This window comes from Labrys sp. (in: a-proteobacteria) (assembly GCF_047605565.1).
In the GTDB taxonomy this organism is placed as follows: domain Bacteria; phylum Pseudomonadota; class Alphaproteobacteria; order Rhizobiales; family Labraceae; genus Labrys; species Labrys neptuniae.
On the sequence record NZ_JASGFM010000017.1, the window covers coordinates 1 to 56511 of the forward strand.

Consider the following 56511-nt stretch of genomic DNA (forward strand, 5'->3'; position numbering starts at 1 on the left):
CGGCTCGGCCCTCAACCTTGCCGTTTCGGCCGGCGTCGCGGTTGCGGCCCTCGCCCACCGCGTCGCCCCGCCCGGCGTGGTCGAGGTCAGCGCCAAGCTCGGCCTGCCTCCCTTGCCGCCCTCGCAAATCATCCTGCATTGCAACGCCCTGTCGCCGCGGGCGCGGGATGCCTTGCGCATCCTCACCACGGCCTTCCGGGAACACCGGACGACTTGAGGCACGGAGCAAGCATCATTCTTCTTCCTGCAGGCTCGAGAGCGGCAGCCCTTCGAAGCGCTTCAGCGTGTCCAGGACGATCGAGGTCTTCACGTGCTGCACGGAATCATGCGGCAGTAAGACTTCGTTGACGAAGCGCGACAGGCCGGCAAGCCCGCGTGTCGCTACCTTGAGGTGGTAGTCCATCTCGCCGGTCAGGGCATAGGCCTCGAGCACTTCAGGCAGGTCGTTGACAAGCTGGGCGAATTTACGGGCATTGTCGCGGTTATGGGTGGCGAGCGTCACGGAGATCACCACCAGGAGGTCGAGCCCGACCTTGTGCGGATCGAGGCTGGCCTGGTAGCCGCAGATCACTCCCATCGCCTCCAGGCGGGAGCGCCGGCGCGAGCATTGCGAAGCCGATAGCGCGATCTTCTCCGACAGCTCGATATTGGTCAGGCGGCCGTCACGCTGCAGCTCCCGCAGGATTCGCAGATCGTAGGCGTCGAGATCGATCATTGCATCAATCCGGGATTTCATGCACGCTTCGTGCATAGTTTTTGCCGAACACGCGAAAGATGCAAGCACATTGCATGCGCAGGGTGGCACAATTCCTCTCAAAGTGAAGGCGCGTCATCGCCCCTTCACAACCAGGAGGAAATTATGGGGCCTTTCCCGCATGATGCGCCGCCGGCGGCCATCACTCCCGACAATCCCGCCGGAACGGACGGGTTCGAATTCGTCGAATTCGCCCATCCCGAGCCCGCCAAGCTGCAGGCGCTGTTCACCAGCATGGGCTACGTGCCTGTCGCCACCCACAGGACCAAGGACATCACGGTCTGGCGCCAGGGCGACATCAACTACATCGTCAATGCCGAGCCCGGCAGCCACGCCATGCGCTTCGTCGAAACCCATGGCCCCTGCGCCCCTTCCATGGCCTGGCGCGTGGTCGACGCCAAGCATGCCTTCGAGTATGCGGTGGCCAGAGGCGCCACGCCCTATGAAGGCGATGACAAAACACTGGACGTGCCGGCCATCGTCGGCATCGGCGGTTCCCTGCTCTATTTCATCGACGCCTATGGCGAAAAGGGCTCTGCCTACACCCGGGAATTCGACTGGCTGGGCGAGCCTGATCCAAAGCCGGCCGGTGTCGGCTTCTACTATCTCGACCACCTTACCCACAACGTCTATCGCGGCAACATGGACAAATGGTGGGCCTTCTACCGCGAGCTTTTCGGCTTCAAGCAGATCCACTTCTTCAACATCGACGGCCGCATCACCGGCCTGGTCAGCCGGGCCATCACTTCGCCCTGCGGCAAGATCCGCATCCCGCTCAACGAGTCCAAGGACGACACCAGCCAGATCGAGGAATTCCTCAAGAAATATCATGGCGAAGGCATCCAGCACATCGCCGTCGGCACCGAAGGAATCTACGACTCGGTCGACAAATTGGCTGCTAACGGCTTGAAATTCATGCCGGGCCCGCCCGACACCTATTACGAGCGCTCCCATGCCCGGGTGAATGGCCATGACGAGCCGATCGAGCGCATGAAAAAGCACGGCATCCTGATCGACGGCGAAGGCGTGCGCGATGGTGGCATGACCAAGATCCTGCTGCAGATCTTCTCCAAGACGGTGATCGGCCCGATCTTCTTCGAATTCATCCAGCGCAAGGGCGACGAGGGCTTCGGAGAGGGCAATTTCCGCGCTTTGTTCGAGTCGATCGAAGAGGACCAGATCCGGCGCGGCGCCCTGGCTGCCGAGTAGCCACCTTCAGAAACATGAAGAAGAAGCCGACGCCATCGCGGCGTCGGCATTGTTGTCTACACTGTCAGCCCGCAACGGCGGCGAGGCCTGCCTCGGCCTCGGATTCGAAGCGATCGCCAACCGCAAGGCCGTGCGATTTTGCAAAGCTGGCCGCCGATTGCTTCTGCCCGGCATCGTTGCGGACGGTGGCAATCTCGATCACCCCGCCCTGCACCGCGATTACGACGCCCTGCTCGCCGATGGCAGCGATTTCTCCCGGCTTTCCAGCGACATCGCCGAAGCGACGCACCGGCCGCAGGACGCTGCCGAACAGGCGGACCTTCCTGCCCTGCACCATCGTCCAGGCGCCAGGAGCCGGATCGCAGCCTCGGATCAGATTGTGGATGGCCTCGGCATGCGCATTCCAGTTGATCCTGGCCTCGGCCTCGCGGCACCAGCCTTCATAGGAGGCGAGGTCCTCGTCCTGGACATGCTCGGAGTGATGTCCGGCCACCACCAGATCCGCGGCCTCGAGCATGGCCTCGACGCCGAGCGGGAACAGATGATCGAAATAGATGCTGCCGAGTGTGTCGTTCGGGCCGATCGCGACGGTCTTCTGCAGGATCACCGGCCCCTCGTCGAGACCGTCCGTCGGCCGGAAGATGGTGAGGCCCGTCTGCCTGTCCCCCTTGATGATCGGCCAGTTGATCGAACTCGGGCCGCGATAGAGCGGCAGCAGGGACGGATGGTACTGGATCGTGCCGTGCCTGGGGATGTTGACGAAGGACTGCGGTGCAAATTGCAGCACATAGGCCATGACGGCGAGATCGACATCGAGAGCGCGCAAGGCGCCTTCGGCCGCCGGGCTCTTGAGATTGGGCAGTTGGAACAGCTTGAGTCCCCGTTCCTCGGCCGCGAGGCGGAGAGGATCGGGCCGCGCGCCGGGCTTTTCGGGAGCACAGAAGACGGCCGCCACCTCGTCGCCGCGGGCCAGAAAGGCTTCCAGCACGCTCTTGCCGAACGCTTGCTGGCCAATGATTGCGATACGCATGATTTCTCCATGAATTCAGGCAAAGAAGGTCCATCCCCGCTCGCGCGGGGTTGGAAAACGTTCCATGTCGTTGGGAAGGCCGGCGTCTCGTCAGGCGCCGGTGTTAATCCACACCGCCTTGGGCTCGGTGAAATTGTCGATGGCGGCATCGCCATGCTCGCGGCCGAAGCCTGAATCGCGGGCCCCGCCCCAGGGCAGGCGGATGTCGGTCGGGCCGTAGGTGTTGACCCAGACCGTGCCGGCCTTCAGTCGCCGGGTGAAGCGATGGGCCCGGCCGATATCGCCTGTCCACACACCCGCCGCCAGGCCGTAGACCGTGCCATTGGCCAGGCGGATCGCCTCTTCCTCATCCTTGAAGGGAATCACGGCCGCGACGGGCCCGAAGATCTCTTCCTGGGAGATGCGCATCTCGTGCCGGACGCCGGCAAACACCGTCGGTTCGACGAAATAGCCGGTCTTGCCATGCCTGGTACCGCCGGCGACGACCGAGGCCCCTTCCTTGCGGCCGATGTCGATATAGTTCAACACCCGCTTCATCTGTACCTCGGAGACCAGCGGGCCCATGCCCGTCGAAGCCTCCAAGGGATCGCCGACACGGATCGAGCGGGCGCGGGCCGCCAATCGCTCGACCATCTCATCATAGACGCTCTCATGCACCAGGATGCGCGAGCCGGCCGAGCAGACCTGCCCGGTGTTGAAGAAGATGCCGGCCCCCGCCGCCTTGGCGGCGGCATCGAAATCGGCATCCGGGAAGACGATGTTGGCCGACTTGCCGCCCAGTTCGAGCGTCACGCGCTTGAGATTGCCGATCGCCCCCTGCAGGATCTGGCGCCCGACCACCGGCGAGCCGGTGAAGGTGATCTTGTCGACATCCATGTGGTCGACGAGCGCCTGGCCGGCGATCTTGCCGAAACCCGGCACGACATTGAGCACGCCTGCAGGGAACCCTGCCTCTAGCGCCAGCTCGCCGATCTTCAGGGCGGTGAGCGGCGTCAGTTCGGCCGGCTTGAGTACCACGGTGCAACCGCAGGCCAGAGCCGGCGCGATCTTCCACATGCCGATCATCAGCGGGAAGTTCCAGGGGATGATGGCACCGACCACGCCCAGCGGTTCGCGCATCGTATAGGTCAAGGCGTCGGTCCGGGCCGGTATGACCTGGCCGTTAATCTTGTCGGCCATGCCGGCATAATAGGTGAGCGTGTCGAGGACGGCGGGCAGATCCTGGCGGCGGATGGCGGAAACCGTCTTGCCGGAATCGAGGCTCTCCAGCCGTACCAGTTCGTCTTCGTCGCGGCGGATGAGATCGGCCAACTTCAGCAGCAAGGCGCCTCTTTCGCTGGCCTTCATGCGCGACCAGCTGCCTTCGAACGCCGCACGGGCCGAGCGCACGGCGGCGTCGACATCGCCGGCATCCGCCTCCGCCACCCGGGCAACGACCTCACCGGTCGCTGGATTCAAGGTCTCGAAACTGCGACCGGAAGCCGCTGCGATGCGCCGGCCATCGATCAGAAGGTCATGAATGTCGCCATATACCCGTTTAAGCACGTCAGAGCTCCCATATATGTATTATAGTTCATATCTAGCGCTTTAAACGACGACGAGGATCGTCGGGTGCAAGATAGAAATGATGCTAGTTACCCAATAAAATCATGGGAATATGAAATCTTCTGCTTATAAGAGAGAGCGGAGTTATGAACGTATGATCCTATGTTGCAATCAATATAATATGTTTTCTATTTCATATATGAGGACACTAGCCTCGAGACTTGGAGCGGGAGGAGCGGCATGATCCGGATCGAGATCGAGCCTGTTTGGCGTTTTCACAGGCAGGAAGACGCACAATCGCTCCAGATCATGCTCGACTTCCTCGCCGAGATCCGCGCCACCGGAAAGATCACCGCCGCCGCAGACAAAGCGAACGTTTCCTATCGCCATGCCTGGAACCTGATCGAGAAATGGTCGGAGTTCTTCAGCACCCCCATCGTCGTGCGCCGGCAGGGCAGCGGCACCAGCCTCACGCCCTTCGGGGAGAAGCTGGTCTGGGCGGGACAAAGGCTGGAAGCCCGGCTGGGACCGCTGCTGCAGAATCTCTCTCAGGAACTCGAAACCGAGATCAACCAGATGCTGCCGCACGGGCCTTTGGTCCTGCGCATCCACGCCAGCCACGGCTTCGCCGTGCCCAAGCTGCGCAAGCTCCTCAGCCGCGAGCCGGACATCGATATCGATTTTCGTTATGTCAGCAACCAGAGCTCACTGGTTTCGCTGGTCCATGACGGCTGCGACCTTGCCGGCATGCATCTGCCGCAGGGCGAATTGCGCAAGCGCGCCATCGCCGCCAGCAAGGGCTGGCTCAACTCCAATCTGCATCGCGTGATCTCCTTCGTCACGCGCGAAGTCGGCCTGATCGTACAGCGCGGCAATCCGCGTGGCATCGATGGGCTGGAAAGACTGCTCGATCCCGCGATCCGTTTCGTCAACCGGGACCCGGACTCCGGCACGAGGCTCGTCTTCGAACAGCTTCTGGCCCAGCATGGCATCGATGGCAGCCGCATCAATGGCTATGAGCATTCCGAATTCACCCACGCCGCCGTCGCCGCCTATGTCGCCAGCGGCCTCGCCGACGTCGCCTTCGGGGTCGAGGCGGCCGCCCGGCAGTTCGGCCTGGATTTCGTGCGCCTCCTCACCGAAGACTATGTCTTCGTCTGCCACAAGCAGATCCTCGACCTTCCAGCCATGCAGCGCGTACTGGCGGTCATGCGCGGCCAGGAATTCCATACCGCCATCTCGCAATTGCCGGGCTATCGCGTGAAGGAAGCCGGTGCGATCAAGACCATCCGGGAGGTCTTCCGCAAATCGGAATGACGCCCTTTGCCCGAAACGCCTGCGTGTCATCCTGCACAGTGCCTTCGCCGCCATCTCCCTAGAAGGGCAACAGCGAAACCGCAAAGACAGGGGAGCGCCATGACACGCAACGACATCGCCGAAACCATTTTCGCCAGCTTCCTGCTGGGGCTGGCCGTCCTCTTGCTGCTGTCCTCCGGCGTTCTGGCGGCCGAGCCCTTCACCAGCGCCTATACGAGCTTCGATACCGCCAAGTGTCCTCACCAGCCGGGAGGCGACGAGGAGGATTACGGGAGCTGGCGCTGCCCGGGCTATCGTGGCCTCCCCATGCGGCTTTCTGCCGGCGACCAGCGCATGTTTGTCAGCTTCGGCAAGGCCGGCGCCAACGACATTGCCGCCAACGAAACCTTCGCGGCCTTCAACAGCGCCGATCACGGCACGGTGGAATGGCGTCTTGCCGCAGGCCAGCGGCAGCCCTTCGCCACCATCCTGCAATGGCAGGTGATGACGGAAGCAGACCACAAGGCAGAGGCCAAGGGTTCCTCGCCCGCCTCCGGCCGCGTCCTGGTCGTCACCCGGCTGGGCAAGGACGGCACCTGCCATGTCGGCTATGTCGATGCTCGTGCCAATGGCGACGCGAATAGGCTGGCGCGCAAGATCGCCGACGAACAGGCCCGCTCTTTCCGCTGCGGCCAGGACAAGCCGGTCGTGCTCGGAGCCGTCTCTCCTGGCCTGATCCTGCCCGGCAAGGCCCGCTAAAGCGTTTTGTGATTTGAATGAATCACTTCAAGTCACAAAGACGCGTCGAACCAAAGAGTTAGAGCAAATGAGCGTTCACGCCTGAACGCGCTTTGCCCTGAAAACTCCTTTGCAGGTTGTCCCAACTATCCTTGGATATCTGCCCGGCTGGTGCTTCACCCTGCCGGCCATCCATGCAAAGCTAACCCCGTCGATCGAGGCCCACGAAGATCGGGCGCTTAACGGGAACGTCAAGGGGAGACGCTGCGTGGGCTGTTCCGTCCGAGCCGGTGCCGGATTGCCGCAAGAGCGGACGGCATGAGTTACGAATTCGAGTTCGCCGACGTCTTCGCCTATTGGCCGGAGCTTGCGGCCGGCGCCCTGCACACGCTGATACTTTCGGGGCTGGCCATGGCCATCGGCATGGTGGTGGCGATCATTGGGGCACTCGCCAAGACCTCCGGACCACCTCCACTGCGTTATGTCATCGACGCCTACATCGAACTGATCCGCAACACCCCCTTCCTCATCCAGGTCTTCGTGATCTTTTTCGGCCTGCCCTCCCTCGGCCTGCGCCTGTCCTCGAACAGTGCGGCCCTGCTGGCACTGGTGGTCAATGTCGGCGCCTATGGCATCGAGATCATCCGGGCCGGTATCGAGAGCATCTCCAAGGGCCAGATCGAGGCCGGCAAGTCGCTCGGCCTCAAGCCACTGCAGATCTTCCGCCTCGTCATCCTCAAGCCGGCGATCCAGGCGATCTATCCCTCGCTGACCAGCCAGTTCATCCTGCTCATGCTCAATTCCAGCGTCTGCTCGGCCATCGCCGCCAGCGAGCTGACGGCAGCGGCCGGCGACATCCAATCGCGAACCTTCCGCAGCTTCGAAGTCTATTTCGTGGCAACCGCGATCTATCTGGGCCTGTCGATCGTGTTCTGGTGCTTGTTCGCCGGCATCGAGCGCGCCTTCCTGCGCCAGCCGAGCCGGCGATAGGGGGCAGCATGCGTGTATTGAGCGAAGCCGACATCCTCTACATCCTGCTGGCCTTGCGCTGGACACTGCTGCTTTCGGCGGTCGCCTTCATCGGCGGCGGCATAGGCGGCCTCCTGGTTGCGCTGGCGCGCACGGCCGAGATCCGGCCGCTGCGCTGGCTGGCTATGGGCTACATCAAGCTGTTCCAGGGCACGCCGCTGCTGATGCAGCTTTTCCTCGCCTTCTTCGTGCCCGGCATCTTCGGCATCGACGTCAATCCCTGGACGGCGGCGGCGATCGGCCTTTCCCTCAATGCCAGCGCCTTTCTCGGCGAGATCTGGCGCGGCGCCATCGAGGTGGTGCCGCCGGGCCAGAGCGAGGCGGCCCGGGCCCTCGCCCTCACCTATGTGCCGCGCATGTTCAAGGTGGTCATCCCCCAGGCGGTACGCATCGCCATTCCGCCGACCATCGGCTTCCTGGTGCAGCTCATCAAGGGCACCTCGCTCGCCTCGATCATCGGCTTCGTCGAGATCACCCGCGCGGCCCAGATCATCAACAATGCCGCCTTCAGGCCCTTCACCATCTTCGGCGTGGTGGCGCTCGCCTATTTCCTGGTGTGCTGGCCGCTGTCGCTCTGGAGCCGCGCCATGGAGCGGCGGTTGACGGTGGCAAGGCGCTGAAATTTTCAATCAAGGAGAGGAAACGATCATGGCTTTGACAGATCCGATTTCACGCCGTGGGCTTGGGCTGTGCCTCGCCGCCGGCATAGCCGCCTTGGCGCTGCCCCTCGCTGCCGGACCGGCAGCGGCCGCGACCCCCGATGAAATCAAGGCGCGCGGCAAGCTGATCGTCGGCGTCCTCACCGACTACCCGCCCTTCGGCGGCACCGATGCCGAGCAGAAGCCGGCTGGCTATGATGCCGACGTCGCCGCCCTGATGGCCAAGAAGCTCGGCGTTTCACTCGAGCTGGTGCCGGTGACCGGCCCCAACCGCATCCCTTATCTGCTCACCAACAAGGTCGACCTGCTCATCGCCACTTTCGGCATCACGCCCGAACGCATGAAGCAGGTGCTGTTCTCCAATCCCTACAGCACGCTGACCACCTATATCATGGGTCCTAAGGACTTGAAGGTGACCAAGCCGGAGGATCTCGTCGGTGTGACCGTGGGTGTGGCGCGTGCCTCGACACAGGACATCACCGTCTCGCAGATCGCGCCATCAGGCACCCAGATCATGCGCTTCGACGACGATGCCACCACCACCCAGGCCTTGATCTCGGGCCAGGTCCAGTCGATCGGTGCCTCCAATACGGTGCTCGCCCAGCTCACCAAGGACTATGCCAGCCTCGGCATTGAGGCCAAGTTCAAGATGAAGGAACAGGCCAACGGCATGGCCTTCCGCAAGGCCGATACCGCTTTGCAGGAATGGTGCAACGGCTTCATCGGCGAGATTGTTGCCGACGGGCAGCTCAGCCAGATCAACCAGAAATGGTTCGGCTCTCCCCTGGCCCCCTTGCCGCCCATGCCGAAATTCTGATGACCCCGCTTCACCGGCCGGTGTGGCTGTTCCTCTCCGGCCGGCAATGCACCGGCAAGGACCGCATCACAGTTCTTCAGGCCAGGATCGCCTGGCGGACTGCCTGAAGAAGCCGTTGAGGAAACGGGCAGAGTTGGTATAGGCAACGGAAGTCTCGGCGATCCCTCCTCGATCGCCGCATGAGGAGGCCTGACCCGGCCGAGAGAAGATAGCGAAAAACGAAAGCCAGCCGTGGTAATCTCCTCCAAAGCGACAACCCTGACCTATGCGCCTGACGACATCGTCATTCGTTCCGCCCTGCATCGGCGCTTGCTGCAAATCGGGCTGCCTCGCTTCGCCTTGCGCAAAGTCTCCAAATGGTCGCGCTCGCATTATGGTCCGCGCGACGATTTCATGCGGGCGCTGGTCGAGCAGCGCTTCGGTATCCGCGTCGGCAAGTACAGCTACGGATATCGCCCGCTGTGCACCAAGCAATCCAAGATTGGCGAAATCGGTGCTTTTTGCTCGATCGCCACCGAGATCAAGGTCTCCGGCGGCAACCATCCTCTCGATCTCGTCTCGACCAGTCCCGCCACCTATCTCGAAGGCTGGGGGATCGTCGACGAAACGATCGACCGCCATTATCCCAAGAACGACCCGATCGTGATCGGACACGATGTCTGGATCGGTATGGGGGTAACCCTGATGACCGGCATCACCATCGGGCATGGTGCGGTGATCGCCGGCGGCGCTGTTGTCACCAAGGACGTGCCGCCCTACGCCATCATGGGCGGCGTGCCCGCCAAGCTGATCCGCTATCGCTTCGATGACGACACCATCGAAAAATTGCTGACCAGTGCCTGGTGGACTTGGCCGGACGAGACGATTAGAGCCAGGGCGTCGCTGCTGCGGGATCCGGTCGCGTTCGTGGCGCAGCTTTGAGTATGTCGCTGGACGGCCGGAAGAGGAAATGCCAGCCCACTGAAACAGTGGTGTGACCTTGTCGCTTGCTAGGCCATTGCATAATCAAAATGTTACCTTAACGTTTTAGCGAAATAGATCACGTAGCTCACAACTCTGAAATCGAGCATGACAACTGTAGTAATCACTCAACCCATGCTGTTCCCCTGGCCCGGCTTTTTCGAGCAACTCGCCTTGGCGGACATTTATGTTTATTTGGATGATGCTCAGTTCTCGAAAGGAAGTTTTACAAACCGCGTGCAGGTGAAGGTCGGCGATCAAACCAAGTGGATGACCATTCCGCTTGCCGGCGGGGGCACCTACAAGCCCATCATGGATCTGGATGCCACGGCCGGGGATTGGCGGGCAACCCACCAATTGCTCCTCAAGCAATCGCTCGCCACCGCCTCCCATGCACAGGACGCGATCGACATTCTCGACAGGGCGTATGAGCAAGACAAGCTGTGCGACACCCTGATCCGAAGCATAGAACTGTCTGCCGACTATATTGGAATTGGGACGTCGCGAAAAATAACCCACAGCAGTGAGCTGAATATAGTCGGTTCTTCGTGGAAGCGCGTGCTGGACATCGTCCTCGGCGTGGGCGGGACGCGATATCTCACCGGACACGGCGCCGCGCGATATATGGACCACGAAGCGTTCGAAGCGAACGGTGTGAGCGTCGAATATATGGACTACAGCCTGACGCCATGGCCGCAAGATGGCGGCGCCTTTACACCCTATGTTTCCATCCTTGACCTGATCGGCCGCACCGGCCGTGATGCCAATCAATTCCTGAAACCCCGAACCGTTCACTGGCGCGAATTTCTGGCAAAGCAAACGCCATGACGCGTTAACCGGCAGACTTCCTCTATCGACTGCTGCCATCAAGCAAACAGGAATGCGATGTTGAAGCGAGTGAGCTTGAGATCTCCGGAGAATAGCGATTTTGATTTTCTCGCTTCGCTTCGGAGGGATTCCGCCCTGCAGGCCCTGCTGCTCAATGTGGTGACATCAACAGATGATGACGCAGTCGCCGGATGGCTGGAGCGCCGGAAGACCGACCCCAATGGCAGTTTCATGGTCATTGCCGATAGCACGACGGATGAACCAATCGGCTTTGCCCAGATCACCAATATTCACCATCGCAATCGGCATGGCTTTATCGGCATCGTTATAGCGCCGAGCGCGCAAGGCAAGGGTTTGGGACGTGTTGCAATGGAGAACCTCGTGGCAACGGCGAAAGAAAAACATCGCCTGGAAAAAATACTCCTGGAAGTCAGAGCGGACAATTTCGCCGCGCTCTCCCTCTACAAGTCCATGAATTTTAGAATTGTTGGGACGATGCTGAACCACTTTCGTACGAACGACGACATTTACGACGTCGTACTGATGGAAAAGCGAATATAAATTTTAGTATAAATAATAATATTTACTTCAGTTTTTACGCCTAAACAGCGCGAGAACCTGCCTGAAAGCGACGCGGGTGATCTTGCCAATGCGGGCAACCCGTTTACCGACATAGAAAAAAGTAATCCCCTTCAGGGCAAGCTTCTCGACCCCGCTAAACCCGGCTTCATCGATATCGTGGAGGCAGGCTTTCCAATAGGCTCGCCGCAACCGGACAAGATGCATGGCCGGCACGATCCTCATCGAACGGTTGGCTTCTTTCCAGACGATGCGCTGGGAAAACTGAACCTCAGGTGCCATCGCAACGGCCCTGCGTATGAAAACCGGGTACATCACCAGATGATCGGATCCCCAGGGGTCGGGATAGGCCCGATTGACGTAATCCAGTATTCCACGCAAGGCATCGGTTCGCCACAGGCCGTAGAACCAGCTTGCAGGAGAATTGTAGAGAAGATCCGCAATCTGTCGCAGTTGCGACCCCTGCAGTTCACGGGGCCGCGCAATAGTGACAGGCCTGTCGCTTCGATACGTCATCACGGTAGGAACGGCCAGCAAGGCATTCGGCGTTCGATCAAAAGCGGCGACCAATCGCTCGACATAGTCGGCGGAGGACAGGTCGTCATGCGCCCGCCACAGGAAGAGCGGTGTCTGCGCCGCATCCACCAGGCCACGGAAGTTCCTGACCGGTCCGACATTCTCGGGCCGCCGCAGATATGTAATCCGATTGTCGACTGCGGCATAGCGCTCGACGATGGCTTGAGTGCCATCCGTTGAAGCATTGTCCGATATGACGATGCGAATATTTCTGTATGTCTGGTTCAGTAAACACTCCAGACATTCCGCGATCATGTCTTCTGCATTATAGATAGGAATCCCTATAGTTACGCAGGGTCCTGACATGCTCACGGGCTCCTATCGGCCATCAACCGGAGCATGTCCTATTCCTTTGCAGCAACAGCCGCAACCGGCAATTCTGCGCTGCGCCGGCCATTTTGATCGGTCTGGCGCCGCGCAGGTGAGCGCGGTATGTATCGGCTGCCAATCAAGTAGAGCCGAGTCACCGTGATCATTGCCCCCGAACGCATTCCCGTCGCAGGTCCCTCCATCACCGAGAGAGAGGCCGAACTCGCCGCGGAGGCTGCCCGCACGGCGTGGTATGCCAATCACTATGCCTATAATGCCCGCTTCGAGCGGATGATGGCCGATTATGTCGGCGTGAAGCATGCCGTCAGCGTGCCGCATGCCACGGCAGCACTGCATCTCATCCTGGCCGCGCTCGGCATCGGCCCGGGCGACGAGGTGATCGTGCCCGACGTGACCTGGATCGCCTCGGTGGCACCGGTCACCTATGTCGGTGCCGAACCCGTGCTCGTCGACATACTGCCCGACACCTGGTGCATCGATCCGCACGCTGTGGAGGCCGCCATCGGTCCCAAGACCAAGGCGATCCTGGGCGTGGACCTCTATGGTTCGATGTGCGACTGGCAGGCCTTGCAGGACATTGCCGACAGGCACGGCGTCCATCTCATCGAAGATTCGGCCGAGGCCCTCGGCTCTCGCTATCGCGGTCGGCGCGCGGGCAGCTTCGGCCGGGCAGCCGCCTTCAGTTTCCATGGCTCGAAGACCGTCGCCACCGGCGAGGGCGGCATGCTGGTGACCGATGACGACGATCTCCACCAGCGCGTGCTCTGCCTGCGGGATCATGGCCGGGCGCCGGGCGACCATCGCCGGTTCATCAACCAGGAAATCGCCTTCAAATATCGCATGAATGGGGTGACGGCGGCTCTCGGCGTCGCACAGATGGAGCGCATCGACACGCTGATCGCCCATAAGCGCGCCATTTTCGATTGGTACCGGCAACGGCTCGGCGGGCTCAACGGCATCACCCTCAATGCCGAACCCGAGGGAAGCGAGAACTCCTTCTGGATGGTGACGGTGGTCCTCGATCCGGCCCTCGGTCTCGACAAGTTCAGCCTGATGGCCGAATTCGACAAGCGCAACATCGATACCCGTCCTTTCTTCTCGCCGCTGTCGAGCATGCAGGCTTTTGCCGATCGTCCGGCAGCCAAGCGCCTGGTCACGCCGCATGACAAGGGACAGGCGATCGCCAGGCACGGCATCAATCTGCCGTCCGGCTACAATATGACCGAAGACAAAGCAGATATCGTCGCAGGCGCCTTGCGGGAGATTCTCGCAGACAAGACCTGATGTTCCGGAGACCGACGGTATCGCTGTCGGGATAACTGGTTCATGCGGCAAGGTCTCCTCGCCACCACTCTTCCGAATCGCCCTTCCGCGGGGCGAAACGCCAAACAACCTATAGCCGTTGCGGACTACTCAATTCGGTTCTTTTTCTCATCTGAAAAGGTAAATCGATATAAGTTCCGCAACGGACGGATTGATTCAATTTCATACTGGACAGGCCTGAAATTGATTGTAGCATTCCATCTTGTTAACAAAGACGCCATTGAGGTTGTGGGCGCCATTTCTGCCAAGTGTTGCTTCACATAACAACCAAGTGCAGATTTCGCTTGTGAAAGCTTGGCGTTTCGAGAAATCGGTGAACGGGGGAAGAAGCATTGCTTCTTCCCCCGTTTTCGTCGGCGGCCGCCATTGCTGACTTTTCCGGCTCGAGACCTTCCTTACCCAAGTACCACCTTCCTTTCCATCAATGGCCGACAAGCCCAGCGTCACGGCCGGGATGCCTAGCGGGCAGGCAGATCGAGTGCGTATTCCAGGCCCTTGCTTGACGAGTGGGCTCGCGATAACCACGTGCCAGGAAGCAGTTCTCCAGGGCCATGCTGCGCCAGCTGCCATCGGCTGCGGCCGAAAGCCCCTCCAACTCGCCGGTCGTCACAGGATTTTCCATGCCGCACAGCTTTGCTCGCAACGCTCTGGTGCTCGGCCTGCTCGCCGCCATCGGGCCCTTTGCCATCGATATGTATATACCCGCCCTCCCCTCGATGGCGGAGCATCTCCAGACCAGCACCGCCGCCGCCCAGATGACCCTGATGGCCTTCTTCCTGGGGTTTGGCTTGACCCAGATCATCTACGGACCGGTCTCTGACATTGTCGGCCGCAAATTGCCGCTCTATTTCGGTCTGGCGGTGTTCACATTGGCTTCGATCGGCTGCGCGTCGGCCCCAACCATCGATTGGCTGATCGGCCTGCGCCTCATCCAGGGCATCGGAGCGGCGGCTGTGATGGTGATCCCGCGCGCCATCATCCGTGATCTGCATACCGGCGTCGAGGCAACCCGATTGATGTCCCTAGTGATGCTGGTGTTCAGCGTCTCCCCCATCCTCGCCCCTCTCACAGGCAGCGCCCTCATCATTCCCTTCGGATGGCGCGCGGTCTTCGTAGCCGTCACCATCGCCGCCGTGCTGAGCCTGCTGCTGACGGCTTTCGTGCTGCCGGAGACCCGGCCGCCGGCCGAACGCATTGCCGGCGACCTGCCCACCGTTCTGTCGAATTACGGGCTGTTGCTGCGTGACCGCCATTTCCTGGGAGTGACCTTCATCGGCGCGCTGGGCATGTCGAGCTTCTTCACCTTCCTGGCCAGTTCCTCCTTCATCTATGTCGATCATTTCGGCCTGACCCCGATGCTCTACAGCCTGGCCTTTTCCGTGAACGCCATCGGCTTCATCGGCGCCTCCCAGTTCAGCGCCCATCTCGGCCAACGTTTCGGCATGGGCCGGGTGATCCTCGGCGCCGTCTTCGCCTATGCCATCGCGGCCATCGCCCTTTTCGCGCTGGTCGCAAGCGGTGTCGACAGCCTGCCCGTGCTGATCGCGATGCTCTTCGTCACCTTTGCCTTCCTCGGCCTGGTCATCCCGACCAGCATGGTCCTTTCGCTGGAGCATCATGGCCCCATTGCGGGCATGGCCTCGGCTCTTGGTGGCACGCTGCAAATGGTGACGGGTGCCGTCATGATCGTGATCGCCAGCCTCTTCTTCAATGGCACGGCCCTGCCGATGGTCACGATCATCGCCCTCTGCGCCATAGGAGCGCTGATTCTGGCCAAGCTCACTTTGACTGAAAAGGAGATCGCCGCCCCGGCGGAATGAGCCCAACCACAGCGGTCTCGCACCGTTTCCGATCCCGGCCGAATCGGCGCGCATGTCGTTCCAGTCGAACAGCGATTGCTGGGCCCTCTACTAAAGAGGTAGGCGGATCGGCTTCCTGCCGGCCGCCAAACCTGCTAGATCTATTCCAATCTACGCATTTTCATGCGAAAAACCTCGCCTTCGCTCGCAGCGAGGTCTGCGCGTCATTCGCGCCTTTCCCGCCAATCCGTCAAATTCGACACGTCATATTTGACGGAGTGTGCTCCTAGCGCCGCCCGTCTAAATTGATCTTGCGAACGGCGCAGCGATCTCCAAACAGATCCCCTCCATGCTGTGCTGTTCGCACCTTCGCTCGGTTCTCTCGATACCCTCCCAAGCCCGCGCAGCGGGCTTCTTTTTGTGATCGGCAAGACAGACATAAGTTTGGAATTTCGAACGATATCAATTCGATAGGCTCCTTTGGCAGCCCGGCACGGTTTGGAAGATCATTGGCATTTTGAGGCCTGACGATGGCGCTCTCTCCCTCATCGTATCAGCTGAATTACCGGCAAGATCGCGGGCCGGATTGGGACTGTGAAGCCTTGCCGTTCGCCGAGCCGAACCATCCGTCGAAATTCGGTGCCGATGCCTCCCCTTTCCAGGCCCGGGACCCGCCAGACCGGTGCTCCCAGATTGTTCTCCCTGGCTTGATGCCCCGCCGGCCGGCACATTGCTGGCCGGTTTCCTCCTCCGACTAAGAAAGTAGCCTGACGTGGAAGCTCGCCTCGATCCTCTCGCTCTCGACAGAATGTTCCATGCGCTCGCCGATACCAGCCGTCGCACCATGGTCGATCGTCTTGCCCGCGGACCAGCCTCTGTCAGCGAACTCGCACTCCCCCTTTCCATGGGCATGCCCGCGGTGCTCAAGCATCTCGGCGTGCTCGAAGCCGGGGGTATCGTCGTCTCCGAGAAGGCTGGCCGCGTGCGCACCTATCGCATGACGCCGCATGCCCTGGCCCTGGCCGAAAGCTGGGTCGCCGAACGCATGGCCCTGCACGACATTGCCATTGACGATGCGCCGATGCCGGTGAAGCTGCCCGAACGCAGCCCGGTGACGCAGCTTCGCTCGGTCGAAGCCCGATAAGCCCCTCAAATAGGGCGATGGGGACGGGCGCCGTTCAGGTGCCCGCCCTTTTCGGCATGACGGCTGCCACGAATTGCCTGAGTTCGCGGCCGACATGGTCCGCAACCGGACAATTGGGCTCGAAACCCCACCAAACGAGCGAGCCCTGCCATTGCGACGCCATCAATTGGCCAAGCCCTTGGCGCTGGCCTCCCCGCTCCGCCAAACAGGTGTCGAGCACGTCGACGAGGGCATCCCGCCAGCGCGCGCCGCGTGCGCGCAGCAGGGGATCGCGCAGATCCTCCCTCAGGATCAGCAATCCTTCGGCATAGGATTCGATGGCGCCATAGTCGCCGGAGAGAGCCACCAGCAGATCGACTGCCCCCTCGGGCGTGCGCGCAATATCAGCTGCCAGCTGTGACGTTTTTTCGTCCAAGCGGTCCCAGGCATGGAGCAAGGCCGCCTGCTTGAGCTGCGCCTTGCTGCCAAAGCGCTGCACCAAGGTTGCAGCCGCCAGGCCGCTAGCCCGCGCCAATCCCGCAAATGTCAGTGCCTCCGGCCCTCCAGTGTGCAGAAGCTGCAAGGCAACTCCCAGCACGGTCTCGTCGGGCAGGGTCTTATGTCGGGGCATCTTGACATCCATTTATAACCGAACGATCATTTATATATCAATTCTTATGCTCGAAAAGAGCGCTCGGCAATCGAAAACAGGAGCTGTGGTCATGCTCACCGGAAAGGTCGCACTTGTTGCCGGCGGCACGCGAGGGGCGGGCCGAGGTGTTGCAGTCGAGCTGGGAGCAGCAGGCGCAACCGTTTACGTCACCGGGCGCAGCACCCGTGGGCATCGATCGGAGTATGACAGGCCGGAAACCATCGAGGAGACGGCCGAATTGGTCAATGCGGCCGGCGGCCGGGGCATTGCCATCCGCGTCGACCATCTCGTACCCGATGAGGTACGCGGCCTGGTGGAGCGGATACGGAGCGAGCAAGGCCGTCTCGACATCCTGGTCAACGATGTCTGGGGCGGCGAGAAACTGTTCGAGTGGAACAAGGCCGTGTGGGAACACGATCTCGACAAGGGATTGCGCCTGCTGCGCCTGGGGATCGATACCCATCTGATCACCGCGCATCACGCCCTGCCCCTGCTGATCGAGCGCCCCGGCGGTCTTCTCGTGGAGATGACGGACGGAACGGCCGACTACAATGCCGGCCACTACCGCCTCTCGCCCTTCTACGATCTGGTCAAGTCGGCGGTGATCCGTCTCGCCTGGGCGCATGCCAAGGACCTCGCCAAATACGGGGCCACCTCGGTGGCGCTCACCCCGGGCTGGCTGCGCTCGGAAATGATGCTGGAGGCATTCGGTGTCGCAGAGGAGAATTGGCGGGATGCCACGGCAACGGTGCCGCATTTCGTCATTTCGGAAACACCTCGCTTCGTCGGGCGCGCCGTGGCAGCCCTTGCCGCCGATGCCGAAAGGAATCGCTGGAACGGGCAGTCTCTTTCGAGTGGACAGCTGGCGCGAATCTACGGTTTCACCGATCTTGACGGCTCCCAGCCCGACGCTTGGCGCTACATTCCGGAGATCGAAGAAGCCGGAAAGCCGGCCGACGCGACCGGTTATAGATAGGTTCCTTCATGGCCATGCCTGCCTCTGCCGAAACCACAGGATCTGTCCGAGGCATCTTGGCCATGATCATTGCGATGGTGAGTGTGCCGACCGTCGACGGCATTGCCAAATATCTGAGTACGGACTACTCGCCCTTCTTCATCGGTTGGGCGCGCTATGCGGTGGCGGGCCTGGCGGTCCTGCCTCTCTCGGCCCTCCTCCATGGCCGGAGGATGTTCCCGTCGGAGCATCTGGCTTCTCATATCGCGCGCACCGTCTTCCTGGTCGCGGCGATGACCCTGTATTTCCTGGCCATCGCCCGCATCCCGCTGGCAACGGCGCTCTGCGCCTATTTCGTCGGCCCCATCCTGGCGGTCGCCCTGTCTATCGTCGTGCTCAAGGAACGCATGACACCGGCCAAGGGCGTCAGCCTCGCCCTGGGTTTTGTGGGCTCGCTCATCATTCTCCAGCCCGGCGGCGGCATCGAACCCGGCATTCTCCTGGCTCTGGCCTCCGGCATCTGCTTTGCCTTCTACCTGATCGCCACCAGGCGTGCGGCCCAGCAGAGTGACCCCGTCAAGACACTGGCTTTCCAGTGTTTCTTTGGGGCAGCCCTCCTCACGCCGCAGGCCGTGCTTTCCTGGTCTGCCCCCGCCGTCGATCATCTCCTGCTCTTTGCCGGTCTCGGCCTGATCTCGGCGGTCTGCCACCTGCTCTCCATCATCGCCTTCCGGCTCGCCGATGCCTCGACCCTGGCGCCTCTCGTCTATGCGGAACTCGTTGGTGCCGCCATCGTCGGCTATTTCGCCTTCGGCGACGTACCGGATGCGATAACTCTTCTCGGCGCCGCCTTCATCATCTCGGCGGGGCTCATCCTGCTGCTGCGCCGGACGGCAGCCTGATAGTCCTGCGAGACGATCTCTGCCTGTGAAGACAAGCCCTTTCCCCCAGCAAATGTCCAGGGTTGTCGCGGGCCGGACGAGCCAGTTTACTCGGCCCATCACGAATCTCGGCACCAGCCGGGACGCCCATAAGGGGAAGTCCGCATGAAGCCCGCACTGAGACTATTCGCCCTCGTCCTCCCCCTCGCGGCCAGCCTTTTGGCCGGTGCATCCCGCCCCGCTCTGGCCGAGACCGTCCTGCACAAAGGCAATGGCGCCGAGGCCCAGACCCTCGATCCAACCCACAGCTCGATCATCGCCGAGCAATTCATCCTCAAGGACCTGTTCGAGGGGCTCACCGTTTTCGATGCTGCCGGCAAGCTCACGGCGGGAACGGCCGAAAGCTGGACGATTTCCCCCGACGGTCTCGCCTACACCTTCAAGCTGCGTCCCAATGCCAAGTGGTCCAATGGCGATCCGGTCACGGCCGCTGACTTCGTCTTCAGTTTCCGCCGGCTCGAAGATCCCAAGGAAGCGGCCAGCTTCGCCAATCTGTTCTATCCGATCAAGAATGCCGAAGCGGTGAACAGCGGCAAGGCCGGTGTCGACACGCTCGGCGTCAAGGCCCTCGATGACAGGACGTTGGAGATCACGCTGGAACGGCCGACGCCCTATCTCCTGCAACTCCTCGCCAATCAAGCCGCCCTGCCGGTGCATCAGGCCTCGGTCGAGAAGCTCAAGGCCGATTTCGTCAAGCCTGGCAATTTGATCTCCAACGGCGCCTATACCCTGACCGAGAACCTCGCCAATGATCATGTCACGCTGGTGAAGAACCCGCGTTACTGGGATGCCGCCAATGTCCGCATCGACAAGGTGATCTCCTATCCGATCGATGACCAGGCCGCCGCCCAGCGGCGCTTTCTTGCGGGCGAGCTCGACATGACCTTCGAGTTCGCGGCCGATCAGCTGAAACTTCTCAAGGAGAAGGTGGGCGATCAGGTCCATGTCTCGCCGAATCTGACCAATGAATATTATGCCTTCGATACCCGCACCCCGCCCTTCGACGATGCCAGGGTTCGACGTGCCCTGTCGATGGCGGTCGATCGCGACTTCCTGGCCGAGAAAATCTTCTCGGGCACGCGCGTCGGCAGCTACAGCTTCGTCCCCTCCGGCTTGCCGGGCTATACCCCCGCCATGCCGGACTTCGCCGACAAGCCTCAGCTCGATCGTGAGGACGCCGCCAAGGACCTGCTCAAGCAGGCGGGATTCGGCGAGGGCGGCAAGCCGCTGAAGCTCACCATCCGTTTCGGCACCAACGACAATAATCGCCGGATCGCCACCGCTGTGGCGGATATGTGGAAGGCACTCGGCGTCGAGGTCTCCCTGCTCAATTCGGACAGCAAGTCCCACTACGCCTTCCTGCGCGACGGCGGTGCCTTCGAGGTAGCGCGCGCGGCCTGGGTGGCCGACTATGCCGACGCCGAAAACTTCCTCGCTCTACCGACGACGGCCAACAAGGCGTTCAACTATTCCCATTTCGCCAGTCCGGACTATGACGCGCTCGTCGCCAAATCCTATGCCGAAACCGATCCGGCCAAGCGTTTGAAGATTCTGGAGGATGCCGAGGCGCTCCTGGCGCGCGACCAGCCTGTGGCTCCCCTGCTCTCCAATGCCGATCTCTGGCTGGTCTCGAGCAAGGTGAAGGGCTGGCAGGACAACGCCGCCAACGAGCACCTGACGCGGTTTCTCAGCAAGGAGTAATCGGAGGGCCGGTCTTCGGACCCGCCGCTTTCAGAGTGTTAGCTCTGAAGTCCAGATGGGACGGATGAGGGGTCGCAATGCCCCATGCCAACCATTTCCCTGCTTGTTCGAAACTCCCTGAAGAGGGCTGGTCCAATGACCAGCCTCCTTTATACAGCCAGGCCGAATTCGGCGGCGCTGTCGCTCAGCCAATGCCAGAAACTGCCGGCCATGCTGCGAAACAGGGCGATTTCGTAGGTTGGCGTTTCGTCGAGCTGCCACAGCGTCACGCCGATATGCGAGCAGGCGGTCACGGCGGCATCGCCCGGTGCGAAGGCGCGCGGATGCAGGTCGATGTCCAGCCCCTTGGCGAACATATCGCGGACATGCGGGCCAGAAACCCGCAGCACGGCATAGCCGGAGGTCTGGTCGGTCACCGACGCGAGCGTGCCGACCGCCTCGATCAGGTCCGAGACGAGCAAATTGGGCCCACCTGCCTCGCGGGTGACCAGCCAGGCCGACGGCCCGGTGCCCAGCGCCGCAAGCGAGCCGGCCACGACCCGCTTGGGCCCGTTTGGCAGCCTGAGGCCATAGGCGGCCTGCATGCGGGCCGCCAGCGCTCCTTCCTGGCCCTTACGGGCGGCCAGGGTGACGATTTCCAGGCCCGAGCGATCCTGCACGGTGACGCCTGCACCCGTTCCCACCGGTTTGAGCAGGCCGGCAAAGGCGCTACGGGACTCCAAACGCCCCGCGCTCATTGCGTCAAACATGGAGACGGCTCCCTTCAGGATCAAAGAAGATGGGCGAGATGACTTCGACCTCGATATCGCCGTTGCGTACCGGATCATAGGCCCGGATCACTTCGCCATGACGAGACGGACCGTTGGCGAGCAGGCCAAGGCCGATCCAGCTTTCGAGCATCGGCGAATAGACCACCGAGGTTGCGAAACCCTCGTCATTGGCCGCGACGGCCGCAGCCCCCTTCTTGAGGAAATGCGAACCGGCCCGCAAGCGATCGGCCGGATTGACCGGCTTGACGCCGACGAGGCCGGGCCTGTCGGCCGCCACCAGCGCAGGACGCTGGGCCAGGACGCGGCCGATATAGTCCTTCTTGGTCGACATCATCTTGCCGAGGCCAAGATCGCGGGCCGTGGTCTGGCCGTTGAGCTCGTTGCCGGCGACATGGCCTTTCTCGACGCGCATGACGCCGAGAGCCTCGGTGCCATAGGCGCAGCCGCCCATCTCCTCGGCCAGCGCCATCAGTGCCTTGAGGAGGTCAAGGCCGTAATGGGCGGGTACCGCGATCTCATAGGCAAGCTCGCCCGAGAAGGAGAGGCGGTAGAGCCGCGAGCCGACATTGCCGAGCTGCAGCGTGGCACATCCCATATAGGGGAAGGCTTCGTTCGACAGATCGGCGCTCGAGCCGTAGAGCTTCTGCAGCAATTCGCGCGCCTTCGGCCCGGCCACCGCATATTGCGACCACTGCTCGGTGATCGAAGAGAGCGAGACGTCGAGTTCGGGCCAGAGTGTCTGGCGGCAGAATTCGAGATGCTGCATCACCTTCACGGCATTGGCCGTGGTGGTGGAGATCACATAGTGATCGGGTGCAAAGCGGGCCGCCGTGCCGTCATCCATGACGAAGCCGTCTTCGCGCAGCATCAGGCCATAGCGGCATTTGCCGACGGCGACCGTCGAGAAGGTGTTGACGTAGACGCGGTCCAGGAAGGCACCGGCGTCGGCACCCTTGATGTCGATCTTGCCCAGCGTCGAGACATCGCACACGCCGACGATCGAACGGGTGGTCTTGACCTCCCGGCAAACGCTTTCCAGCCAGTCCTTCTCGCCGGGACGCGAGAACCACTGCGGGCGCAGCCACTGGCCGGCCTCCACCATGGTGGCACCGTTGGCCATCGCCCATTCATGGCCGGCGGTGAGGCGCGTCGCCTTGAAATGCTTGTCGCGATGGGGACCGGCCAAGGCGCCGATCGCCACCGGGAAATGCGGCGGCCGCGAAACCGTGGTGCCGACCGCCGTCATCGAACGACCGAGCAGGCCCGCCATCATGGCATGGCCCGGTATGTTCGAGGTCTTGCCCTGGTCTGTGGCCATACCCAGCGTGGTGTAGCGCTTGAGATGCTCGACCGAGCGGAAGCCTTCGCGATGGGCGATCTCGATGTCCTTGGCCGTAACGTCGTTCTGCTGGTCGACGAAGGCCTTGCTCTTCGTCTCGGCGACATGCCAGAGCGGCTTGAGGCCGACAGGCTCGTCGTCGCAGGCCGGGATCGGGGCCTGCCCGGCGGAAAAACCGCAATCGCCGGCTGCGGCCCGGCCCGCTTGCGCGCCAGCCCGCAGGCAGGCGCCCAGGGAGAAATCGCCATTGGCGGCACCGACCACCGTCATGCCCTCGGGCAGGTCGCCCGGCACGAAGGCTGCAAGCTCATCCGACCAGCGCGGCCGGGCGCCCTTGTGCGTGGTGAGTGCGACCTGCGGGTTCCAGCCGCCGGAGACAGCCAGGAAATCGGCGGAAATCGTCTCGCGCTTGCGCCCGGCGATCACCTCGACCGACTTGATACCCTGGGCGCCGCCCTTGGCATCGGTCACGCTTGCCCCGAGCAAGGTGCGCGTTCCGGCCTTGCCGGCCCAACCCGACACCGCGGCATCGACCTGCGAGCGCGGATCGACAATAGCGGCCACGGTCACGCCGGCAGCCACGAGATCGGCCGCCGTGCGCCAGCCATCGTCACTGGTGGTGAACACCACGGCCTGGCGGCCTGGCGCCACGCCGTAGCGGTTGAGATAGCTGCGCGCCGCCGAGGCGAGCATCACGCCCGGCCGGTCATTGCCGCCGAAGACGATGGGGCGTTCGATGGCGCCCATGGCATTGATGCAGCGCTTGGCCATGATGTGCCACAGGCGCTGGCGCGGCTGGTGGGCGGGCGGCACCGGGAGATGATCCGACACCCGCTCCAGTGCGCCATAGGTACCGGTGTCATAGACACCGAAGACCTGGGTCCGGCGCATGATACGCACCTCGGGCATGGCAGCGAGTTCTGCCTCGATATCGGTGGCGAAGGCAGCAGCCGGCTTGCCACCGACCTCATGCCGCTCGGCCAGCAACCGCCCGCCCAGCCGGAAATCGTCGTCGCACAGGATCACGCGGGCACCGGCCCGGCCGGCTTCCAAGGCGGCCATCAGGCCAGCAGGACCCGCGCCGATCACCAGCACGTCGCAAAAGGCGGCGGCCTTCTCGTAATGATCCGGGTCCGGCAATTGGCTGGCGCTGCCGAGGCCCGCCGCGCGGCGGATCATCGGCTCGTAGAGCTTCTCCCACAGGGCAGCCGGCCACATGAAGGTCTTGTAGTAGAAGCCGCCGACGAAGATCGGGCCGGCGAGCTGGTTCACCGACAGCAGGTCGAATTTCAGCGAAGGCCAGCGGTTCTGGCTCGCCGCTTCCAGGCCATCATAGAGCTCGATGGTGGTGGCCTTGGTGTTGGGCTCGCGCCGGGCGCCGCTGCGCAGTTCCACCAGCGCGTTCGGCTCCTCAGGGCCAGCCGTGAAGATGCCGCGCGGGCGATGATATTTGAACGAACGCCCGACCAGGCGGATACCGTTGGCGAGCAGGGCCGAGGCCAGCGTGTCACCGCTCAGGCCCTCATAGCTGTTGCCGTCGAAACGAAACCGCACGGTGCTGTTGCGATCGACCAGGCCGGCGGAAGGCAGACGAAAGGAAACGGCCTCGCTCATGATGCGGCTCCCAAAGCTTGAGGCATCACCAGTTCCGCCTTCTCGATTACGTGGGTCTTGGTGTTGCGCCGGACCTTGAGCCAGGAACGGCAGCCCGAGCCGTGATACCAGAACTCCTCATGCGCGCCCTCGGGGTTGTCGCGCAAATAGGCATATTCATAGAAGTTCTTGCCGGCGTCGGGCGCCGAGGCATCCGGCCGCGTGAGCCCGGCATCGCCGAGATAGGTGAATTCGTGCACGCCGCGCGCACCGCAATAGGGACAGGCAATCCGCATCGAACCGTGCCTCAGTGAAGATTGGGTTGGGCGCCCTGGCCCTTTTCGTCGATCACCGCTCCGGTCTCGAAGCGATTGAGCCGATAGGCGGCAGCCACCTCATGCGGCTGATCCTTGGCGATGAGATGGGCAAAGCACCAGCCCGAGGCCGGCGTGGCCTTGAAGCCGCCATAGCACCAGCCGCAATTGAGATAGAGGCCGTCGATGCCGCTCTTGTCGATGATGGGCGAGCCATCCATCGACATGTCCATGATGCCGCCCCAGCTGCGCAGCAACCGCAGGCGACCGATCATCGGCATCACCGCCATGCCGCCTTCGCAGACATCCTCGACCACCGGCATGTTGCCGCGCTGGGCATAGGAATTATAGCCGTCGATGTCACCGCCGAAGACCAGGCCGCCCTTGTCGGACTGGCTGACATAGAAATGACCGGCGCCGAAGGTGATCACGCCCGGGATCAACGGCTTGAGCCCCTCGGTGACGAAGGCCTGCAGCACATGGCTCTCGATCGGCAGGCGCAATCCCGCCATGGTGCCGACCTTGGAAGTATTGCCGGCCACCGCCATGCCGATCTTCTTGGCCCTTATGGTGCCGCGGGTGGTCTCGACGCCGACGATGGCCCCGCCTTCGCGGACGAAACCCGTCACCTCGCAATTCTGGACGATGTCGACGCCGCGGTCGCTGGCGGCGCGGGCATAGCCCCAGGCCACCGCGTCATGGCGCGCCGTGCCGCCGCGCCGCTGCAGGAGGCCGCCCTGGATCGGGAAGCGGGCATTGTCGAAATTCAGGAAGGGCGCCATCGCCTTGACGCCGTCGCGATCGAGCAATTCGGCATCGACGCCGTTCAGGCGCATGGCGTTGCCGCGACGGGCGAAGGCATCACGCTGGGCATCGGAATGATAGAGGTTCAGCACGCCGCGCTGGCTCATCATGGCATTGTAGTTGAGGTCCTGCTCCAGGCCCTCCCACAGCTTCATGGCGTGCTCATAGAAGGGAATATTGCCCTGCAGCATGTAGTTCGAGCGCACGATCGTGGTGTTGCGGCCGACATTGCCGCCACCGATCCAGCCCTTCTCGATCACCGCGACATTGGTGATGCCATGATTCTTGGCGAGATAGTAGGCCGTGGCCAAGCCATGGCCGCCACCACCGATGATGATCACGTCGTAGTTGAGCCGCGGCTCGGCGTCACGCCAGGTCGGCGTCCAGCCACGGTGGCCATTCAGGGCATTCTTGAGAAGGGAGAACAGGGAGTAATGCATCGATCTTCTTGCCGGGGAAGAGTGCGGAAAACTTCGGTCGTCCGGTCGCTTCGTCGCCTAGCGAGAGGTGGATTCGAGAGCATGCTGCTCAGGCGCCCACTTCCAAGACCAGGCCACGCCGGCACGATCAGCGCTTGTCGTCGAGAATCATGGATCCCTCTGCCCTTTGCGAATACGGGCTGTATTGTTATTACGCATAGCAGCCTGTTACCCACAGTGAAAGATTATTCCTGCGCGTGCAAGATTTTTTGCTACTTTAATGCCAGGAAAAAAGTTTCACCACGAATGCCGGTCGCCGACAAGCAACCGGTTCGTCAGGCCGCCGCTGCTGCGCGCATGGGCGTTTCGGACCGCCTGCCACGGCATGCAGGCTCAAAAGAGGGTGTCCAGCGGCTGCGGGCGGGCAAGAACGAAACCCTGGGCACGATCGACACCGATGGCACGCAACAGGGTCAACGTCTCCTCATCCTCCACCTGCTCGGCCACCGTAATGGTTCCCAACCGGTGGCCGACCATGTTGATCGATTCGACGATGGTGCGGTCGACGTCGCTCCGTGCCATCTGCCGGATGAAGTCGCCATCGATCTTGAGACCATCGACGGAGAACTGCCTGAGATAGGTGAACGAGGACAGCCCCTTGCCGAAATCATCGAGCATCACGCCGCAGCCGGCAGCGCGCGCCTTGGAAAGGAACTGCTGCGCGGCCGTCAGATTGTTGATCACCGCCGTCTCGGCAATCTCGAAATGGATGCGCCGGGGCGACAAGCCCGATTGAGCGAATTCCTCCTGCAGCAGCGGCCAGAGGAAGGGATCGTTCAGTGAATTGGCAGAGAGATTGATGGCGAGGGAGATATCGCCGGCGTCGAGCAAGCGGGGACCATAGCGGCGGAACGTGGCATGAATGACCCAGCGGTCGATACTGCCCATCAGGTCGTAATGTTCGGAGGCCGGGATGAAGGCAGCCGGCTCGACGATGTTGCCGGCATCGTCGAGCATGCGCAGCAGGATCTCGAAATGCCGCTGCCTGCCTTCCCGCCCGGAAAGATCGAAGATCTGCTGGACATAGAGGCGGAAGCGGTTGGCTTCGATCGCGTGGCGAATGCCGGCCGCCACCCGCATCTCACTGTGGTTGCGATGGGTCTTGCTCTCCCCATCGCCATAGACGGCAAGCTGGTTGCGGCCCGAGGTCTTGGCGGTATAGCAGGCTATATCGGCCTGGCTCATCAACTCGTCCTGCCTTGGCGCCTCCGCATCGATCCGGGTCAGCCCCACGCTGGCGCCGATCTGATAGGTCCGGCCATCCCAGGCAAAGCGCAACTGAGCCAAACCGCGCAGAAACCGTTGCGCAATCGCCTCTCCCTCCACGACAGAGCAGTCACGCAGCAGAAGAGCGAACTCATCACCACCCAGGCGGGCGGGTACGTCTTCCGTCCGGCAGACGCGGCGCATCAGATTGGCGACTTCGCGCAACAGCGCATCGCCGGCGGCATGCCCGGCGCTGTCATTGACGATCTTGAAGCGATCGAGGTCGACGAAGCACAGCACGTGCCGATGCTGGCCCTTGCGCGCCTGCTCGAGCGACAGGCGGATCTCGCGCTCGAAGGCGGAACGGTTGGGAAGTCCGGTCAGGCTGTCGTGATTGGCCGAGTGTTCCAGAGCCTGCTGCAGGATGCGGGCCTTGGTTACGTCCTGGAAGACCAACACGGCGCCGATGATTTCACCCGAGGCCGTGCGCACGGGCGCAGCGGAATCGCGCACGCTGCGCCGCTCGCCGTCCCGCCGCAGCAACACGGCACCGTCACTGAGATAATAGGGGTGCATCCGCGCCAGGCAGGTTTCCACCGGGTCGGCAAGGGGTTCACCGGTGGCTTCATCGACGATGCGAAACACTTCGGACAGGCGCCTGCCAACCGCATCCGGACCCGGCCATCCCGTCATTTCTTCCGCACCGGGATTCATGAACGTGATCCGGGCATGAGCATCGGTCGAGATCACGGCATCGCCGATCGAATGCAGGGTGATGCGCAGCCTCTCCTTTTCCTCGAACAGCGCCTCCACCAGTTCCTTGTGCTCGGTCACATCCCAATCCATGCCGACCGTGCGGATCGGGGTGCCGGCCTCGTCACGGATCACCCGGGCCAGCGAATGGATGTGGCGGATCTTGCCGGAATGCCGGTCCCGCAGGCGGAACTCCATGTCGAACAGCGTGCCTTCACGCATTGCCCTGTCATATTCGCGCGTGATTGCGGCCACGTCGTCGGGGTGAATGCGATCGAGCCAGGCCTGCCGGCTGCCGTCATAGCTGTCCGACGGCATGTCATAGAGCCGGTGCAGGCGATCGTCCCAATTATAGCGCTGGGAGGCGAAATCATATTCGAAGACACCAGCGCCAGCTGCCTCGATCGCCAGTTGCAGCCGCTGGTTGAGGGCCAGGATGGCGCTTTCGGCCTCCTTGCGCGCCGTGATGTCGGTATGGGTTCCGATAATGCGCAAGGCACGCCCATCCGCCGCCCTCTCGATCACCTTGCCGCGATCATAGATCCAGCGCCAATTGCCATCCCTGGCCAGCAGGCGGTTCTCTATGGCGAAATCCGGCGTCTCGCCGCGCAGATGGGCTTCAATGATCGCCCGGCATCGTGGCAGGTCCTCCGGATGTACACGGTCGGACCATTCGCTGGCGCTGGTCCCGACTTCGTCCTGGTCGTAGCCCAGCATCGCTTTCCACTGATGCGAATAGAATACCTCCCCCGTCTCGAGATTCTGATCCCAGACCCCATCGCCCGAGCCGTAAAGTGCGAATTGCCACCGCATTTCGCTATGTCGAAGAGCCTCCTCCGCCGCCTTTGCATCGGTGATATCGCGGGAGATGCCGATCAGCCCAGTGATCTCGCCGCGCTCGTCGCGCCGCGGCGCCTTGGTGGAGGAATAGGTGCGCAACACGCCGCCGAGCATGGCTGTCTCCTCCATGGTGGAGGGTTCCCCGCTCTGCATCACATGACGGTCGTTCTCGATCAGGCGGCGCGCCATCCCGGCCGGAAAAATGTCTGTATCGGAACGGCCGAGGATCTCGTCGCTCGATCGCCCCATCAGCCTCTCGACCGCGGGATTGACCAGAGCATAGCGGCCGTCACGATCCTTGGCATAGATCAGATCGGGCGTGCCGTTCATCACGGCCTGCAGCAGGACCAGCGTGTCGTGCAGTCTCTGATTGCGCTCCACATCGTCGGTGACATCCCAACAGACACCGGTTCCATGCGTCAGGGCACCATCATCGCCGCGGATCAGCCTGACCGTGGAACGGATATGGCGCAACCGGTTGGTCGTTGGACACCGAACACGATAGTCGAGCTGATAGTGCAAACCCGACTGCAGCGCGCTCTGGCGAATGCGATCGACCCTCTCGGCATCTTCGGGCGAGAGCAGGCCGAAGAACTCTTCCAGCGTGTTGCCGAACGTCTCGGGCGTCACGCCGTGAAGCGCGTAGGTTCGCGCATCCCAATGCCGGAGGCCCGAGGGATAATCGACGTGGAAGATGCCGATTCCGCCGGCTTGAACGGCGACCTCCAACCGCTCCGAAACAGCGGTAAGACGTTCCTCCATTTCCTTTTGGTAGGTGATGTCGGCAATGGTCCCGATCATACGCTTGACCGTGCCATCCGGTGCGTACTCGACCGCCCTTCCGCGGCTGACCACCCAGATCCAGCGACCGTCATTGTGCCTCAATCGATAGGTCGCGTCGAAGTCCCGATTGCCATCGCGCCCGACACGTCCTGCCGCCTCCGCCATGCGGGCACGATCGTCCGGATGCATCTTGCTCAGCCAGTTGCCGATCGAATGCACGCGCTCTTCGTCCGGCAGGTCGAGCATGGTGCGCCAGTGCGACGACACCCACACCATTTCATTGGGCACGTCGAAGTCCCACACGACTTGCCTTGAGCCTTCCAGGGCCTGGCGCCAGCGCCACTCCGCCTCGGCGAGGCCGGCCTCGTCCGGCTTCTGGTCCCTGACGGCCACGATCTGCACAATCGCGGCAAAGGGAGAGGCTTCGTCCAGCGCGCCAAGCCGGGAGAGACTGGTCAAGCCGGTGAAGACTGTGCCGTCATGCCGGCGATAGCGGCGCTCCACGCCGTCCTCGTTCCGGCCATCCCAAGAGAAACCGGTGCGATCGTCCGTATGAGCGAAGTCGGCAAAAGTCATGCCGACATAGCCGGCGGCCTGGTAACCGGTGAGGCGACAAAAGGCAGGATTGGCATAACAAAACCGGCCGTCATGGCCGATCAACGCCATGGCGACGCCGGCTTGCTCGACGACATGGCGAAGCAGTGCCACGTCACCCGGAAGTACGACCGCATCAAGGCGACCGAAGCCAAGCCCGGCGTCTATCTTCATCTGGCGGATCTCACCTGCGCGAGCGAAATCATCAGCATTCAAAGTGTGGGAATGGTACTGAGAAGCGGCGCCATTGCCAAATGGCGCTGCGAGAATTTGTGCCCTTTTTCAGCAGTGTTTTGTGTATGACGCAGCGCGCCCGGCAGAAACATTCGGGAAGCACCGGGCTGCCGGTCATTCTTCTTCCGAGGTCGTCGAGCAGGGGCGAGGCGCCGTTAGGGCAGGCGCTCTCCGCGCGAAGCCACGAGCACCGCATACCACTCCTGTCGGCTCCAGCGCGGCAGATAGGCCTGCGGGATCTCCCGGATGCGGTCGAGGTTCTGGGTACCGACGATCGGAATGGTTCGTGCCGGATGCACCATCAGCCAGCTCAAGGCCACCGCCGTGCGGGATACACCCGCCTGCTCCGCCTTGGCATCGAACAAGCCAACTACCGCCCGCGCCCGTTCATCCTGCGGCAGGGCAAGCCGCCCGCCCGCCAAGGGCGACCAGGCCAGCACCGCCATGTCGTTCATGATCGCCTGGTCCAGAATTCCATCCTGGAGCGGATCGAGCTTGAGGGCCGAGAATTCGGGCTGGTGGCTGACGATGGGCAGGTTGAGGCAGGCCGCCAGGCCCTGCGTCTGGGCAGCCGTATAGTTCGACACGCCGATGGCGGCGATCTTGCCGGCCCGATGCGCCTCCTCGAGGGCCCTGGCGATTTCACCGGGATGGGTGAGGATATCAGGGCGATGGATCTGCCACAGATCGATGCGATCGACCTGCATTCGCTTCAGCGACGCATCGATGGCCGAGGCGAGATAAGCGGCGGAGGAATTATAGGGCGTGCCGAAGACGATACCGCCCTTGGTCGCCAGCACCATGCGCCGGCGCAATCCAGGGCTGGCCTCGAGCACGCGGCCGAGCTGGCTTTCGGCAACGCCGAAGCCGCCAAGGTCGGACGGGCCGTAGATGTCGGCGGTATCGAACAGCGTGACGCCGGCCTCGAGCGCGGTCTCCACCAGCTTCTGGGCCGAAGCAAGGTCTTCACCGCCGAAGCGCCACATGCCCCAGGCGACCGAACTGACCGACATGCCACTGCGACCGAGGGGACGGATCGGTTCGGGTGCCGGCAGGTCGCTCATCTCGGGATCTCGCAGTGACGACGCGTCACTTCTATCAAGCGGAGGTCGTATTGGACATCCCCTCCTCCCAATAAGGCGGATCGCCGAAACTGCGTTTCAGATGCTCAGCCAGCGTCCGCAGCTTGACGGAAGGCCGCCGTCCTTCGGGATGGGCAAGGAAGATGAATTCCGGCTCGGGCCGGACACCGATGTCGATGACTTTCAGCTTTCCGGCGCGGATCTCGGGTCCGACGATGAAAGTGGGCAGCAGCCCGATGCCGAGGCCGGCAAGCGCAGCGTCACGAATCACATCGCCATTGTTGACACGCAAGGCGACCTTGGCCCGCACGATTTCGACGCCATCAGGCCCGAGGAAACGCCAATCGGCAGCCCCGCGGTTCGAATAGAACAGCCCTTTGTGACTATCGAGATCGCCGATGGAACGCGGCATCCCCTCGCGATCCAGATATTCCGCCGACGCCACCAGCAGACGCTGGCTCGGCGCGAGACGCCAGACCATCAGCCGCGTATCCGCGATGGTACCGTGCCGGATGACACCGTCATAAGCACCGGAGGAGACGTCGACGCGGCGATCGTCAAGATCGAGGATGAGCTCGACCTGGGGATGCGCCGCCAGGAACGGAAACAAGGCGGGGCCGAGATGAAGGCGCCCGAAGGTGATCGGCGCACCAATCCGCATCGGGCCGGCCAGGGTGCCGCGCCGCTCGGCCAGATCCGCAGCCGCCTCTTCCACCTCGCGGAGGATCCGCCTGGCGCGTTCCAGAAAAGCGGCTCCATCTTCCGTCACCGACAATCGCCGTGTGGTACGATGAAGCAATATCGTACCGACACTCCGCTCCAGGTCACCCAGCCGCTCGCTCACAACCGATTTCGACAGGCGCAGGCTGCGTGCTGCCTCGCTGATCGATCCGGCCTCGGCGACCGCAACGAAACTTGCGATCCCGTCCAGTTTCATTGTTCGGAAATCCCGGAAGATAGAACCAATATCTGCAGGATACTCCGAACATGACGATTGCGCCATATTCGCCCCATCCAAAGCGTCTCCCATGAACGAGGAACGGCAATCATGAACAGACTTTCGGGCAAGCGTGCGCTCATCACCGGCGGCACCACCGGCATAGGCCTGGAAACCGCCCGCCAATTCCTGGCGGAAGGCGCCCGCATCGCGGTGACCGGCACCAATCCCCAAACGCTGCAGGCCGCCCGCAAGGAACTGGGCGAAAATGTCCTAGTCATCCAGTCGGATGCAGCCGACGTCGCCGGCCAGAAAAGGCTCGCCGAGACCATCGCCGAGGCCTTTGGCGGTCTCGACATCCTCTTCGTCAATGCCGGCATCGCCCAGCTCAAGCCGTTGGCGGACTGGAGCGAGGCCGCCTTCGACAAGGTCTTCGACATCAATGTGAAGGGCCCTTATTTCCTGATCCAGGCGCTGCTGCCGATCCTGGCCAATCCGGCTTCGATCGTGCTCAACACCTCGGTCAACGCCCATATCGGCATGCCGAATTCCAGCGTCTATGCCGCGTCGAAAGCTGCGCTGCAGTCGCTGATCCGCACCCTGTCGGGCGAGTTGATCGGGCGCGGCATTCGCCTGAACGCCGTCAGCCCCGGCCCGATCGCCACGCCGCTCTATGGCAAGCTCGGCTTTGCCGAGCAGGATCTGAAGAACGTCGCCGACAGCATCAAGGGCCTGGTTCCCGCCGGTCGCTTCGGCGAGGCCAGCGAAATCGCCAAGGCCGTGGTGTTCCTGGCCTCCGACGAAGCGGCTTATACGGTCGGCAGCGAACTCATGATCGATGGCGGCATGGGTACGCTCTGACCAGCGTCGGCGGCCCTATTCTTCCCGGCCGAGGCTCGCCGCCTCTTCTTCCGACAAGGCTTGGGGCTGGACGCCCTCGCCTTCGATGGGGACCGGCCTTCCGGTGCGCGCCGCTTCGAGGATGCCTTCCATGATCTCGAGCACATGCAGCGCAAGGTCGCCGGAAGCCCGAGGCCGCCGCCCTTCCCTGAGGCTGCGGGCCAGATCAGCCACGCCGATCATCCGGTAGTTCGCGCGATCGGGTGCGGCGTAGGGCCAGTTCAGGCTGCCATAGGTCATGCCGGCCGTATCGATGGACTGCCAGGGCTCGCCCCTACGGCTGAGGGCGAGAGAACCGCCGAAGGTATCCGGGTCGGGCAGGCTGAGCGAGCCTTCGCTGCCATGCAGCTCGATCGGCTGGTTGGAATGGCGGAAGACATCCCAGCTCATGCCGACATTGACGATGGCGCCGCCGGCGAACTCGACCAGGGCCATCAGGGTGGTGGGCGTACCGACGGCGAAGCTCGTGCCCTGGTTCGGCCCGGGCGCCGTGATCAGCCGCTCCGCCTGCCCGGTCGTGGCCATCGCCGCAACCTGGCGGGCCGGTCCCAGCAGATTGACCAGCATGGTCAGGTAGTAAGGGCCCATGTCGAGGACCGGGCCACCGCCGGGCTGGTAGTAGAATTGCGGATTGGGGTGCCAATGCTCCATGCCGCGGGTCATCATGAAGGCGGTGCCCGTGGTCGGGTGGCCGATCGCCCCTTCCGCCATCAAACGGCGAGCCGTTCGTCCTGCCGCACCGAGAAAGGTATCGGGCGCAGAACCGATCGCCAGATTGCGCCGGCGAGCCTCTTCGACCAGCCTCCGACCCTCCGCAGCCGTAACGGCAAGCGGCTTTTCGGTGAAGACATGCTTGCCCGCGGCAAGGGCCGCCATCGACACTTCGAAATGGACGGCCGGAATCGTCAGGTTGAGAACGAGGTCGACTTCGTCGTCCGCAAGAAGTTCTTCCACGCCGAGAGAGCGAATGCCGTATTCCTCGGCTCTGATCTTAGCGGATTCCGCTGAGATATCGGCGCAAGCCTTCAATTCGACGCCTGGGAAAAGCGCGGCGTTGTGCAGATAGGTCATCGAGATATTGCCGCATCCGATCACACCGATGCCGAGTTTACCCATGCGTCTCCTCCGCCATCCATTCCAGCTTGATTGCTCATTTTTGCATTAATTTAGAAAGTAAACACGAGAAGCTTTGTGTTTGAATGAAATTTTTTGAACGAAAATGACAATTTGTCCTTGACAGTACGCGGGCCCAGGCCAAGCATGCCCTCAAAATCAGGGTGGTCATTCACCTAACAAAGGGAGGACTTGTGATGTCGGACGTTCAGTCACGCTCGACCCCGGCTGCCGGGGCTTCGCAATCCGGATCGGTGGCGCCGAGCCGGCGCACCTTCCTGCAGGGAGCGGGCCTCGCCGCGGGTGCCCTGGCACTCGGCCTGCCCAAGCGGGCCCGTGCCGCCGACCGCACGGAAATCACCTTCGCCAGCGCCAAATTCTTCGGCAAGCAGACCATGGCGCAGGTGGTGGATGCCTATAACCAGTCGCAGGGCAAGATCCACGTCACCTATGTCGAGCTGCCGCCGCCCAGTTCCTCCACCGAAGTGCACACGGCGCTGGTGCAGCAGCTCGCGCGCCGCACCGGCACGCCCGACGTCTTTACCCAGGACGTGGTCTGGATCGCCGAGTTTGCAGGCGCCGGCTGGGCCTTGCCGCTCGACGAATATTTCAACGCCTCGGTGCAGAGCCAGTTCTTCCCTGGCCTGGTAGCGGCCTGTACCTACAACAACAAGCTCACCGCTTTGCCCTGGTATGTCGATTCAGGCATGCTGTTCTATCGCAAGGATCTCCTCGAGGGCATCGGTGCTAAGCCACCCGAAACCTGGGACGACCTCACGGCCGCCGCCCAGGAGATCCAGAAATCCGGCAAGGCCGATTTCGGCTATCTCTGGCAGGGCAAGCAGGCCGAAGTGCTGGTCTGCGATCTCGTGGAAGCCATTGCCTCCAATGGAGGCTCGATCCTCGCCCCCGACGGCAAGTCGTCGGCACTCAGCGACGACAAGGCGGTGGCAGCCGTCCAATTCCTCTACGACACCATCAACAAGACGAAGATCAGCCCCTCCGACGTGCTGAGCTGGGACGAGGAACCCTCGCGCCAGCCCTTCACGGCCGGCCGCGCACCTTTCCTGCGCAACTGGTCCTATGTCTATGCCATCGCGCAGGACAAGGCCGCGTCCTCGGTGGTCGACAAGGTCGGCGTGGTGCCCCTGCCCCATTTCGCCGGCGGCAAGAGCGCAGCCTGCCTCGGCGGCTACCAATATGGCGTCAATGCCAACACCAAGAACCGGGAAGCGGCCATCGAATTCCTGACCTGGATGTCCTCGCCCGCCACCCAGCTCCAGTTCGCCCTGCAGCTCGGCATCGCGCCCACCCGCCCCGAGGTGTTCGAGGATGCCCAGCTCGGCAAGGAACAGCCCTTCATGAAGCAGCTCAAATCGGTGTTCACCGGCGCGACGCCACGCCCGGTCACCCCGAAATATGCGCAGGTCACCCTCGCCATCCAGTCCGGCGTGTCGAAGGCGCTGGTCAGCGGCAATATCAAGGCCGAGTTGGAGGCCGCCAGCACCAAGATCAATTCGATCGTCGCGGGATGACGCAATGAGCGTTGAAGCCTCCGCGGCCAGTCCTCCCCTCGGGGCTGGCCTGCGGTCCCTGGACCTGGCGCCCTGGCTGCTGATCCTGCCGCTGCTGATCTCGCTCGGCTCGGTCTCGGTCTATCCCATCGTCAACGGGGTCTGGCTGTCGCTGACCAATACCTCCCTGGTCACCCAGGAGGACGCCTTCGTCGGCCTGGCCAATTATCGTACGCTGCTGGGCGACGACGCCTTCTGGAACGCCTGGGGACATACGGTGCTGTTCGCGGCGGTGTCGACGGCGCTCGAAACCGTGCTCGGCCTCGCCATGGCCCTCCTGCTCTACGAACCCTTCGTCGGCCGCTCGCTGGTGCGCGCCGCCATGCTGGTGCCCTGGGCCATGCCCACCGTGGTCACCTCCAAGATGTTCGGCTGGCTGTTCGATGGGCAGCACGGGCTGATCAACTACCTCCTCAAATCCGTCGGGCTGATCGACGGCAACATCAACTGGTACGGCTCGGTCGACCATGCCCTCGACACCATCATCATCGCCGACGTCTGGAAGACCACGCCCTTCATGGCCTTGCTGCTGCTGGCGGGACTACAGACGGTGCCGCGCTCGTTGACCGAGGCCGCCAAGATGGACGGCGCCTCGGCCTGGCGTATCTTCTGGCATGTGCGTCTGCCCCTGCTGCTGCCGACCTTGCTGATCGCCGGCATGTTCCGGGCCCTCGATGCCTTCCGCATCTTCGACCTCGTCTATGTCCTCACCGGCGGCGGCCCGGCCGACTCCACCGAGACCCTGTCGACCCTGAGCTACAAGGTGCTCTTCTCCACCCTGCAGTTCGGCTATGGCTCGGCGCTCTCCACTGCGATGTTCATCACCGAGACGCTGATCGCCATCGGCTTCGGCATCTTCATCGTGGCGCAGCTCAGGAGGCAGGGATGACGGTCCGCGAGATCCTGCGCCTCGTCATCGTCTACACCGGCGCAGCCCTGCTTCTCGTCTGGTCGGCCGGCCCGTTCCTGTGGCAGTTCTCCACCTCGCTGCAGCTCGACAAGGCGCTGACCGATCCGGTGCCGAGCTTCTGGCCCTCGCCAGCGACGCTGGAACATTATGCCAATGTCTTCTTCGTCAAGAAATTCCAGCTCTATGTGCTGAATTCGGTGATCGTTGCCGGGCTCACCACCTTGTTCTGCCTGGCCATCGGGGCACTGGCCGCCTTCTCGCTGTCTCGCCTGGAGATCAAGGGGCGCTTCGGCATCCTCGGGGTGGTGCTGTCGGTCTCGATGTTCCCGCAGATCGCCATCGTCGGCCCGCTCTACCTCACCGCCTCCAATTACGGCTTCCTCGACACCTATAGCGGCCTCGTCATCGTCTATCTAGCGCTCGGGCTGCCGCTGGTGACCTGGGTGCTGTTCGGTTATTTCGACACGCTGCCGCGCGAGATCGACGAAGCCGCACGCATGGACGGCGTCGGGGTCATCGGCCTGTTCGTCCGCATCATCCTGCCGATGTCCCTGCCGGGCCTCGTCACCACCGGCCTGCTCGCCTTCATCGCGGCCTGGAACGAATTCATGTTCGCCCTCGCCTTCACCTCGACCATCGAGCACCAGACGATCCCGGTCGGTATCGCGAATTTCACCAACCTCTATTACGTGCCCTGGGGCGACGTGGCCGCCGCCTCGGTGGTGGTGACGGTGCCGCTGATCGCCCTGGTGCTGTTCTTCCAGCGCCACATCATCGAGGGCCTGACTCAAGGCGCCGTCAAGGAATGACATCATGAATGAAACCGCCAAGCTGAGGGCCGGCTGCCAGACCTTCACCTGGGAAATGCTCGGCAAGGCCTGGACCGGTAATGCCGACGACCTCATCGCCGCCATCGCAGCGGCAGGCTATGCCGGCATCGAGATCACCGACACCATGATCCCGCCCTATGCCGACCGCCCGCAGGACTTTGCCAGGGCATTGGCAGACCATGGCCTGACGCTGGTCGCCTTTGCCTGCGGCAGCAGTTCCGGCTTCACCGAAGCCGGCGCCGTCGAGGCCGACCTCGCCATGGTCGACCGCGCCTTGCGCTTCACCGCACATTTCCCGGGCGCCATCCTGTCGCTGGGCAGCGCCACGATCATGAGCCCCGGCCCCCTCGACGACAAATTCGCTGTCGCCGGGCGTTTCTATAATGGTGCCGGCGAACTCGGCCGTATCGTCGGCGTCGATGTCGCCGTGCATCCGAGCTCGCATCACGACACGCTCCTGAGCTCACGGGCCGACTATGACCGCATCATGGCCCTTCTGGACCCGGCCCTGGTCGGCTGGGTGCCCGACACCGGCCATATCCTGCGCGGGGGCCAAGATATCCTCGACACGTTGCGCACCTACCAGGATCGCATCCGCTATCTGCATCTGAAGGATGTCGATGCCGAGGGCCATTGGCGCATGCTGGGACAGGGCGTCTGCGACCTCAGGAGCGTGGTCGACATCGTGGCCGCCGGGCCGAACTTCAACGGTTGGCTGGTGCTCGAGGAAGAATCCGACGTCGCCGCCGCAGACCCCGCCGCCGCCGTCAGGGCCAATCGCGAAACACTGCGCCTCGCCGGCATCTGAACTGCGCGCCGGCAGCACGAACCCGTAAAGGAGAACGCCGAGATGGCCACCGTCAATCTCAAGGGATTGCGCAAATCCTATGGCGCCGTCGAGGTCATCAAGGGCGTCGACCTCGAGGTCGAGGACCGCGAATTCGTGGTCTTCGTCGGCCCCTCCGGCTGCGGCAAGTCGACCCTGCTGCGCATGATCGCGGGGCTGGAAAAGATCACCGGCGGCGACCTGCTCATCGACGGCCGCCTGTCCAACGACATCGCGCCGGCCAAGCGCGGTCTCGCCATGGTGTTCCAGAGCTATGCGCTCTATCCGCACATGACCATTGCCGACAATATGGGCTTTGCGCTGCGCATCGAGGGTGTGCCGAAAGCCGAACGCGCGGCCAAGGTGCAGGCGGCCGCCGAAACCCTCCAACTCGGGCCTCTACTCCAGCGTCGTCCCAAGGAACTTTCCGGCGGCCAGCGCCAGCGTGTCGCCATCGGCCGCGCGATCGTGCGCAATCCCAAGGTCTTCCTGTTCGATGAGCCGCTCTCCAATCTCGACGCCGCCCTACGCGTGCAGATGCGCATCGAGCTGATGCGCCTGCACGAACAGCTCCAGGCGACGATGATCTACGTCACCCACGACCAGGTCGAGGCCATGACGATGGCGGACAAGATCGTGGTGCTCAATGGCGGCCGGATCGAGCAGATCGGAGCACCGCTCGAGCTCTACAACCATCCTCGCAACCTGTTCGTGGCCGGCTTCATCGGCTCGCCGCGCATGAACACGCTGCCGGCCCGGATCGTCGAAATCGACGCGAGGGGCTTGAGCCTATCCCTGCCGGGAGGCAAACGCGTCACTCTGCCCGTCTCGGCCGGTGGCCTGAAAGTCGGTTCCGATGTCACTTTCGGCATTCGGCCCGAACACATCACGCTCCTGAACGGAGCCGACGACGCAGGCGATGCCATCGCCGGCACGACCAGCATCGTCGAGCATCTGGGCGGGCTGACCGTGTTTCATACGGCCATCGCGGATGGGCAGACATTGGTGGTGCAGACCGACGGCAAGAACCCGGTACGAGCCCATAGCGAGGTCAATTTGCGGATCGACCGCGGCTCAGCCCACGTCTTCGGGCCGGACGGCACGGCCCTGCCGCACCTGGCCGCAAATGCCGCCTGAAAGACCCGGACCGCAAAGGCGCAAAAAGCCACGGCGGACAGTACAAAACGTCCGCTTCCTCTCCCTGCGTCCTGTCCTATCGCTCAGCCATGCAAAGCGTGGCTGCCACGCAATTCGGTAAGCGGCGCCCCTGTCATGGCGGGGCGTGGGTGCTGCACCATATGGAAGGCCATGCGCCCGGCGCCGATCAATTCGTAGTAGCGCAGCATCGCATCCGCCGCCCGAGGCGCATGTCCCTCGAGATTGGCCCGGTGCTGTCCATCCTTGGGCACCACCTTGAAATCACCATTGGCCGCCATCAGCCGGCGGGCACAAAGGCCTTCGATGATCGGACGGGTCTCTTCCGTCCATACATACCAGCCATAGTCATCGGCCTGCGTGCGCAGGAATTCCAGTTCCTCGACCGAGAAGACGGCGGCACGGCTTTCTTTCATGGCTCCACCCTATCGTTTCTGGCCCCGCTCGATTGAACGCGACGAGGCACATATGGTTCCGTCAAGGCAGTGCAAAAACTATAGCGCGCATTCGCGTCATAACCTAGGTATAGAAATCGATTCATCTTTTAAATTTTATTCATTTACCTGGATTTCATCGCGTAAAAATTGAGCAAACAAGTCATAATTCGGGCAGAGTTGCATAAATCCGTCATATGGGCATTTTCCGGGCCGGCAGGCGCGCATGAAATTCTGCCGTCTTGAGTCGTCGCCTTGCAACGGAAAAACCCGTACATCACCGCCGGGTCCGCACTCAAAAAGGCCAACAATGACCGGACCTTGCCGTTCCCGGACGCCGATCTTGACCGGCATGATCACGAGAGTGCCAACACATCCGGAAAAGCTCTCATGCGCCGCCTTTCAATCGCCTTCGTCACGACCGTCTTGCTCGCCGGTTCGGCCACGGCCGAGACCTTCAAGGACTGGCAGGTAAGCTGCGACGCAAACCACCAGTGCCAGGCCACCGGCCTGGCCGCAGGCGACCCGGATGCGAAAGGCTATGTCAGCATCCGCCGCCACATCTCGGCACCAACGGAGGTTCGCTTCGCGGTGGCCGATCCGACCGGTGCCCTTGCCGGCCGGCCTCATGTCCTTCTGGCGGATGGCAAGCCCGTCGGGGCCCTCGCAGACCCGATCACCTTCTCGGCTCCCGAAGAAGAAGGCGGGCTGGCCGAGGCTACTCTCGTCCTCGATGCAAGGTCATCTCTGCCCCAGACCCTGCGGCAACACCATTCCCTGCAATTGCAGGCAGCGGACGGCAGCCTCGCGGTGAATGTCTCGCTGGCCGGCGCCGTTGCCGCCTGGCTCTACATGGACGATCGGCTGGGGCAAACCTCCCCACCCGCCAAGCCTGCAATATGAACGGTGGATCGCAGGAGGGGGAGCCTTGCGCCTGCCTCTACGCACGTATACTCCTGCGGCCCCGAAATCATTGCAGGCGCGGGCATGGCCAGGAAGAAAGCACTCCATCCCTCCCAATCGAGCCCCGCGCCCAAGGCCAAGCGCCCACGCAATGCCGCGGCGACGCGCGAGGCCATTCTGCAATCGGCCCTGATCGCCTTTTCGCGCGCGGGCTATGACGGCGTCGGCCTGCGCGAAATCGCGGGAGAAGCCGGCGTCACCGCCATCCTGGTCAATCGCTATTTCGGTTCGAAGGAAGAAATGTTCGCCGAGGCGGCCAAGATCGCCTGCGCCGATGCCAGCTTGTTCGAAGGCGACGCCGCCTCCCTTGCCGACCGGGTGGCGCAGGCGATGGTGGCCAGCTCTCCCGGCGAGAGCACCGGCGTCGATCCCTTCCGGCTGATGCTGCACTCGGCCTCCCATCCCAGGGCCGCCGAAATCCTGCGCGAAACCGTCGCGGCGCAACTCGAACGCCCGCTTGCCGCCGGCCTGCCCGGCAAGGATCAGCCGGAACGCGCCGCCCTGTTCCTCGCCCTGATCGCCGGCGTCGCCCTGATGCGCGACGTGATCGCCAGCTCCTCCCTCGCCGAGGCCGACCCGTCGGCGCTGGCCAAGCGGCTGGCTCAGATGCTCAAGCCCCTGGTCGACGACAAGCCGGGCAAGAAGACCGACAAGCCCCAGCAGCTCAGCCTGGGATTTTGAGGCGAGCTCGAACACGACAGTTGCGTTTGTATTAGGAAGTGCAGGATGTGCGGAGTGTCGGCCTCACAGCTACATCATTTGATGGAGCTGTGAGGCCGACACTCCAAATTCCTTTCGAATGAAAAACGCAACCATAGTCCTAAGCCGTTGAGGCACCGGACGGAAGCACGACCACGGCTGTCCCGACCGGCACGCGCCGATGAAGGTCGATGATGTCCTGATTGAGCAGGCGCACGCAGCCCGACGACACCATGGTGCCGATCGTCCAGGGCTCGATGGTGCCGTGAAGCCGGTACAGGGTGTCGCGCCCGTCCTTGTACAGATAGAGCGCACGCGGGCCGAGAGGATTGCCGGATCCGCCCGGCAAGCCGGCGGCATATTTGGCATAGCGCTCGGGCTGGCGCCGGATCATGTTGGCCGTCGGCGTCCAACGTGGCCATGTGGCCTTGCGGGCGATGGTTGCACGGCCTTGGAAATTGAATGCCTCCTCCTTGCCGACACCGACGCCGTAGCGCAGGGCTCTACCACCCTCCAGCACGAGATAGGCATGACGCTCGGCCGGATCGACCACGATCGTGCCGGGTTGCTCCTGAGTCGGATAGGCAACCTCCCGGCGCAGATATTGCGGCTTCACGCGTCGCAGATCCACGGCAGGTACGGCGAAGGGTTCGGACTTGATGGCTCCGTAGAGCAGGGCTTGTTCCGGGTCGACCGCCACCTCCGGCATGCTGAGCTCGGGTTTGCGGTCCTGCGCACATCCAGCTGCCAAGAAAGGCAAACCAATCACAAAACTACGCCTGCTTATCATCATCACGCCTTCCGCAACGCCGCTGACACGGCACTGAGGCGATTGAGCCCGATGACGACTTCGACGTCCATATGTTATGATGCTATGACAATCATAACCATGAGGCATGAATGGACATCGCAATCGCCCTGCGCGCTTTCGTCCGTACCGTCGAGCGTGCTTCGGTAACGGCGGCAGCGCGTGATCTTGCCGTCTCCCAGCCCGCCGTCACCAAACATCTGCGCAATCTCGAACGGCATGTCGGCGCCAGGCTGTTGGAACGGTCCTCACGCATCGTACGCCCGACACCACAGGGACGGGCCCTTTATGAAGCGAGCCGAGGCGCTCTCGCCACCATCGACGCGGCTCTGGAAGGCGTCCGGCATGACATGGGGACCATCGAAGGCCCGCTCCGGCTGCATGCGCCCTCCTGCATCGGCGTCAGGCACCTGCATCCAATCGTCATGGCATTCCAGCAGCGCCATCCCGCCGTTACGGTCGATCTCATCCTGGAGAACCGTGATATCGACCTTGTCTATGAGAACTTCGACCTGGCGGTGAGGTATGGACGCCCTGCCGGCCAGGAACTCATCATTCGCCGTCTCGGCTTGATCCGGCGTATCCTGGTGGCGGCACCGAGCTTCCTCGCCCGGTTCGGGCCGATCGACACGCCGAAGCGACTATCGGAAATCGACATCGTCAGCAGTGCCAGGCTGCTTTCTCCACGCGACACTCTGGCATTGCAGCATCGCAGCGGCGAAACACTCGACCTGCCCGCCCAACCCATCCTCAGAACCAATGACGCCGAAGTCATCAGCGCCACGCTCCTGCAAGGGCACGCGGCGGGGCCGGTCCAGCAATTGCTGGTGAATCGCGAGCTTGCCGAAGGACGCTTGGTCCGAATCCTGCCCGACTACGTCGTCCGTCCGACGGAAGCCTTCCTGGCCTTCCCCTCGGTTCGCTATATGCGCCCGGTGGTGCGTGCCTTCACCGACTTCACCATTGCAGCGCTGCGCAAGATCGACGGCATCGACTCGACAGAAAACGATGCATTCCGGCTCTCTCCCGATCCCGGCGATACGATCCCGGCTCCCTGCGGCATAGAGACGACAATCTAGATACGACTTGCTAGATACGACTTGATTGTCATCGGTGTGTTTGCGCAGCAGCCGTCGGACCTCTCCGACCGCAGGCGCCAAAAGAACATGAATTGTTCCGCCCCCTCATGTCGGGTACCTCTTGGTTCGTTCGTCCTTGGCTCAAGAGGAAGCAGACAATGCGATACACGATCCTTTGCTACAATTACGAAGACGTCGTCGGTGCCTGGACCAAGGAAGAGGACGACGCCGTGATGGCTCGCCTGCAGAAGGTCCATGAAAAGGTCGCAGCGGCGGGCAAGCTTGGCCCGGTGGTGCGGCTGCTGCCGACCACCGCCGCCACCACCCTGCGCAAGACCGGCGGCGATCCCCTGGTGATCGACGGTCCCTTCGCCGAGACCAAGGAACAATTGCTCGGCTTCTATGTGGTCGACTGCGAAAATCTCGAGGAAGCGCTCGATATCGCCCGCGATCTCGCCAAGGCCAATCCCAGCATCGGCTCCTACGAGATCCGTCCGCTTTCGATCTTCCAGCCCGGGGTGCTCGGACAGAAGGCGCACGCAACATGACGGATGCGGCCTGGATCAACAGCGCGCTCGCCTCCGCCCGCCCGCAGGCCATGGGAGCGCTTCTGCGCTATTTCCGTGACCTCGATACCGCTGAGGAAGCCTATCAGGAAGCCTGCCTGCGCGCGCTGAAGAGCTGGCCGAAGAACGGTCCGCCGCGCGATCCCACCGCCTGGCTGATCTTTGCCGGCCGCAATTCCGGCATCGACGCCAAGCGCCGCGAGAAGAAGCAGGAAGCCCTGCCGGACGAGGACCAGATTTCCGATCTCGGCGATGCGGAAACCGAGCTCGCCGAACGCCTAGACGGCCAGCACTATCGCGACGACATCCTGCGCCTGCTCTTCATCTGCTGCCATCCGGATCTTCCCGGCACCCAGCAGATCGCCCTTGCCCTGCGCATCGTCTGCGGGCTCAGCGTCAGGCAGATCGCCCGCGCCTTCCTTGTCGGGGAAGCGGCGATGGAACAGCGCATCACCCGGGCCAAGGCGCGTATCGCCAGCGCCGACGTGCCCTTCGAGGCACCGGGCGCGGTGGAGCGTTCGGAACGGCTCGGTGCCGTGGCCGCCATGATCTATCTGATCTTCAACGAAGGCTATTCGGCGGGCGCCGAGGACGACGGCAGCCGAGCCCAGCTCTGCGACGAGGCCATTCGCCTCGCCCGCCTGCTGCTGCGCCTGTTCCAGACCGAACCCGAGATCATGGGGCTGGCCGCTCTGATGCTGCTCCAGCATGCCCGTTCACCGGCCCGTTTCGACGCGGAGCGCCAGATCGTGCTCCTGGAGGACCAGGACCGGCGCTTGTGGAACAGCCAGATGATAGCCGAAGGCCTCGCCCTGATCGACAAGGCCACCCGCCATGGCAGCCCCGGCAGCTATCAGCTCCAGGCCGCCCTCGCCGCGGTGCACGCCAGGGCAGCGACGCCCGAGGATACCAATTGGCGCCAGATCGATTTCCTCTATGCGCTACTGGAAGAGATCCAGCCCTCGCCCGTGGTCACGCTCAATCGGGCCGTGGCCGTTTCGAAGACGCAGGGCCCCGAAGCCGCGCTCGCCATGATCGAGCCCCTGGAAGCCCGTCTGTCCGGCTATTTCTATTTCCACGGCCTCAAGGGCGGCCTGCTGCTGAAGCTTGGCCGGAGCAAGGAGGCGCATCAAGCCTTCGACCAGGCCATTGCTCTCGCTTCCACGGCGGCCGAGGCCAACCATATCCGCCAGCATCTGGACAGGCTGATGAAGGACAATGCTGTGCGGGGGTGACGCCATAGGAGCGACTGGAACGCGAAAACAGTCACCCTCAAAGGCGCCTCGCCTCCACAGTTGCCGCCTCAGATCAGTCCGCCATTGGCCCTCAGGGTCTGCCCGTTAATCCAGCCGCCGTCCGGGCTGGCCAGGAAGGCGACCGCAGCGGCGATGTCCTCCGGCGTGCCGAGCCGCTCGAGTGGCGCCATGCGGGTATAGTGCTCGATCAATTCCGCCGATTTGCCGGTGAGGAAGAGATCGGTTGCCGTCGGGCCCGGTGCGATGGCGTTGACCGTGATCGCGCGACCACGCAGTTCCTTGGCCAGCACGCTAGTCAAGGCCTCGATGCCGGCCTTGGTCGCGGCATAGATGCCGTAGCTCGGCTGGCGCAGGCCAACGACGCTCGACGAGAAGTTGATGACGCGTCCGCCCGTACGCAACCGCCGCGCCGCCTCGCGCATGGTGTTGAAGCTGCCCTTGAGATTGACGGCCACCAGCCGATCGAAACCGTCATCGTCCGTCTCGGCGAGCGGGGACAGGGCGATGATGCCGGCATTGTTGACCAGGATGTCCACGCCGCCAAATTCCGCCTGCGCCGCCTCGAACATCGCGGCCACGGCCGCGGGATCGCTCACGTCGGCCTGCAAGGCCAGCGCGCGCCCTCCTGCGCTCTCGATCTCCCGCACCAGGGCCTCGGCGCGCTCGGTATTGCCGGCATAGTTGACGACGACCGAGAAGCCGTCATGCGCCAGGCGCCGGGCGATGGCGGCGCCGATGCCGCGCGAGGCGCCGGTGACGAGGGCGACTTTGCTGCCATTCACAGTCATTTTTCTCTCCTTGAGGTGAGGTTGATCACTGGAGAGCACTATCCTCCTTCTGTCACTTCGGATAATCATGCAAGAATTGATATGACTATTCGGGTTCTACGAACAATGGACCGTTTCGACGCCATCCGGCTCTTCACCCGCATCGTCGAGCGCCGCAGCTTCACCCAGGCGGCACAAGATCTGGGTCTGCCCCGCTCCACCGTGACCGAAGCAATCCGCCACTTGGAGGCGCGCCTTGGCGTCCGCCTGCTCCAGCGTACCACCCGCGTCGTCAGCCCGACGCTGGATGGCGAGGCTTACTATCATCGCTGCCTTGCCATCCTGGCCGACATCGAGGACGCCGAAGCGGCCTTTGGTGACACCAAGCCCCGCGGATTGCTGCGCATCGACGTGCATGGCACGCTCGCCCGGCATTTCCTGCTGCCTGGCCTCACCGATTTCCTGGAACGCTATCCGGGCCTGCAGCTTCATATCGGCGAGGGGGACCGCCTGGTCGATCTCGTGCGCGAAGGCATCGATTGCGTGATCCGGGCCGGCGATCTCCAGGACAGTTCGATGGTAGCCCGCCGGGTCGCCTTGCTCGCCGAGGCGACCTGCGCAAGCCCGGCCTATCTCGCGCGCCATGGCATGCCGACAACACCGGGCGACCTCGAAGGCCACCGCATGGTCGGCTTCGTTTCTTCGGCGACGGGCAGCGTCATGCCGCTCGAATTTCAGGTGGACGGCGCCCTGCGCCATGTCAGCCTGCCCACCGCGCTGACGGTCACGGGATCGGAGGCCCTGTTCGGAGGCGCATTGGCCGGGCTGGGGCTCATTCAGGTGCCGCGCTACCATCTCCTGCCCTATTTCGCCGACGGCCGACTGATCGAAATATTGCCGGCGCATCCGCCGACGCCAACGCCCGTCTCCCTGCTCTATCCGCAGAGCCGCCAGCTCTCGCCGCGGGTTCGCGTCTTCATCGACTGGGTGGCCAAGAGCTTCGCCGGCTGGGCCGATGACGGAGTGATTTCCCGATCACCAGGCCCGGCGTGACACGGACAAGCCAATCGTCGTCCGTCAGGTCTTGCGGAAGGTCAGATTGATGCGATTGCGACCGAGGCGAGGATGCTGCCCCTCCTTCAACGGCAAGATGCCGTGATAGGCCAGGCGCGAAGGGCCACCCCATACCATCACGTCGCCATGCTGGAGCGGCACCTTGCTCGGTCTGTCGCTGCGCGACAGACCGCCGAACTGAAAAATGGCGGGCAGGCCGAGCGAGACCGAGACGATGGGCTTGCTGAAATCACGCTCGTCCTTGTCCTGATGCAACGACATCTTGGCGCCGGGCTCATAGCGGTTGATCAGGCAGGCATCCGGCTCGAAGCCGGGAAATCCCGCCTCGGTCGCCGCTTCGCGCGCGAGGGCTGCAAAGGCTCCTGGCATCTCCGGCCAGGGCTGGCCCGTCTCGGGGTCTTCCGCCGTGTAGCGATAGCCACGCCTGTCGGTTACCCAGCCGGCCCGACCGCAATTGGTCATGGCCACCGACATGGTGAAACCGCCAGGCGTAACCATATGGCGGAAAGGAGCGCCGGCCACCACGGTATCGAGAGCGGCAAGCAGGGCTTCCTCGCCGACGAGGGCACGACCGACGAGCAGCACGGCGCCCTCGGCAATGTCGAGGCGACTGGGCTGGTCGAAGCTGAACAGATCCATCATCTGCCTGTTCTGGCCCATAATCTGGGCGCCTGTGTGACCCAACGGCAGCGCTGTCGATCCCTGCCCCGTTCTGCGATGACGGCGCTTACAAGCGCTCGATCAGCGCCCTCGCCGCGGTGGGTGCCTTGGGCTTGAAGCCGTTGATCATGAAGACGAAGACGTCCCGACTGGCCGCCTGGGAGGGTTTCTTGTCCGATGTCTTGTCGAGGTCGGCAGGCTCGCCACCTTTGGCCCAGGCCTTGGAGCGCTCCGCCCATTTGTCCAGCGCAGCAGCGGAATAACCGAGATCCTCCTCCTCCTTCGCCGCTTGTAGGCGCGCGTAGACAAAGGGAGCCGTGACGTCGTGGATATGCGGGAAATCCGCCTTGTCGGTCAGGACGATGCCGACATCGTAGGCACGCACCAGCTCGATGAACTCAGGCACCTTGAAGCTGTCGTGGCGGACCTCGACGACATGGCGCAACGCATGACCTTCATGGCTCTTGGGCAGGAGCTTGAGGAAGCCTTCGAAATCGGCCGGATCGAACTTCTTGGTGGGCATGAACTGCCAGTTGATCGGCCCGAGCTTCTTCTTCAATTCGACGATGCCGCTGCCGATGAACATGTCGATCGACTTTCCGGCGTCGGACAGCACTTTCTTGTTGGTGGCAAAACGGTTCGCCTTCATCGCGAAGATGAAGTCATCCGGCGTCTCCGCATGCCATTTGGCGAAACTCTCTGGCTTCTGGGAGCCGTAATAGGTGCCATTGATCTCGATCGCCGTCACCTGGCGGCTGGCATATTCGAGTTCCCGCTTCTGGGCCAGGCTGGCGGGATAGAAGCTGCCGCGCCACGGTTCGAAGGTCCAACCACCGATGCCGACGCGGATTTGGCCAGTCATGCGAATTCTCCCGTTTTGTTCTCGGTCGCCAACCGACCATAGTACGCCGAGTCCGGCAACCCGAAACCTCTGGCCCGGGAGCGCTTCTTATCCTGACTGTCCCTGGTTGATCTGCCAGCCCGAAATCCACAATTCGCGCAAGCGGTCGCCCTCATGGCGGAAGTATTGCCCCGTCGGCATGCAGGACAAAGCGCGGTCGGCGCGGAAGTTACGGATCGCCTGCCGCAGCTCGCACCAGGCCACCAGCACGAAAGCCTGCGAATAATAGATCAGGGCGAGCGGGCGCACCGTCCGCCGCGTCTGCTGCCCCTGTTCGTCGCGATAATCGAGCGCGAGCTTTTCCTCGTCGCGAATGGCCCGGCGCACCAGGCCGAGATCGATGCGCTCGGGCGTCGGTGCGATCTCGCCCCAGGCATGCAGCGTGCGCGAGGAGAACAGCTGGCGCAGAGGCTCGGGCACCGCGCCCGCCAGTTTCGCGCCGGCCCGCCGCGAGGCCTGTGTCAGTTCGGGATCGCCGGCACGTTCGATCAGGGCCAGCCCGAGCATCACCGCCTCCGTCTCCTCGATCGAGAACATCAGGGGCGGCAGGTCGAAGCCCGAGCGCAGGACATAGCCGATGCCGCGCTCTCCCTCGATCGGCACCCGCATGGCCTGCAGCGCGGCGATGTCGCGATAGATCGAACGTATCGTGACCTCCAGGGCCTCGGCGATGGCGGCAGCCGTGACCGGCTTCCGCGCTAGCCTGAGAATCTGAATGATCTCGAACAACCGTGCCGCCTTGCGCATGAGCCCCCTTCACAACTGACACATCCCTGTCAGTTGCCTCTCTCTATAGAGGCAGCCAACCCTTTGAAAAAGCGGCGAGGACGTCACCGAACGGGCCTCGCCCCTGGCTGGCAACTGACATGACCTATACCGACAATCTCTGGCTCTTTCTCATCCTGCTCGCCGGCATCATCATCGTGCCGGGCATGGATATGCTCTTCGTGCTCGCCAATGCCTTGACGGGCGGCCGGCGCGCGGGCCTTGCCGCGACCTCGGGCATCATGGCGGGCGGGATCTGCCATACCTTGTTCGGCACGGTCGCCGTCGCCGCCCTCAGCCGGCTGGTCCCCGCCCTCGCCACCACCATGATCCTGGTCGGCTCGGCCTACATGATCTGGATCGGCATCCGGCTGCTGCGCAGCTCGATAACCGTCGGCGAGATCGAAACCGGCCGCGCTGTGGCGCCGGCGCGCATCTTTAGCCAGGGACTGATGACATGCCTGCTCAATCCGAAGGCCTGGCTATTCGTACTGGCGGTCTACCCGCAATTCCTCAACCCGAGCTTCGGGCCGCTCTGGCCCCAGGCTTTGGTGATGGGCCTGATGACGGTGCTGGTACAGTTTGCCGTCTACGGCGGACTGGCCCTGATGGCTGCGCGCGGCCGCGACGCCCTGACCTCGAGCCCTGCCCTCAGCATCTGGGCCGGGCGTAGCGCAGGCCTCCTGCTGGTCGGGGTTGCCGCCTTCGGCCTCGTCCATCGGCTCGCCGGCTTGTGAACGCCGCCTCAGCCTCGGCGCGCGTCCTTGGTCAGCGCCGCAAGAGCGAACTCCACGCTCTGGCGCAGGCTCTGTGTATCGGCACCGGCCTTACCGCTGACCTTGAGGCCGCGCAATGTCGCCTGGATGAAACGTGCAGCGCCCCTGATGTCCATGCCCGCACCGATCTCGGCCGCCGCCCTGGCCTTGCGCAGGCTGCCCTCCAGCGCCGCATCGAGCGCGGCCTCGTTCTCGGCGAGCATGCCGGCAATTTCCTCGTCGTTCCGGCCGAACTCGACGATCGCGCCGACATTCATGCAGCCGAGAGCTCGGAAGGAGGGATCGGCTTCCGCCACCGCCAGCAGCATCCGGCGGATCCCGGCGAGGGGCGATGCTTCCGCGTCGAGTTGCGCAAGCTGATTGGCAAGATTGACCGCCTGATAGCGCCCTAAAGCCTCCAGATAGAGGCGGCGCTTGTCGCCGAACGTGTCGTAGAGGCTCTGGCGACCAATCTTCATCGCCGCAAGCAGATTGTCGGTGGATGCCGCCTCGAAGCCCTTGGCCCAGAACACGGCGGTGGCGCGCTTGAGCGCCTCGTCACGATCGAATTCTCTCGGTCTTGCCATGGCATCAGAAACACTATTTCGGACAGATTTGTCAATAATATTGTTGCGATGCACAAGAATGGGAGTCGTTGCAACAGGATCGGCCCGGCCAAGACCGGCTGCCACCAGGTATCACGCAACCTCCCCAACGGCTTTCGATCGCAGCAGATGTTGGGAAGAGCGCCAGGCAGTTGAAGGCGGTATGTTTGTGATGTCGGCATGCCGCGCCGGTACCGTGAACAGGTGCCGCCTTTGTTTATCTCCAATCACCGGCCGATGGCTGAGGCCTCCCAGGATCTGAAGGGTTTCGACGGTCGGCACGGCCGGTTTTCCGGTCTTGCCGACGGCGAAGACCTGCTCAGCGATGAAAACCGCCAGCAGCAGGGCCATCAGCACCCAGACGAAGATTAACCTTCCCAACTTGACAGCCCGTTCCGGCCTGGACAATTCAGCGGCCGACAACCGCGGCGCGCGAAGCAGCTTCTCCATCTGCCCGGCCGGACTGAACCTACGCCCGAACAAAGGCAAGGGCCAGGCGCGGCGCTTCGAAACGTCGACGGCGATCGCCTTGGTGGCATACTTCCTGCCACGGCTCCCATGCCCCGACAGACGGAACTTGTCGGCTCGTCCGATGGCGCGGGAGCCGATCTCGTAGATCGTGATTGCGAATTTTTCGGCTGCCGGCAGCGAACCAGCGACCTGCTGCGCGAGCCCTGCGAGACCTTGCGCCGGCATGGTGAAGGTCTTGCCTTCGGTACTGTCGCAATTGACGATGCCGACAATCGAGATGCGTTTGCCGGCCGATCTGGTCAGCACATAGTCGCAGTGCTGCAACAACGCCTCCGATTGTGGCAGGGCTCCCAGCCTGTAGCCGTGTTTGGCGACCAGATAGCGAGCGTAATAGCGGGAAAAATGTTCACGCTCCGTCGCAGACCCATCCATCGGCTCGCCTTGCCTTTCCCGCCACCCCTCCCCGATGTTTGCATGAGGGCTTGTCCGCTTGGCAACGTGGATTTGAGCGCCAAAGAGCGGTCGAGCCGGATTGTTGTGGGCGACGATCCAATCCCGACGGCGCTGCCGCCATGTTGCAAACGCGCAGCAGCATCGCGTGATCGGCCTCGCAATTGACCGCGCTTTCCTGTATGGGCTGCTGCATCAGTGAAATCCTGCAGAAGTGGACGCTGGCGCGCGGACTTGTCTTTTGGGCGCGCCGCCCCCGGACCCGGCATTTCACATGACCGGTTTTCTCATCTGACAGGTTCATTCCGTGACACTTCCTTCCCTGAACCCGGCGCTGCGCCAGGCTCTGACCGATCGCAATTTCGAAGAACTCACCCCGGTTCAGTCCGCCGTGCTGGCCGATGATGCCGCCGACCGCGACCTGCTGGTTTCAGCCCAGACCGGCTCGGGCAAGACGGTGGCCTATGGCCTTGCTATCGCCCGCGACCTGCTCGGCGACGACGAGCGCTTCGAACAGGCCGATGCCCCCCTGGCCCTGATCATCGCGCCGACCCGCGAGCTCGCCATACAGGTCGAGCGTGAATTGCTCTGGCTCTACCAGAAGGCTGGTGGGCGTGTGGTTTCCTGCGTTGGCGGCATGGACCCGCGCCGCGAGCGCCGCCTGCTCGCCGACGGTGCCCATATCGTGGTCGGCACGCCCGGCCGCCTGCGCGACCACATCGAACGCAAGGGCATCGATCTCTCAGCCCTGCGTGCCGTAGTGCTCGACGAGGCCGACGAGATGCTCGACCTGGGCTTCCGCGAGGATCTCGAGTTCATCCTCAAAGCCACCCCGGACGACCGTCGTACCCTCCTCTTCTCGGCAACCATGCCCAAGGGCATCGTCGCCATCGCGCGCACCTATCAGAAGGATGCGTTGCGCATCGAGGTGAAGACCGCCGAGCGCGGCCATGCCGACATCGAATACCGCGCCATCCGCGTTTCTCCCAAGGAAACCGAGCATGCTGTCGTCAACCTGCTCCGCCTCGTCGCCTCCCCCACCACGATCGTGTTCTGCAATACGCGCGAATCCGTGCGCCATCTACATGCCACCCTGCGCGAACGCGGCTTTTCGGCCGTGCTGCTCTCGGGTGAGCTCGGCCAGCATGAGCGCAACCAGGCGCTGCAGGCCCTGCGCGACGGCCACGCCCAGATCTGCGTCGCCACAGACGTGGCGGCGCGTGGCATAGACCTGCCCAATCTCGGCCTGGTCATCCATGCCGACCTGCCCACCGACGCCGAGAAGCTGCAGCACCGCTCTGGCCGCACCGGCCGCGCCGGCCGCAAGGGCATCAGCGCCCTGCTGGTGCCGATGTCGCGCCGCCGCAAGGCGGAGATCCTGCTCAGTCAGGCAGGCGTGAAAGCTCAGTGGATGGGGCCGCCGACCGCCGATGAAATCCGCGTGCTCGACCAGCAGCGCATGCTGGAAGATCCGCTGCTGACGGAAGCCCCCGGCGAGGAAGACCTGGCCATCGCCAAGCTGCTGCTCGAAAACCGCAGTGCCGAGGACATCGCCGCGGCGCTCGCCCGCGTCTATCGCGCTCGCCTGCCCGAGCCCGAGGAGATCAGCGACCCGGGCGAGCGCTTCGAGCGGCGCGATCGCAAGCCCTCGCGCTTCGAGCGCGACGACCGCTATGGCCGCGACGAGCGCCCCTCCCGCTTCGAGCGCGACGACCGTCCCGAGCGCTCCGAGCGTCCGCGCCGCTTCGAGCGCGAGGAGGTGCCGGCCGATCCCGATGCCGTGCTGTTCCGCCTCTCGATCGGACGCCGCAACAATGCCGATCCCAAATGGCTGCTGCCGATGCTCTGCCGCCGCGGCGGCGTGAAGCGCCGCGACATCGGCAACATCAAGATCCTCGACAATGAGACCGTGGTGGAGATCGCCAAGGAAGCCGCTGAGCACTTTGCCGCCAATGCCCGCCGGCCCGACGAGGAAAACATCCGCATCCAGCCCTATCGCGACCGCGGTGGCGAGGATGCGCCGCGCGAGCCTAAGCCGCACCGCAAGGGTCCGAAGAAGCCGTGGTCCGATGAAAAGAAGCCTTGGTCGGACGAAAAGCCCGGGAAAAGGCGCGGTCGTGGGGCCTAGAGCAAAGTGCGATTTCGTTGAATCGCACTTTCTCTCTAACTCTTTGTTTTAACGCGTTTTATTAATCGAAAAGTCTATCAACTTTTCTGGAAAACGCTCTAAGGCGAGACAGATAGGGCGCGACCGCTCAAAACTCCCATGGTGATATCAGATCGAGGCCGGTCGTTTCGAAATCGGCCCGATTTCGAGTGGCCAGTCGCCCGCCATTGACGCGCGAAATCGCGGCAATCATGCCGTCCGGGGCGGACATCGGCCGCCCCCCCCCCGGCGCAAGGCCTCGGCCATGATGTCGCCATAGGTGAGTACCGCCTCCTCCGTCAGGCCGAAAATTCGGTCGGCAAAGCAAGGTCGCTGTCGAAGCGGACGAGCCGCGCCATTACGGCCTCGTCCGGCGCTTTGCGAAGGCTTTCTGAGACGACATCGGTGTCGAGAAAAATCAAAGATCGATGCCCGAATGCGGCCGCCGGGACTCTTTGATTGCGGCTTCCAAATCAATCTCGCTTCCCGCTTGAGAAGTAAGACGCGCATAGAAGGCGGCGGCCGGCTCCCTTCCCGCTTCCCGAATTTCATAGGCCTCGAGGGCCCGTTCGACGATGTCGGCAATGGAACGCCTCTCGCGCCGGGCGAGGCGATGAGCAAGGTCTCGTGCCTTGGCGCTTCTAACTGAAAGTTGAGATTCGGCCACATCACTGCTCCTCGTCCTCGACACAAGATAGGAAAAGAGCAATTGCCATCGAGATGGCCATTGCCGGCAAGTCAGCACGTCAATCGAGTTCTTCTTAAAGTCCCCCTTGCTTTTCCTTCCGCAAACCCCTATTTGCCCCATCCCAATTCGTTACCCGCCACAAGGCACCGGACCCATGCGGAAATCATCGTCGATATCGCTGATGATCCCGAGGAACATCGATTCCTCGGCCGCACGCGCTTTGCCCTAGGCCGGACCGAAATCACCTGAGATCGAGCCAGCCCGGACGCAAAAGCGGTTCCGGGCACTTTTTTGGCTCTCGTGGTGCCCTGAGCCGTGCAATCTCCCAAGCGAGGGCCGGCAAGCACCACAGGTGTAGCATGACCAAGGAAAAGTTCACCCGGTTGAAGCCCCATTGCAATGTGGGCACCATCGGCCACGTCGACCATGGCAAGACGACGCTGACCGCGGTGCTCACCAAGGTCTCGGCAGACCGAGGCTGGGGAGCTTTCGTCTCGTATCAGGACGTGGCCCGCGCCTCTGCCGCCCAGGGCACTCGCGATGCCTCGAAGATCCTCACCATCGCCTCCGGGCATGTCGAGTTCTCGACCGAGAACCGCCACTATGCCCATGTCGACTGCCCCGGCCATGCCGATTATGTGAAGAACATGATCACCGGCGCGGCGCAGATGGACGGCGCCATCCTCGTGGTGTCCGCGCTGGACGGCCCCATGCCGCAGACGCGCGAGCACATCCTGCTGGCGCGGCAGATTGGGGTGCCCCGCATCGTGGTGTTCCTCAACAAGTGCGATGCGGTGGAGGATCCGGAACTGATCGACCTTGTCGAGCTCGAGATCCGCGAGCTGCTGACACGGCAGAACTACGAGGGCGACAAGGTGCCCTTCATCCGCGGTTCCGCCCTGCAGGCCCTGAACGGGGTCAAGGGCGAACTGGCGGATGAGGCGATCCTCCGGCTCTTCGAGGCGCTGGACAGCACGATCGAGCTGCCCGAGCGCGCCGAGGACCGACCCTTCCTGATGCCGATCGAGAGCGTGCGCACCATCTCTGGCCGGGGCACGGTGATCACAGGCCTGATCGCGCGCGGCGCGGTCAGGCTCGGCGACGAGGTCGAGCTCGTCGGCTTCGGTGCCCGTCGCAAGACGGTGGTCACCTCCATCGAGACCTTCCAGAAGATTCTGGACAAAGGTCTTGCCGGAGAGAATGTCGGCTGCCTGCTGCGCGGCGTCGAGCTCAAGGAAGTCCGGCGCGGCCAGGTCCTGGCCAAGCCCGGTACGGTGGAGCCGCATGCCCGCTTCGAGGCAGAGGTCCACGTCCTCAGCAAGGAGGAAGGCGGGCGTCATACGCCTTTCTTCGGCCATTACCGGCCGCAGTTCTTCTTCCGCACGGCCAACGTCACCGGCGGCATCGAACTCCCGCCGGACGTCGAGATGGTGATGCCCGGCGATACCGTCGTACTCACCATCGCCCTCAACCAAGCCATCGCGCTCGAAGCCAATACGCGCTTCGCCATCCGCGAGGGCAACCGCACGGTGGGGGCCGGCGTG

53 protein-coding genes and 2 pseudogenes (1 of these 55 only partly in view) are annotated in these 56511 nt (G+C 63.0%); 32 read left to right on the plus strand and 23 right to left on the minus strand.

The features are described from left to right. Window positions 1-217: pseudogene (locus QM672_RS16290) on the plus strand (LysR family transcriptional regulator); the annotation flags it as partial. Window positions 218-232: 15 nt separating this feature from the next. On the opposite strand, the gene QM672_RS16295 reads toward QM672_RS16290, so the two are convergent. Beyond that, the gene (locus QM672_RS16295) at window positions 233-715 is read right to left on the minus strand and encodes an Lrp/AsnC family transcriptional regulator (protein ID WP_415083945.1); all 483 of its coding nucleotides are present in this window, start codon (window positions 713-715) and stop codon (window positions 233-235) included. Window positions 716-859: 144 nt separating this feature from the next. Here QM672_RS16295 and hppD point away from each other — a divergent pair, with 144 nt between their 5' ends. Next, window positions 860-1963, plus strand: coding sequence for a 4-hydroxyphenylpyruvate dioxygenase (hppD, locus tag QM672_RS16300; RefSeq protein ID WP_415083792.1), 1104 nt, complete (start codon window positions 860-862; stop codon window positions 1961-1963). A 64-nt stretch (window positions 1964-2027) separates the two neighbouring features. Here the strand turns inward: hppD and QM672_RS16305 are convergent, their stop codons facing one another. Both QM672_RS16305 and QM672_RS16310 read right to left on the minus strand, forming a co-directional pair. Continuing rightward, window positions 2028-2993, minus strand: a complete 966-nt coding sequence (locus tag QM672_RS16305; RefSeq protein WP_311941929.1) for a methionyl-tRNA formyltransferase — start codon at window positions 2991-2993, stop codon at window positions 2028-2030. Between the two features lie 90 nt (window positions 2994-3083). Then, complete coding sequence (locus QM672_RS16310) at window positions 3084-4538, minus strand: aldehyde dehydrogenase family protein (RefSeq protein ID WP_367623290.1); 1455 nt, start codon at window positions 4536-4538, stop codon at window positions 3084-3086. A 240-nt stretch (window positions 4539-4778) separates the two neighbouring features. Here QM672_RS16310 and QM672_RS16315 point away from each other — a divergent pair, with 240 nt between their 5' ends. The 8 genes from QM672_RS16315 to QM672_RS16350 all read left to right on the plus strand — a co-directional run bounded on the left by QM672_RS16315 (window position 4779) and on the right by QM672_RS16350 (window position 11426). Then, window positions 4779-5855: a substrate-binding domain-containing protein gene (locus QM672_RS16315; RefSeq protein WP_311941933.1), complete on the plus strand. Its 1077-nt coding sequence runs from the start codon at window positions 4779-4781 to the stop codon at window positions 5853-5855. A 99-nt stretch (window positions 5856-5954) separates the two neighbouring features. Next, complete coding sequence (locus QM672_RS16320; protein WP_311941935.1) at window positions 5955-6593, plus strand: hypothetical protein; 639 nt, start codon at window positions 5955-5957, stop codon at window positions 6591-6593. A 297-nt stretch (window positions 6594-6890) separates the two neighbouring features. Next, entirely contained in the window at window positions 6891-7562 is a 672-nt protein-coding gene (locus QM672_RS16325; RefSeq protein WP_311941937.1) for an amino acid ABC transporter permease, read from the plus strand. An 8-nt stretch (window positions 7563-7570) separates the two neighbouring features. Next, complete coding sequence (locus QM672_RS16330) at window positions 7571-8221, plus strand: amino acid ABC transporter permease (protein ID WP_311941939.1); 651 nt, start codon at window positions 7571-7573, stop codon at window positions 8219-8221. A 28-nt stretch (window positions 8222-8249) separates the two neighbouring features. Then, window positions 8250-9077, plus strand: coding sequence for a transporter substrate-binding domain-containing protein (locus QM672_RS16335; RefSeq protein WP_311941942.1), 828 nt, complete (start codon window positions 8250-8252; stop codon window positions 9075-9077). Between the two features lie 231 nt (window positions 9078-9308). Beyond that, window positions 9309-9998 carry a CatB-related O-acetyltransferase gene (locus tag QM672_RS16340; RefSeq protein WP_415083796.1) on the plus strand — a complete coding sequence of 230 codons (690 nt, stop codon included), beginning with the start codon at window positions 9309-9311 and terminating at the stop codon, window positions 9996-9998. Window positions 9999-10145: 147 nt separating this feature from the next. Continuing rightward, window positions 10146-10865 (plus strand): WbqC family protein, encoded by a 720-nt coding sequence (locus QM672_RS16345; protein WP_367623294.1) that lies wholly within the window; start codon window positions 10146-10148, stop codon window positions 10863-10865. A 57-nt stretch (window positions 10866-10922) separates the two neighbouring features. After that, window positions 10923-11426 carry a GNAT family protein gene (locus QM672_RS16350; RefSeq protein ID WP_311941949.1) on the plus strand — a complete coding sequence of 168 codons (504 nt, stop codon included), beginning with the start codon at window positions 10923-10925 and terminating at the stop codon, window positions 11424-11426. Between the two features lie 27 nt (window positions 11427-11453). On the opposite strand, the gene QM672_RS16355 is transcribed toward QM672_RS16350, so the two are convergent. Next, window positions 11454-12326: a glycosyltransferase family 2 protein gene (locus tag QM672_RS16355; protein WP_415083799.1), complete on the minus strand. Its 873-nt coding sequence runs from the start codon at window positions 12324-12326 to the stop codon at window positions 11454-11456. A 162-nt stretch (window positions 12327-12488) separates the two neighbouring features. On the opposite strand from QM672_RS16355, the gene QM672_RS16360 reads away from it, so the two are divergent. From QM672_RS16360 to QM672_RS16370, 3 genes are all read left to right on the plus strand, one after another. Further along, window positions 12489-13634 (plus strand): DegT/DnrJ/EryC1/StrS family aminotransferase, encoded by a 1146-nt coding sequence (locus tag QM672_RS16360; RefSeq protein ID WP_367623295.1) that lies wholly within the window; start codon window positions 12489-12491, stop codon window positions 13632-13634. 659 nt (window positions 13635-14293) lie between these two features. Then, window positions 14294-15493: a multidrug effflux MFS transporter gene (locus tag QM672_RS16365; RefSeq protein WP_415083801.1), complete on the plus strand. Its 1200-nt coding sequence runs from the start codon at window positions 14294-14296 to the stop codon at window positions 15491-15493. A 787-nt stretch (window positions 15494-16280) separates the two neighbouring features. Further along, window positions 16281-16616 (plus strand): ArsR/SmtB family transcription factor, encoded by a 336-nt coding sequence (locus QM672_RS16370; RefSeq protein ID WP_311942030.1) that lies wholly within the window; start codon window positions 16281-16283, stop codon window positions 16614-16616. A 34-nt stretch (window positions 16617-16650) separates the two neighbouring features. Here QM672_RS16370 and QM672_RS16375 read toward each other — a convergent pair whose 3' ends face one another. Beyond that, a complete protein-coding gene (locus QM672_RS16375; RefSeq protein WP_367623297.1) occupies window positions 16651-17226 on the minus strand; it encodes a TetR/AcrR family transcriptional regulator in 576 nt (191 codons plus the stop codon). Window positions 17227-17317: 91 nt separating this feature from the next. On the opposite strand from QM672_RS16375, the gene QM672_RS16380 reads away from it, so the two are divergent. The 3 genes from QM672_RS16380 (at window position 17318) to QM672_RS16390 (ending at window position 20844) form a co-directional block, all read left to right on the plus strand. Beyond that, window positions 17318-18223 carry an SDR family oxidoreductase gene (locus QM672_RS16380; protein WP_311941964.1) on the plus strand — a complete coding sequence of 302 codons (906 nt, stop codon included), beginning with the start codon at window positions 17318-17320 and terminating at the stop codon, window positions 18221-18223. A gap of 56 nt (window positions 18224-18279) precedes the next feature. Beyond that, entirely contained in the window at window positions 18280-19104 is an 825-nt protein-coding gene (locus QM672_RS16385; protein WP_415083804.1) for a DMT family transporter, read from the plus strand. Between the two features lie 144 nt (window positions 19105-19248). Further along, entirely contained in the window at window positions 19249-20844 is a 1596-nt protein-coding gene (locus tag QM672_RS16390; RefSeq protein ID WP_415083805.1) for a peptide ABC transporter substrate-binding protein, read from the plus strand. 149 nt (window positions 20845-20993) lie between these two features. Here QM672_RS16390 and QM672_RS16395 read toward each other — a convergent pair whose 3' ends face one another. From QM672_RS16395 to QM672_RS16415, 5 genes are all read right to left on the minus strand, one after another. Continuing rightward, window positions 20994-21593, minus strand: a complete 600-nt coding sequence (locus tag QM672_RS16395; RefSeq protein WP_415083807.1) for a sarcosine oxidase subunit gamma — start codon at window positions 21591-21593, stop codon at window positions 20994-20996. Then, complete coding sequence (locus tag QM672_RS16400) at window positions 21586-24567, minus strand: sarcosine oxidase subunit alpha family protein (RefSeq protein ID WP_415083809.1); 2982 nt, start codon at window positions 24565-24567, stop codon at window positions 21586-21588. Before QM672_RS16400 ends, QM672_RS16395 begins: the two co-directional genes overlap by 8 nt. Beyond that, the gene (locus QM672_RS16405; protein ID WP_311941983.1) at window positions 24564-24842 is read right to left on the minus strand and encodes a sarcosine oxidase subunit delta; all 279 of its coding nucleotides are present in this window, start codon (window positions 24840-24842) and stop codon (window positions 24564-24566) included. Before QM672_RS16405 ends, QM672_RS16400 begins: the two co-directional genes overlap by 4 nt. An 11-nt stretch (window positions 24843-24853) precedes the next feature. Beyond that, entirely contained in the window at window positions 24854-26104 is a 1251-nt protein-coding gene (locus QM672_RS16410; protein WP_311941985.1) for a sarcosine oxidase subunit beta family protein, read from the minus strand. A 372-nt stretch (window positions 26105-26476) separates the two neighbouring features. Then, on the minus strand, window positions 26477-30391 hold the full coding sequence (locus QM672_RS16415; protein ID WP_415083812.1) for a PAS domain-containing protein: 3915 nt from the start codon (window positions 30389-30391) through the stop codon (window positions 26477-26479). Here QM672_RS16415 and QM672_RS16420 point away from each other — a divergent pair. Next, window positions 30278-30622, plus strand: a complete 345-nt coding sequence (locus QM672_RS16420) for a hypothetical protein (protein WP_311942033.1) — start codon at window positions 30278-30280, stop codon at window positions 30620-30622. The two genes, QM672_RS16415 and QM672_RS16420, sit on opposite strands and share 114 nt — an antisense overlap. 86 nt (window positions 30623-30708) lie before the next feature. Here the strand turns inward: QM672_RS16420 and QM672_RS16425 are convergent, their stop codons facing one another. Both QM672_RS16425 and QM672_RS16430 read right to left on the minus strand, forming a co-directional pair. Beyond that, window positions 30709-31617, minus strand: a complete 909-nt coding sequence (locus tag QM672_RS16425) for an aldo/keto reductase (protein WP_311941989.1) — start codon at window positions 31615-31617, stop codon at window positions 30709-30711. Window positions 31618-31651: 34 nt separating this feature from the next. Beyond that, the gene (locus tag QM672_RS16430; RefSeq protein WP_415083814.1) at window positions 31652-32572 is read right to left on the minus strand and encodes a LysR substrate-binding domain-containing protein; all 921 of its coding nucleotides are present in this window, start codon (window positions 32570-32572) and stop codon (window positions 31652-31654) included. Window positions 32573-32683: 111 nt separating this feature from the next. On the opposite strand from QM672_RS16430, the gene QM672_RS16435 reads away from it, so the two are divergent. Further along, the gene (locus QM672_RS16435; RefSeq protein WP_367623305.1) at window positions 32684-33433 is read left to right on the plus strand and encodes an SDR family oxidoreductase; all 750 of its coding nucleotides are present in this window, start codon (window positions 32684-32686) and stop codon (window positions 33431-33433) included. A 15-nt stretch (window positions 33434-33448) separates the two neighbouring features. Here QM672_RS16435 and QM672_RS16440 read toward each other — a convergent pair whose 3' ends face one another. Beyond that, a complete protein-coding gene (locus tag QM672_RS16440; RefSeq protein ID WP_415083817.1) occupies window positions 33449-34588 on the minus strand; it encodes a Gfo/Idh/MocA family protein in 1140 nt (379 codons plus the stop codon). 194 nt (window positions 34589-34782) lie between these two features. On the opposite strand from QM672_RS16440, the gene QM672_RS16445 reads away from it, so the two are divergent. The 5 genes from QM672_RS16445 to QM672_RS16465 are packed head-to-tail and all read left to right on the plus strand — an operon-like array spanning window position 34783 to window position 39862. Next, entirely contained in the window at window positions 34783-36120 is a 1338-nt protein-coding gene (locus QM672_RS16445) for an ABC transporter substrate-binding protein (protein ID WP_415083819.1), read from the plus strand. A 4-nt stretch (window positions 36121-36124) separates the two neighbouring features. Next, window positions 36125-37048, plus strand: coding sequence for a carbohydrate ABC transporter permease (locus QM672_RS16450; protein WP_415083821.1), 924 nt, complete (start codon window positions 36125-36127; stop codon window positions 37046-37048). Further along, complete coding sequence (locus tag QM672_RS16455; protein ID WP_415083823.1) at window positions 37045-37878, plus strand: carbohydrate ABC transporter permease; 834 nt, start codon at window positions 37045-37047, stop codon at window positions 37876-37878. The genes QM672_RS16450 and QM672_RS16455 overlap by 4 nt, the downstream gene beginning before the upstream one ends. 4 nt (window positions 37879-37882) lie before the next feature. Beyond that, window positions 37883-38707 (plus strand): sugar phosphate isomerase/epimerase, encoded by an 825-nt coding sequence (locus QM672_RS16460; protein ID WP_311942006.1) that lies wholly within the window; start codon window positions 37883-37885, stop codon window positions 38705-38707. Window positions 38708-38749: 42 nt separating this feature from the next. Beyond that, on the plus strand, window positions 38750-39862 hold the full coding sequence (locus tag QM672_RS16465) for an ABC transporter ATP-binding protein (RefSeq protein WP_415083825.1): 1113 nt from the start codon (window positions 38750-38752) through the stop codon (window positions 39860-39862). 83 nt (window positions 39863-39945) lie between these two features. Here the strand turns inward: QM672_RS16465 and QM672_RS16470 are convergent, their stop codons facing one another. Further along, entirely contained in the window at window positions 39946-40296 is a 351-nt protein-coding gene (locus QM672_RS16470; RefSeq protein ID WP_311942010.1) for a hypothetical protein, read from the minus strand. 408 nt (window positions 40297-40704) lie between these two features. Between QM672_RS16470 and QM672_RS16475 the strand changes: the two genes are divergently transcribed. Continuing rightward, window positions 40705-41217, plus strand: coding sequence for a DUF1176 domain-containing protein (locus QM672_RS16475; protein ID WP_415083827.1), 513 nt, complete (start codon window positions 40705-40707; stop codon window positions 41215-41217). A gap of 84 nt (window positions 41218-41301) precedes the next feature. Further along, the gene (locus tag QM672_RS16480) at window positions 41302-41958 is read left to right on the plus strand and encodes a TetR family transcriptional regulator (protein WP_415083829.1); all 657 of its coding nucleotides are present in this window, start codon (window positions 41302-41304) and stop codon (window positions 41956-41958) included. Window positions 41959-42097: 139 nt separating this feature from the next. Here QM672_RS16480 and QM672_RS16485 read toward each other — a convergent pair whose 3' ends face one another. Continuing rightward, on the minus strand, window positions 42098-42685 hold the full coding sequence (locus QM672_RS16485; RefSeq protein ID WP_415083831.1) for a L,D-transpeptidase: 588 nt from the start codon (window positions 42683-42685) through the stop codon (window positions 42098-42100). Between the two features lie 191 nt (window positions 42686-42876). Between QM672_RS16485 and QM672_RS16490 the strand changes: the two genes are divergently transcribed. The 3 genes from QM672_RS16490 (at window position 42877) to QM672_RS16500 (ending at window position 45664) form a co-directional block, all read left to right on the plus strand. Then, entirely contained in the window at window positions 42877-43863 is a 987-nt protein-coding gene (locus QM672_RS16490) for a LysR family transcriptional regulator (protein WP_415083833.1), read from the plus strand. Between the two features lie 158 nt (window positions 43864-44021). Next, window positions 44022-44411, plus strand: a complete 390-nt coding sequence (locus QM672_RS16495; RefSeq protein ID WP_068291451.1) for a YciI family protein — start codon at window positions 44022-44024, stop codon at window positions 44409-44411. Next, on the plus strand, window positions 44408-45664 hold the full coding sequence (locus tag QM672_RS16500) for an RNA polymerase sigma factor (protein ID WP_311944348.1): 1257 nt from the start codon (window positions 44408-44410) through the stop codon (window positions 45662-45664). Before QM672_RS16495 ends, QM672_RS16500 begins: the two co-directional genes overlap by 4 nt. Before the next feature lie 68 nt (window positions 45665-45732). Here QM672_RS16500 and QM672_RS16505 read toward each other — a convergent pair whose 3' ends face one another. After that, on the minus strand, window positions 45733-46473 hold the full coding sequence (locus tag QM672_RS16505; protein ID WP_415083836.1) for an SDR family oxidoreductase: 741 nt from the start codon (window positions 46471-46473) through the stop codon (window positions 45733-45735). A 105-nt stretch (window positions 46474-46578) separates the two neighbouring features. Between QM672_RS16505 and QM672_RS16510 the strand changes: the two genes are divergently transcribed. Further along, window positions 46579-47505 carry a LysR family transcriptional regulator gene (locus QM672_RS16510; protein ID WP_415083838.1) on the plus strand — a complete coding sequence of 309 codons (927 nt, stop codon included), beginning with the start codon at window positions 46579-46581 and terminating at the stop codon, window positions 47503-47505. Window positions 47506-47529: 24 nt separating this feature from the next. Here QM672_RS16510 and alkB read toward each other — a convergent pair whose 3' ends face one another. From alkB to QM672_RS16525, 3 genes are all read right to left on the minus strand, one after another. Beyond that, a complete protein-coding gene (gene alkB / locus QM672_RS16515) occupies window positions 47530-48168 on the minus strand; it encodes a DNA oxidative demethylase AlkB (RefSeq protein WP_311944353.1) in 639 nt (212 codons plus the stop codon). Window positions 48169-48253: 85 nt separating this feature from the next. Next, the gene (locus QM672_RS16520) at window positions 48254-49048 is read right to left on the minus strand and encodes a DUF72 domain-containing protein (protein ID WP_311944355.1); all 795 of its coding nucleotides are present in this window, start codon (window positions 49046-49048) and stop codon (window positions 48254-48256) included. An 87-nt stretch (window positions 49049-49135) separates the two neighbouring features. Next, entirely contained in the window at window positions 49136-49834 is a 699-nt protein-coding gene (locus QM672_RS16525; RefSeq protein WP_311944356.1) for a YafY family protein, read from the minus strand. 119 nt (window positions 49835-49953) lie between these two features. Here QM672_RS16525 and QM672_RS16530 point away from each other — a divergent pair, with 119 nt between their 5' ends. After that, complete coding sequence (locus QM672_RS16530; RefSeq protein WP_415083842.1) at window positions 49954-50589, plus strand: LysE family translocator; 636 nt, start codon at window positions 49954-49956, stop codon at window positions 50587-50589. An 8-nt stretch (window positions 50590-50597) separates the two neighbouring features. On the opposite strand, the gene QM672_RS16535 is transcribed toward QM672_RS16530, so the two are convergent. Both QM672_RS16535 and QM672_RS16540 read right to left on the minus strand, forming a co-directional pair. Continuing rightward, complete coding sequence (locus QM672_RS16535) at window positions 50598-51194, minus strand: TetR/AcrR family transcriptional regulator (protein ID WP_415083844.1); 597 nt, start codon at window positions 51192-51194, stop codon at window positions 50598-50600. Window positions 51195-51305: 111 nt separating this feature from the next. Further along, on the minus strand, window positions 51306-52115 hold the full coding sequence (locus tag QM672_RS16540) for a hypothetical protein (RefSeq protein ID WP_367623322.1): 810 nt from the start codon (window positions 52113-52115) through the stop codon (window positions 51306-51308). 325 nt (window positions 52116-52440) lie between these two features. Between QM672_RS16540 and QM672_RS16545 the strand changes: the two genes are divergently transcribed. Then, the gene (locus tag QM672_RS16545) at window positions 52441-54261 is read left to right on the plus strand and encodes a DEAD/DEAH box helicase (protein ID WP_367623323.1); all 1821 of its coding nucleotides are present in this window, start codon (window positions 52441-52443) and stop codon (window positions 54259-54261) included. Between the two features lie 127 nt (window positions 54262-54388). Here QM672_RS16545 and QM672_RS16550 read toward each other — a convergent pair. Together QM672_RS16550 and QM672_RS16555 are read right to left on the minus strand one after the other, a co-directional pair. After that, window positions 54389-54701, minus strand: a pseudogene (locus QM672_RS16550) (type II toxin-antitoxin system VapC family toxin). Continuing rightward, complete coding sequence (locus QM672_RS16555; RefSeq protein ID WP_415083848.1) at window positions 54698-54946, minus strand: type II toxin-antitoxin system VapB family antitoxin; 249 nt, start codon at window positions 54944-54946, stop codon at window positions 54698-54700. Before QM672_RS16555 ends, QM672_RS16550 begins: the two are co-directional and overlap by 4 nt. Before the next feature lie 380 nt (window positions 54947-55326). On the opposite strand from QM672_RS16555, the gene tuf reads away from it, so the two are divergent. Beyond that, window positions 55327-56511: the 5' portion of an elongation factor Tu gene (gene tuf / locus QM672_RS16560; RefSeq protein ID WP_415083851.1), read on the plus strand. 21 nt of this gene lie beyond the right edge of the window; the window shows 1185 of its 1206 coding nt (coding positions 1-1185); its start codon is at window positions 55327-55329; its stop codon lies off the right edge, out of view.

Bases quoted from the DNA above. Each gene is read 5' to 3' on its own strand.
- QM672_RS16460 (WP_311942006.1), top strand. From the start codon at position 37,883: ATGAATGAAACCGCCAAGCTGAGGGCCGGCTGCCAGACCTTCACCTGG.
- QM672_RS16435 (WP_367623305.1), top strand. From the start codon at position 32,684: ATGAACAGACTTTCGGGCAAGCGTGCGCTCATCACCGGCGGCACCACC.
- QM672_RS16540 (WP_367623322.1), bottom strand. From the start codon at position 52,115: ATGGATGGGTCTGCGACGGAGCGTGAACATTTTTCCCGCTATTACGCT.
- hppD (WP_415083792.1), top strand. From the start codon at position 860: ATGGGGCCTTTCCCGCATGATGCGCCGCCGGCGGCCATCACTCCCGAC.
- QM672_RS16335 (WP_311941942.1), top strand. From the start codon at position 8,250: ATGGCTTTGACAGATCCGATTTCACGCCGTGGGCTTGGGCTGTGCCTC.
- QM672_RS16395 (WP_415083807.1), bottom strand. From the start codon at position 21,593: ATGTTTGACGCAATGAGCGCGGGGCGTTTGGAGTCCCGTAGCGCCTTT.
- QM672_RS16475 (WP_415083827.1), top strand. From the start codon at position 40,705: ATGCGCCGCCTTTCAATCGCCTTCGTCACGACCGTCTTGCTCGCCGGT.
- QM672_RS16330 (WP_311941939.1), top strand. From the start codon at position 7,571: ATGCGTGTATTGAGCGAAGCCGACATCCTCTACATCCTGCTGGCCTTG.
- QM672_RS16325 (WP_311941937.1), top strand. From the start codon at position 6,891: ATGAGTTACGAATTCGAGTTCGCCGACGTCTTCGCCTATTGGCCGGAG.
- QM672_RS16315 (WP_311941933.1), top strand. From the start codon at position 4,779: ATGATCCGGATCGAGATCGAGCCTGTTTGGCGTTTTCACAGGCAGGAA.
- QM672_RS16455 (WP_415083823.1), top strand. From the start codon at position 37,045: ATGACGGTCCGCGAGATCCTGCGCCTCGTCATCGTCTACACCGGCGCA.
- QM672_RS16405 (WP_311941983.1), bottom strand. From the start codon at position 24,842: ATGCGGATTGCCTGTCCCTATTGCGGTGCGCGCGGCGTGCACGAATTC.
- QM672_RS16450 (WP_415083821.1), top strand. From the start codon at position 36,125: ATGAGCGTTGAAGCCTCCGCGGCCAGTCCTCCCCTCGGGGCTGGCCTG.
- QM672_RS16380 (WP_311941964.1), top strand. From the start codon at position 17,318: ATGCTCACCGGAAAGGTCGCACTTGTTGCCGGCGGCACGCGAGGGGCG.
- QM672_RS16400 (WP_415083809.1), bottom strand. From the start codon at position 24,567: ATGAGCGAGGCCGTTTCCTTTCGTCTGCCTTCCGCCGGCCTGGTCGAT.
- QM672_RS16470 (WP_311942010.1), bottom strand. From the start codon at position 40,296: ATGAAAGAAAGCCGTGCCGCCGTCTTCTCGGTCGAGGAACTGGAATTC.
- QM672_RS16495 (WP_068291451.1), top strand. From the start codon at position 44,022: ATGCGATACACGATCCTTTGCTACAATTACGAAGACGTCGTCGGTGCC.
- QM672_RS16505 (WP_415083836.1), bottom strand. From the start codon at position 46,473: ATGACTGTGAATGGCAGCAAAGTCGCCCTCGTCACCGGCGCCTCGCGC.
- QM672_RS16525 (WP_311944356.1), bottom strand. From the start codon at position 49,834: ATGCGCAAGGCGGCACGGTTGTTCGAGATCATTCAGATTCTCAGGCTA.
- QM672_RS16375 (WP_367623297.1), bottom strand. From the start codon at position 17,226: ATGCCCCGACATAAGACCCTGCCCGACGAGACCGTGCTGGGAGTTGCC.
- QM672_RS16420 (WP_311942033.1), top strand. From the start codon at position 30,278: ATGAGCGAAGTCGGCAAAAGTCATGCCGACATAGCCGGCGGCCTGGTA.
- QM672_RS16355 (WP_415083799.1), bottom strand. From the start codon at position 12,326: ATGTCAGGACCCTGCGTAACTATAGGGATTCCTATCTATAATGCAGAA.
- QM672_RS16430 (WP_415083814.1), bottom strand. From the start codon at position 32,572: ATGAAACTGGACGGGATCGCAAGTTTCGTTGCGGTCGCCGAGGCCGGA.
- QM672_RS16535 (WP_415083844.1), bottom strand. From the start codon at position 51,194: ATGGCAAGACCGAGAGAATTCGATCGTGACGAGGCGCTCAAGCGCGCC.
- QM672_RS16480 (WP_415083829.1), top strand. From the start codon at position 41,302: ATGGCCAGGAAGAAAGCACTCCATCCCTCCCAATCGAGCCCCGCGCCC.
- QM672_RS16305 (WP_311941929.1), bottom strand. From the start codon at position 2,993: ATGCGTATCGCAATCATTGGCCAGCAAGCGTTCGGCAAGAGCGTGCTG.
- QM672_RS16390 (WP_415083805.1), top strand. From the start codon at position 19,249: ATGAAGCCCGCACTGAGACTATTCGCCCTCGTCCTCCCCCTCGCGGCC.
- QM672_RS16365 (WP_415083801.1), top strand. From the start codon at position 14,294: ATGCCGCACAGCTTTGCTCGCAACGCTCTGGTGCTCGGCCTGCTCGCC.
- QM672_RS16530 (WP_415083842.1), top strand. From the start codon at position 49,954: ATGACCTATACCGACAATCTCTGGCTCTTTCTCATCCTGCTCGCCGGC.
- QM672_RS16320 (WP_311941935.1), top strand. From the start codon at position 5,955: ATGACACGCAACGACATCGCCGAAACCATTTTCGCCAGCTTCCTGCTG.
- QM672_RS16445 (WP_415083819.1), top strand. From the start codon at position 34,783: ATGTCGGACGTTCAGTCACGCTCGACCCCGGCTGCCGGGGCTTCGCAA.
- QM672_RS16415 (WP_415083812.1), bottom strand. From the start codon at position 30,391: ATGGCGTTGATCGGCCATGACGGCCGGTTTTGTTATGCCAATCCTGCC.
- QM672_RS16295 (WP_415083945.1), bottom strand. From the start codon at position 715: ATGATCGATCTCGACGCCTACGATCTGCGAATCCTGCGGGAGCTGCAG.
- QM672_RS16440 (WP_415083817.1), bottom strand. From the start codon at position 34,588: ATGGGTAAACTCGGCATCGGTGTGATCGGATGCGGCAATATCTCGATG.
- QM672_RS16350 (WP_311941949.1), top strand. From the start codon at position 10,923: ATGTTGAAGCGAGTGAGCTTGAGATCTCCGGAGAATAGCGATTTTGAT.
- QM672_RS16520 (WP_311944355.1), bottom strand. From the start codon at position 49,048: ATGACTGGCCAAATCCGCGTCGGCATCGGTGGTTGGACCTTCGAACCG.
- QM672_RS16500 (WP_311944348.1), top strand. From the start codon at position 44,408: ATGACGGATGCGGCCTGGATCAACAGCGCGCTCGCCTCCGCCCGCCCG.
- QM672_RS16410 (WP_311941985.1), bottom strand. From the start codon at position 26,104: ATGCATTACTCCCTGTTCTCCCTTCTCAAGAATGCCCTGAATGGCCAC.
- QM672_RS16465 (WP_415083825.1), top strand. From the start codon at position 38,750: ATGGCCACCGTCAATCTCAAGGGATTGCGCAAATCCTATGGCGCCGTC.
- QM672_RS16345 (WP_367623294.1), top strand. From the start codon at position 10,146: ATGACAACTGTAGTAATCACTCAACCCATGCTGTTCCCCTGGCCCGGC.
- QM672_RS16425 (WP_311941989.1), bottom strand. From the start codon at position 31,617: ATGAGCGACCTGCCGGCACCCGAACCGATCCGTCCCCTCGGTCGCAGT.
- QM672_RS16370 (WP_311942030.1), top strand. From the start codon at position 16,281: ATGTTCCATGCGCTCGCCGATACCAGCCGTCGCACCATGGTCGATCGT.
- QM672_RS16490 (WP_415083833.1), top strand. From the start codon at position 42,877: ATGGACATCGCAATCGCCCTGCGCGCTTTCGTCCGTACCGTCGAGCGT.
- QM672_RS16485 (WP_415083831.1), bottom strand. From the start codon at position 42,685: ATGCCGGAGGTGGCGGTCGACCCGGAACAAGCCCTGCTCTACGGAGCC.
- alkB (WP_311944353.1), bottom strand. From the start codon at position 48,168: ATGATGGATCTGTTCAGCTTCGACCAGCCCAGTCGCCTCGACATTGCC.
- QM672_RS16510 (WP_415083838.1), top strand. From the start codon at position 46,579: ATGGACCGTTTCGACGCCATCCGGCTCTTCACCCGCATCGTCGAGCGC.